At 41.3% G+C, this 57671-nt stretch carries 50 protein-coding genes, 1 tRNA gene and 1 pseudogene (2 of these 52 cut by a window edge); 47 read left to right on the top strand and 5 right to left on the bottom strand.

Going from position 1 to position 57671, the window contains the following annotated elements:
- The 8 genes from DWW85_RS11680 to DWW85_RS11645 form a co-directional block, all read left to right on the top strand.
- Positions 1 to 260: the 3' portion of a response regulator transcription factor gene (locus tag DWW85_RS11680; RefSeq protein WP_117808730.1), read on the top strand. It extends 409 nt beyond the left edge of the window; 260 of the gene's 669 nt are visible here — the last part of the coding sequence; its start codon lies beyond the left edge, outside the window; its stop codon occupies positions 258 to 260.
- On the top strand, positions 254 to 1642 hold the full coding sequence (locus DWW85_RS11675; protein WP_117808729.1) for a HAMP domain-containing sensor histidine kinase: 1389 nt from the start codon (positions 254 to 256) through the stop codon (positions 1640 to 1642). Before DWW85_RS11680 ends, DWW85_RS11675 begins: the two co-directional genes overlap by 7 nt.
- Positions 1643 to 1767: 125 nt before the next feature.
- The gene (locus DWW85_RS11670; RefSeq protein ID WP_117808728.1) at positions 1768 to 3189 is read left to right on the top strand and encodes an SLC13 family permease; all 1422 of its coding nucleotides are present in this window, start codon (positions 1768 to 1770) and stop codon (positions 3187 to 3189) included.
- A gap of 54 nt (positions 3190 to 3243) precedes the next feature.
- On the top strand, positions 3244 to 4833 hold the full coding sequence (locus DWW85_RS11665) for an MBOAT family O-acyltransferase (protein ID WP_117808727.1): 1590 nt from the start codon (positions 3244 to 3246) through the stop codon (positions 4831 to 4833).
- A 17-nt stretch (positions 4834 to 4850) separates the two neighbouring features.
- A complete protein-coding gene (locus DWW85_RS11660; RefSeq protein ID WP_117808726.1) occupies positions 4851 to 5957 on the top strand; it encodes a hypothetical protein in 1107 nt (368 codons plus the stop codon).
- Positions 5958 to 5967: 10 nt separating this feature from the next.
- The gene (locus DWW85_RS11655; protein WP_117808725.1) at positions 5968 to 7443 is read left to right on the top strand and encodes a class I adenylate-forming enzyme family protein; all 1476 of its coding nucleotides are present in this window, start codon (positions 5968 to 5970) and stop codon (positions 7441 to 7443) included.
- A 4-nt stretch (positions 7444 to 7447) separates the two neighbouring features.
- Positions 7448 to 7669, top strand: a complete 222-nt coding sequence (locus DWW85_RS11650; protein ID WP_008401081.1) for a phosphopantetheine-binding protein — start codon at positions 7448 to 7450, stop codon at positions 7667 to 7669.
- A 257-nt stretch (positions 7670 to 7926) separates the two neighbouring features.
- On the top strand, positions 7927 to 9093 hold the full coding sequence (locus DWW85_RS11645) for a DUF3810 domain-containing protein (protein WP_117808724.1): 1167 nt from the start codon (positions 7927 to 7929) through the stop codon (positions 9091 to 9093).
- Between the two features lie 281 nt (positions 9094 to 9374).
- On the opposite strand, the gene murI is transcribed toward DWW85_RS11645, so the two are convergent.
- Positions 9375 to 10154, bottom strand: a complete 780-nt coding sequence (gene murI / locus DWW85_RS11640) for a glutamate racemase (RefSeq protein ID WP_117785297.1) — start codon at positions 10152 to 10154, stop codon at positions 9375 to 9377.
- Positions 10155 to 10545: 391 nt separating this feature from the next.
- Here murI and DWW85_RS11635 point away from each other — a divergent pair, with 391 nt between their 5' ends.
- From DWW85_RS11635 to DWW85_RS11570, 14 genes are all read left to right on the top strand, one after another.
- Positions 10546 to 11010 carry an HD domain-containing protein gene (locus DWW85_RS11635; RefSeq protein WP_117785384.1) on the top strand — a complete coding sequence of 155 codons (465 nt, stop codon included), beginning with the start codon at positions 10546 to 10548 and terminating at the stop codon, positions 11008 to 11010.
- A 201-nt stretch (positions 11011 to 11211) separates the two neighbouring features.
- Positions 11212 to 12495, top strand: coding sequence for an O-acetylhomoserine aminocarboxypropyltransferase/cysteine synthase family protein (locus tag DWW85_RS11630; protein WP_117808723.1), 1284 nt, complete (start codon positions 11212 to 11214; stop codon positions 12493 to 12495).
- Positions 12496 to 12591: 96 nt separating this feature from the next.
- Positions 12592 to 13413: a zinc ribbon domain-containing protein gene (locus DWW85_RS11625; RefSeq protein WP_242996193.1), complete on the top strand. Its 822-nt coding sequence runs from the start codon at positions 12592 to 12594 to the stop codon at positions 13411 to 13413.
- A 2-nt stretch (positions 13414 to 13415) separates the two neighbouring features.
- Positions 13416 to 14234 carry an enhanced serine sensitivity protein SseB gene (locus tag DWW85_RS11620; RefSeq protein ID WP_117808721.1) on the top strand — a complete coding sequence of 273 codons (819 nt, stop codon included), beginning with the start codon at positions 13416 to 13418 and terminating at the stop codon, positions 14232 to 14234.
- Positions 14227 to 14703, top strand: a complete 477-nt coding sequence (locus tag DWW85_RS11615) for a small multi-drug export protein (protein ID WP_117808720.1) — start codon at positions 14227 to 14229, stop codon at positions 14701 to 14703. Before DWW85_RS11620 ends, DWW85_RS11615 begins: the two co-directional genes overlap by 8 nt.
- 35 nt (positions 14704 to 14738) lie before the next feature.
- Positions 14739 to 15023, top strand: a complete 285-nt coding sequence (locus tag DWW85_RS11610; protein ID WP_078070213.1) for a hypothetical protein — start codon at positions 14739 to 14741, stop codon at positions 15021 to 15023.
- Between the two features lie 176 nt (positions 15024 to 15199).
- Positions 15200 to 15349 (top strand): 50S ribosomal protein L33, encoded by a 150-nt coding sequence (gene rpmG, locus DWW85_RS11605; protein WP_008401093.1) that lies wholly within the window; start codon positions 15200 to 15202, stop codon positions 15347 to 15349.
- 29 nt (positions 15350 to 15378) lie between these two features.
- Entirely contained in the window at positions 15379 to 15582 is a 204-nt protein-coding gene (gene secE, locus DWW85_RS11600) for a preprotein translocase subunit SecE (RefSeq protein ID WP_117808719.1), read from the top strand.
- Between the two features lie 22 nt (positions 15583 to 15604).
- Positions 15605 to 16129: a transcription termination/antitermination protein NusG gene (gene nusG / locus DWW85_RS11595; protein ID WP_008401095.1), complete on the top strand. Its 525-nt coding sequence runs from the start codon at positions 15605 to 15607 to the stop codon at positions 16127 to 16129.
- 57 nt (positions 16130 to 16186) lie between these two features.
- Positions 16187 to 16612, top strand: coding sequence for a 50S ribosomal protein L11 (gene rplK / locus DWW85_RS11590; protein WP_117808718.1), 426 nt, complete (start codon positions 16187 to 16189; stop codon positions 16610 to 16612).
- A gap of 60 nt (positions 16613 to 16672) precedes the next feature.
- The gene (gene rplA, locus DWW85_RS11585) at positions 16673 to 17365 is read left to right on the top strand and encodes a 50S ribosomal protein L1 (RefSeq protein ID WP_021943593.1); all 693 of its coding nucleotides are present in this window, start codon (positions 16673 to 16675) and stop codon (positions 17363 to 17365) included.
- Between the two features lie 216 nt (positions 17366 to 17581).
- Complete coding sequence (locus tag DWW85_RS11580; RefSeq protein ID WP_021943594.1) at positions 17582 to 18907, top strand: phenylacetate--CoA ligase; 1326 nt, start codon at positions 17582 to 17584, stop codon at positions 18905 to 18907.
- A gap of 618 nt (positions 18908 to 19525) precedes the next feature.
- On the top strand, positions 19526 to 21319 hold the full coding sequence (locus DWW85_RS11575; RefSeq protein ID WP_117808717.1) for a glycerophosphodiester phosphodiesterase family protein: 1794 nt from the start codon (positions 19526 to 19528) through the stop codon (positions 21317 to 21319).
- Positions 21320 to 21419: 100 nt separating this feature from the next.
- A complete protein-coding gene (locus DWW85_RS11570) occupies positions 21420 to 22451 on the top strand; it encodes a branched-chain amino acid aminotransferase (protein ID WP_117808716.1) in 1032 nt (343 codons plus the stop codon).
- Positions 22452 to 22529: 78 nt separating this feature from the next.
- Here DWW85_RS11570 and DWW85_RS11565 read toward each other — a convergent pair whose 3' ends face one another.
- Positions 22530 to 22784, bottom strand: coding sequence for a helix-turn-helix transcriptional regulator (locus DWW85_RS11565; protein WP_117808715.1), 255 nt, complete (start codon positions 22782 to 22784; stop codon positions 22530 to 22532).
- Positions 22785 to 23204: 420 nt separating this feature from the next.
- On the opposite strand from DWW85_RS11565, the gene DWW85_RS11560 reads away from it, so the two are divergent.
- From DWW85_RS11560 to DWW85_RS11545, 4 genes and pseudogenes are all read left to right on the top strand, one after another.
- Positions 23205 to 27701 (top strand): chitobiase/beta-hexosaminidase C-terminal domain-containing protein, encoded by a 4497-nt coding sequence (locus DWW85_RS11560; RefSeq protein ID WP_117808714.1) that lies wholly within the window; start codon positions 23205 to 23207, stop codon positions 27699 to 27701.
- Between the two features lie 157 nt (positions 27702 to 27858).
- Positions 27859 to 30018 (top strand): annotated as a pseudogene (locus DWW85_RS11555) (ABC transporter ATP-binding protein); the annotation flags it as partial.
- Positions 30019 to 30056: 38 nt separating this feature from the next.
- Complete coding sequence (locus DWW85_RS11550) at positions 30057 to 31895, top strand: ABC transporter ATP-binding protein (protein ID WP_117808713.1); 1839 nt, start codon at positions 30057 to 30059, stop codon at positions 31893 to 31895.
- Positions 31896 to 32185: 290 nt separating this feature from the next.
- The gene (locus DWW85_RS11545) at positions 32186 to 35998 is read left to right on the top strand and encodes an EAL domain-containing protein (RefSeq protein WP_117808712.1); all 3813 of its coding nucleotides are present in this window, start codon (positions 32186 to 32188) and stop codon (positions 35996 to 35998) included.
- 154 nt (positions 35999 to 36152) lie between these two features.
- On the opposite strand, the gene DWW85_RS11540 is transcribed toward DWW85_RS11545, so the two are convergent.
- A tRNA-Arg gene (locus tag DWW85_RS11540) sits at positions 36153 to 36226 on the bottom strand.
- Positions 36227 to 36295: 69 nt separating this feature from the next.
- Positions 36296 to 37036 carry a GTP pyrophosphokinase family protein gene (locus tag DWW85_RS11535; RefSeq protein WP_330584342.1) on the bottom strand — a complete coding sequence of 247 codons (741 nt, stop codon included), beginning with the start codon at positions 37034 to 37036 and terminating at the stop codon, positions 36296 to 36298.
- Between the two features lie 345 nt (positions 37037 to 37381).
- Here DWW85_RS11535 and DWW85_RS11530 point away from each other — a divergent pair, with 345 nt between their 5' ends.
- From DWW85_RS11530 to DWW85_RS11435, 20 genes are all read left to right on the top strand, one after another.
- Entirely contained in the window at positions 37382 to 38230 is an 849-nt protein-coding gene (locus tag DWW85_RS11530) for a hypothetical protein (protein WP_117808710.1), read from the top strand.
- 131 nt (positions 38231 to 38361) lie between these two features.
- On the top strand, positions 38362 to 38880 hold the full coding sequence (locus DWW85_RS11525) for a sigma-70 family RNA polymerase sigma factor (protein ID WP_117808709.1): 519 nt from the start codon (positions 38362 to 38364) through the stop codon (positions 38878 to 38880).
- Positions 38877 to 39692, top strand: a complete 816-nt coding sequence (locus DWW85_RS11520) for a hypothetical protein (RefSeq protein WP_117808708.1) — start codon at positions 38877 to 38879, stop codon at positions 39690 to 39692. The genes DWW85_RS11525 and DWW85_RS11520 overlap by 4 nt, the downstream gene beginning before the upstream one ends.
- 177 nt (positions 39693 to 39869) lie before the next feature.
- Positions 39870 to 41705 carry a VWA domain-containing protein gene (locus DWW85_RS11515; RefSeq protein ID WP_242996191.1) on the top strand — a complete coding sequence of 612 codons (1836 nt, stop codon included), beginning with the start codon at positions 39870 to 39872 and terminating at the stop codon, positions 41703 to 41705.
- Between the two features lie 189 nt (positions 41706 to 41894).
- The gene (iorA, locus tag DWW85_RS11510; protein WP_021943606.1) at positions 41895 to 43634 is read left to right on the top strand and encodes an indolepyruvate ferredoxin oxidoreductase subunit alpha; all 1740 of its coding nucleotides are present in this window, start codon (positions 41895 to 41897) and stop codon (positions 43632 to 43634) included.
- The gene (locus tag DWW85_RS11505; protein ID WP_117808707.1) at positions 43634 to 44203 is read left to right on the top strand and encodes an indolepyruvate oxidoreductase subunit beta; all 570 of its coding nucleotides are present in this window, start codon (positions 43634 to 43636) and stop codon (positions 44201 to 44203) included. The genes iorA and DWW85_RS11505 overlap by 1 nt, the downstream gene beginning before the upstream one ends.
- 323 nt (positions 44204 to 44526) lie before the next feature.
- Positions 44527 to 45630 (top strand): GGDEF domain-containing protein, encoded by a 1104-nt coding sequence (locus DWW85_RS11500; protein ID WP_117808706.1) that lies wholly within the window; start codon positions 44527 to 44529, stop codon positions 45628 to 45630.
- 209 nt (positions 45631 to 45839) lie between these two features.
- Positions 45840 to 46967, top strand: coding sequence for an SIS domain-containing protein (locus tag DWW85_RS11495; RefSeq protein WP_117808705.1), 1128 nt, complete (start codon positions 45840 to 45842; stop codon positions 46965 to 46967).
- The gene (locus tag DWW85_RS11490) at positions 46964 to 47374 is read left to right on the top strand and encodes a PTS mannose transporter subunit IIC (RefSeq protein ID WP_117808704.1); all 411 of its coding nucleotides are present in this window, start codon (positions 46964 to 46966) and stop codon (positions 47372 to 47374) included. Before DWW85_RS11495 ends, DWW85_RS11490 begins: the two co-directional genes overlap by 4 nt.
- A gap of 36 nt (positions 47375 to 47410) precedes the next feature.
- A complete protein-coding gene (locus tag DWW85_RS11485; protein ID WP_008401131.1) occupies positions 47411 to 47878 on the top strand; it encodes a PTS sugar transporter subunit IIB in 468 nt (155 codons plus the stop codon).
- Between the two features lie 22 nt (positions 47879 to 47900).
- Positions 47901 to 48695: a PTS sugar transporter subunit IIC gene (locus tag DWW85_RS11480; RefSeq protein WP_173783667.1), complete on the top strand. Its 795-nt coding sequence runs from the start codon at positions 47901 to 47903 to the stop codon at positions 48693 to 48695.
- Positions 48685 to 49515: a PTS system mannose/fructose/sorbose family transporter subunit IID gene (locus DWW85_RS11475; protein WP_117808702.1), complete on the top strand. Its 831-nt coding sequence runs from the start codon at positions 48685 to 48687 to the stop codon at positions 49513 to 49515. The genes DWW85_RS11480 and DWW85_RS11475 overlap by 11 nt, the downstream gene beginning before the upstream one ends.
- Before the next feature lie 18 nt (positions 49516 to 49533).
- Positions 49534 to 50394, top strand: a complete 861-nt coding sequence (locus tag DWW85_RS11470; RefSeq protein ID WP_309295075.1) for an amidohydrolase family protein — start codon at positions 49534 to 49536, stop codon at positions 50392 to 50394.
- On the top strand, positions 50394 to 50822 hold the full coding sequence (locus tag DWW85_RS11465; protein ID WP_021943613.1) for a secondary thiamine-phosphate synthase enzyme YjbQ: 429 nt from the start codon (positions 50394 to 50396) through the stop codon (positions 50820 to 50822). Before DWW85_RS11470 ends, DWW85_RS11465 begins: the two co-directional genes overlap by 1 nt.
- 22 nt (positions 50823 to 50844) lie before the next feature.
- On the top strand, positions 50845 to 51858 hold the full coding sequence (locus DWW85_RS11460; RefSeq protein WP_117808700.1) for an SIS domain-containing protein: 1014 nt from the start codon (positions 50845 to 50847) through the stop codon (positions 51856 to 51858).
- Between the two features lie 18 nt (positions 51859 to 51876).
- Positions 51877 to 52134, top strand: coding sequence for an HPr family phosphocarrier protein (locus DWW85_RS11455; protein ID WP_117785315.1), 258 nt, complete (start codon positions 51877 to 51879; stop codon positions 52132 to 52134).
- A 28-nt stretch (positions 52135 to 52162) separates the two neighbouring features.
- Positions 52163 to 53782, top strand: a complete 1620-nt coding sequence (gene ptsP, locus DWW85_RS11450; RefSeq protein ID WP_117808699.1) for a phosphoenolpyruvate--protein phosphotransferase — start codon at positions 52163 to 52165, stop codon at positions 53780 to 53782.
- A gap of 123 nt (positions 53783 to 53905) precedes the next feature.
- Positions 53906 to 54667 carry a GntR family transcriptional regulator gene (locus tag DWW85_RS11445; RefSeq protein WP_117808698.1) on the top strand — a complete coding sequence of 254 codons (762 nt, stop codon included), beginning with the start codon at positions 53906 to 53908 and terminating at the stop codon, positions 54665 to 54667.
- Entirely contained in the window at positions 54657 to 55391 is a 735-nt protein-coding gene (locus tag DWW85_RS11440) for a GntR family transcriptional regulator (protein WP_117808697.1), read from the top strand. Before DWW85_RS11445 ends, DWW85_RS11440 begins: the two co-directional genes overlap by 11 nt.
- 94 nt (positions 55392 to 55485) lie before the next feature.
- Complete coding sequence (locus tag DWW85_RS11435) at positions 55486 to 56046, top strand: NUDIX hydrolase (RefSeq protein ID WP_117808696.1); 561 nt, start codon at positions 55486 to 55488, stop codon at positions 56044 to 56046.
- 67 nt (positions 56047 to 56113) lie between these two features.
- Here the strand turns inward: DWW85_RS11435 and DWW85_RS11430 are convergent, their stop codons facing one another.
- Complete coding sequence (locus DWW85_RS11430; RefSeq protein ID WP_226801040.1) at positions 56114 to 56305, bottom strand: helix-turn-helix transcriptional regulator; 192 nt, start codon at positions 56303 to 56305, stop codon at positions 56114 to 56116.
- Positions 56306 to 57114: 809 nt separating this feature from the next.
- Here DWW85_RS11430 and DWW85_RS11415 point away from each other — a divergent pair.
- Positions 57115 to 57671, top strand: the 5' portion of a protein-coding gene (locus tag DWW85_RS11415; protein ID WP_173783669.1) for an acyl-CoA thioester hydrolase/BAAT C-terminal domain-containing protein. 385 nt of this gene lie beyond the right edge of the window; the window shows 557 of its 942 coding nt (coding positions 1-557); the start codon lies at positions 57115 to 57117; its stop codon lies off the right edge, out of view.

The following is a 57671-nucleotide window of genomic DNA, read 5'->3' as shown; positions in this document are numbered from 1 at the left end:
ATAATCACCGGGTTGTCCGGGATGGTGTGACTGTCGATCTTACAGTCCGGGAATATGCAATCCTGGAATATCTGGTGCGTAACAGGAACATTGTTGTCACAAGAGAGCAGATCCGTGCAAATATATGGAGCATTGATGATGATATCAATTCAAATGTAGTTGATGTATATATTCGATATCTTCGCAGAAAAATCGATGATCCTTTTAAAGAAAAACTGATACATACGATCCGGGGAGTAGGTTATAGACTGGAATGTTAAAAAGGAAAATCTCATTTATTAATTTTACTGTTATTGTTTGTGGACTTATCATTGCAGCAGGAACGATATGTCTTTTATTGATGCAGAAGAATCTGATCAAAGAGGATACTAAATATCTGGCTTATACAGAACTGGCGCAGGAAGTGAAACGTGCAAAAAAAAATATAGGATTTGATGAGAATGAGAATCCGTATATAAAAAGCGATTTTTACAATCTGGAAGAGAAAGATACTTACAACGAAAATGTATATGTGTTTTTACAGTCAAGAGACGGAAGTTTTCTTGATGGCAGAATGCCGGATGATTCCAGAACCGGGCTTGATATCGGATTACAGAGTCTTACAAAAGTAACCTTTCAGGGAGAGCGTTATTACGTAGCAACCAGACGTGGAAAAATGAAGAATGGAACGGAGGATGACAGTTTTTATCTGGTATGTGCTATGATATCGGAACAGGCGGTGAAAGAAAATTATCGCGGACTGTGGCATCAGTCATATTTGGTGATAGGAGTTGTTGGCGCATTTTTTATTTTATTTGCCCTTTTATTAAGATATCTGATCGCTGTACCAATGAGACAGTTGAATGAATCGATAAAAAAGAGCGGAGAGAATCTGGATTTTACGGATAGTCTGGAATACAAAGGATGTTTTAAAGAACTTCAGATGTTAACAGATGCAAATAATCATTTGTACCAGAGAGTGCAGCAGGAGTTGGAACGTCAGGAAGAATTTAATGCGAATGTATCCCATGAACTTCGTACGCCTATTGCTGTTATGCATGCACAATGCCAGGTGTCGAGAGAGGTGGCAGAAAAGAAGCAGGATAAAGAAGCAATAAAAAGTATAGAGGTATTTGAGCGACAGACAAACCGTATGAAGAATCTGGTTGATCAATTGCTTCAGATGACTGCAATAGATAGAAAGGGGACAACATTCAGTATGGAAGATATTGATGTTCGGGATGTAATTGAATCTGCATGTGATGATATAGCATATATTGATACGAAACAGATTACATTTGAATATTCCTTTCAGCCGACTATCATACATGCAAATATGAATCTTATCTATATTGTTATAAATAACTTGCTTTCAAATGCTGTAAAGTATAGTAATGAAGGAACTAAAATCTATGTGTCCTGTGGAGAGAAAGACGGAAAGTCGTATATTCGTATTCAGGATGAAGGCTGTGGAATAGAGAAAGAAAATATATCCAAAATATTTGAAAGCTTTTATCGGGAAGAAAAAGATCGTAATGCGGAAGGTTTTGGTCTGGGACTTTCACAGGCAATGAAGATTGCTGAGTTATATGGGGGAGGGATTTATGTTGAAAGTACAAAGAATAAAGGAAGTATTTTCACATTTTTTATTCCAAAACCTTAAAAATAAATAGAAGAATGTCGAATTTTTAATAGAGCTTTAATATTGGATTTTTATAATCCGATATTAGGGTTCTTTTTTTATGTAGAAAGAACAATATATCGAGTAGGACTTGCTTGGAGGATTATATGAGAAATTATAAACGATTGATTCATTTGTTACTTGGACCGGTTCTATTCCTGTTGGCATGCTTTCTTTTACCGCATGCAGTTCTGCCGACATTTGCAGAACGGGCAGCAGTTGGAACGGTATTCTGGATGGCATACTGGTGGGTAACAGGTCCGGTAGATTATGCAGTAACGGCGTTTTTGCCGATTGCGATCAATGCAGTAGTTCCTATGGCGGAGATGAAGGCCATAATATCGAATTATGCGGACGAAACGATTCTGCTATTGCTTGGAGCTTCGATCATAACAGTATTATGGGAAAATACAGGACTGGACAAACGAATTGCAATCACGTTTCTGCGTCTGATCGGAAACAGTCTTAGAATGCAGCTTGTGTTCTGGTTTGCGTTGTCAATGGTATTATCTGCGGTGCTTCCGAATGCAGTAGTATGCGCAACGATCACGCCGATCGCAGTTTCTATGCTGAAATATATTGGAATGGATGACGTGAAAAACAGCAAGACGGCATCGAAGATCCTGCTGACGATCGCCTATGCGACAGGACTTGGTGGTCTGGCATCTCCACTTGGTGGTGCTATGAATCTGGTAACGGTGGAATATATCCAGCAGTTGACCGGAAAAGAATATATGTATTCCTCCTGGGTTATCCGGTTCCTTCCGGTTATGCTGATCCTAATGCTGATCAATGTAGTATTTATTCTTCGTGATGTAAAGAAGACAGATCTGTTAGGTGGTTCCAGTGAATATTTTGCGGAACAGTACCGGAAGCTTCCAAAGATGAGCTTTGAAGAAAAATCCGCACTTGTGCTGTTTGTAGTGGCAACAGGTCTGGCATTTACCAGACAGCTTTATCAGGATATATTGCCGGGATTAAAGCCTGCATATGTATTTATCATCTGTGCGATCATCGCCTTTCTTTTTACAAATAAAGAGGGAAAACGGATCATGGTCTGGAAACAGGTGCAGGGAAAGATCGTCTGGGATCTGATGTATATATTTGCCGGAGGTCTGGCACTTGGAAGCCTGATCAATGCAACAGGTGTTGCAAAAGCACTTGGAGAAGTGATTTCTTCCCTTGATATGAAGGGTGGTTTTGTAACGATCCTGATCATTCTGACTGCAACACTACTGTTGTCGGATGTGACCTCAAATACAGCTACGGCAGCGGTTGCGATTCCACTTGTGATCTCAATCACACAGGGATGTGGGCTGAATCCGATTCCGTATATATATGTAGCATCCATTGGTGTGAACCTGTCTTATATGCTGCCAACGTCGATCCGTGCGATTCCGGTGGGATATGGACTGGAACCAAAGTATATGTTCCGGGAAGGCTGGAAGATTTCCCTTATCATTATTCTTGTAATGTCGATAATTTGCACATTGTTATTAAAATACTGGAGCGCATTCAGTACGGTGTAAAAAAAGCCATACAGAAACAGGCGTGAAACAAAGAGAAAGAAATGGAGAGAAGGCATGTCTGTCGTATCATACATATTTATAGTATTCTTAGCATTTACAGTTTTAATATATTATATAGTACCAAAGAAAATCCAGTGGTGGGTGCTCCTTGCCGCAAGTGTGGTTTTCTATGCTTATAGTGGGATTGATGATCTGCTGATCGTAGTTGGAACTGCATTTCTGGTATATCCGTTGACAATGTTGATGGAGAAAAATCTGGAGGAACAGGACCGGCTGCTTCTGGATGCAGATAAGAGAGCTGCAAGAAAGATAAAAACAGCACAGAAAAAGAAACGAAAGAAATATCTGGTGCTGGCATTGCTGATCGTAATAGGTGCGCTTATTGTATTCAAGGTGACAGGATTTGCCATCGAGAACATCAAACGTTTTCTTCCATACGAAGCGATACAGCGGATTCCGGATTGGCATTTCCCTGCACCGCTTGGAGTTTCTTTTTATTCCTTTATGATGATCTCTTATCTGGTTGATGTCTATAACGGAAGGATCCATGCACAGAAGAATTTTCTGAAATATCTGTCGTATGTATTATATTTTCCACATATTACGCAGGGACCGATTGCGCGATATGAACTGGTTGCGCATCAACTATGGGAAAAGCATAAGTTTGATTATGATACGGTGATAAAAGGTACATGGTTGATTCTGTGGGGAGCACTTAAGAAAATGGTGATGGCAGACCGTATCAGTCCATTTGTGACAGAAGTATTTAAACATTCTGATCAGTATGAAGGTATGATCTTCTTTCTGGCGGCGGTTATGTATTCCATCCAGATTTACTGTGATTTCTCCGGATGCATGGATATCGTACGTGGTGCGTCGGAGTGCTTTGGCATTACGCTTGGAGAAAATTTCAGGCGGCCATATTTTTCCCAGACGTTGCCGGAGTTCTGGAGAAGATGGCATATTTCACTCGGAGCGTTCTTCAGAGAATATGTATTCTATCCGGTATCGACTTCAAAGATCCTGTTGAAATGGAATACCAAGGTGCGGAAATATCTGGGAAATGCCATAGGAACCGGATTTGCCTCTTGTGTACCAATCCTGTGCGTATGGATTCTGACCGGACTCTGGCATGGGGCAAAGTGGAATTATATCGGCTGGGGACTGTTTCACGGAATTCTGATCTGCTTATCGACATTATTTGAGCAGCCGGTTGCTAAATTAACAGAGAAACTGAATATACGGACAAACTGTATAAGCTGGAATATATTCCGGATGCTTCGGACATTTTTATTATGCGTGATCGGACGTATCATTTTTATGGGAAGTGGAATTCGTGCTTCCTTCCATATGATAGCTTCCTGTGTGGTTGACCGTGGTACATTTTATGACATTATAAATACATTTGCTTTGTCCCAGCGGGAATGGGGACTGATCCTGATTGGTTGTCTGATCCTGTTATGTGTATCAGTTGCACAGGAGATCCGGGAGCAGATGGGGATCAAAGAGGATATCAGAAGCTGGCTGCTACGTCAGAATCTCTGGCTGCGCTGGCTGGTTCTGATCGTTGGAATTTTATGTGTATTGACGTTTGGTGTATATGGTTCCGGCAGTCAGATCGCATTCATCTATGAACAGTTTTAAGGGTAGGAGAACAAAACATGAAAACAGGAAAGAAAAAGGTTTTGGCAATCATAAAAAAAGTAATTTCAATCCTACTGTTTTTTGTCATATTGTTATATTCTATATCGAAGGTCGGACAGTTTGCCAGACCGGATGAGAGTGACGCAGAGGCATGGGCAGAGTATTACGCGGAAGAAAAGGATACGGTCAATGTATTGATGATCGGATCCAGTGCGATATTCCGTTATTGGAATCCGCCACAGGCATATGAGGAACAGGATTTTACCTCGGCTATGCTGGCTAGCTCGATCCAGGATCTGAATATGGCACCATATATTATGGAAGAAGCGGTAAAAAGTCAGAACGTGGACGTGTTTGTTATCGAGGTCAGAACCATGATCGCCAGAAATACAAATGATGATCACAGCCAGGAAGAACGGGACTATTGGTTTGAACTGCTTATATCCGGCATGAATCCATCCATAACAAGGTTGCAGGCAATTCAGTCTATACATGGTGGAAGCTGTGTGAAGAAAGCAGAAATGATGTTTCAGATATTAAAATATCATAATAACCTGCTGGAATTTGACCGGGAATTTATGATCAATCGTCTGAACAATCCATCCAGTGATGATAAATTTGCAAGACCAAAATCAACGATCACGAATCTCAAAAACAAAAAACCGGATTATACAACGGATCAGAGCCTTGAACTGTCACAGGCGTCTAAGGATACTCTGGATGCAATCGAGAAAAAGGCAAAGGAACTGGGGAAAAAGGTGCTGTTTATAGCGACACCGTATGTACCGGATGAGAGTCAGATCCGGGAGCAGCTGGCTGTGGATGCCTATTGTGAGGAACAGGGCTATGACTGCCTGGATCTAAATCAGTATGTTGATGAGATGGATATTGATTTTAAAACGGATTTCTATAATCCAAAGCATACGAATATAGCAGGATCAAAAAAGGTGACAAGCTTTCTTGGGGCATATCTGAAGGAGAAGTATCAGTTGCAGGAAACTCTGACTGAGGATCAGAAGGTAAGCTGGGAAGATGCCTGTAAGGTATGGGATGAGGAAGATCGGAAATTTATGGAAAAATGGAAGAAAAATGTAAAAAAGATTACAAAGAAAAAGGAGAAATAACAGGATCGATATGGAAACCGTGCTTCATTATATAAAAAAATATGCAGAGACACAACCGGATACGCTGGCTGTCTGTGAGTTAAAAAAACATCTGACATATGCGGAGTATTGGACGGCAATCAGAAAGATGGCAAATGCCCTGCTTCAGAATGGTATAAAAAAGAATGCACATGTTATTTTACGATGCACACAGAATATTGAATATATGGTTTTGTTTTCAGCCTTGCAGTATATGCAGGCGCTTGTGATTCCTGTTGAGCGATCTACTTCACCGGAGCGTATGCAGGAAATCAGGGATAAGGTGGATGCAGAATGGCTGATCTCAAACAAAGAGTCAGATGGACTTCGCTGGTTATCCCCGAAGAAGCTGATGGAACAGATGGAGAATACAGAAGAACTGGATGTTCCGCTTCCAAATGCAGACTCACGTTCAATGCTGTTGTTCACAACGGGTACGACCGGCAGCTCAAAGGGTGTTGTCATGCATCATAAGAATGATGTGGCGATTGCTGGAAATGTTATGAAGGGAACGCAGATGAAACCGGGGAATGTGGAGATCATACCGATGCCACTCAATCATTCCTTTGGTATAAGACGGTATCAGTCGGATATGATTAATGGCGGAACTGTCTGTCTGATGAATGGTATGGCTATGATAGGCAATCTCTGGAAGATGCTTGAGCAGTACCATGCAACATCGATGGCAATTTCTCCGGCAACACTTGGAATGATCTTTCATTTGTCAGATGACAGGATTGCAGGATATGCCGATCAGATCGATTATATACAGGTGGGATCAGCCCCGCTTCCGGAAACGGACAAGGAAAAGCTGCTCCGGTATCTTCCACGTACAAGACTTTATAATTTTTATGGATCGTCGGAAGCTGGCTGCTCCTGTATTCTGGAATTCAGCCGTCAGAATAAGAATGGTTGTATCGGATATCCGACCGTCAATTCTCTAGTGCGGTTTATAGATGAAGAAGGGAATGTTATAGAGAATGGATCTGAGAAACAGCCTGCTTTACTGGCCTGGGGTGGTCCGATTGTTATGGAGGGCTATTACAATGATTCGGAGCTTACTGCGAAAACGGTAGTGGATGGATATGTTATGACAAATGATCTTGGCTATATGGATGAAGATGGCAGTATTATTCTGGTTGGACGGGCAGATGATGTTATCAACTATGGTGGAAGCAAGATCTCGCCGGCAGAGGTAGAGACTGTTGCAATCCGGTATCCGGGTGTGGCAGATTGTGCTTACAGTTCCGTTCAGGATCCGATCACCGGAGAATTGCCGGTTATGCTGATCGTGCAAGAGGATGGATTTGACGAAACTGCATTCCAGAGCTATATGCAGCAACAGGTTGAAAGCTATAAGTTACCGCAGAAGATATTCTATATCGAGAAAGTTCCGAAGACATTTAAAGGCTCGCTTCTTCGAAAAGAAATAAAAAAGATAGCAGAATCAAAGAATAAAGGAGAATAAAACTATGAATGATTTTATTGCAATGTTAAAGAAGATCAAACCGAATGTTGACTTTGAAAATGAAGATGCACTGGTAGATGATGGAATACTGGAATCTCTGGATATCATAACGATCATTGCAGAGATTGCAGATAAATACGATGTTATCATTCCAAGTGATGAGATCACATCTGATAATTTCAATTCCGCAGAAGCTTTGTACGAACTGGTAGAAGACCTGAAATGATTTTATCGTAAATATGTGCCGATAGTAAAAAGTATAGCAGGAAATAGAATGCCCTCAAAGAATGACAGGTCTGCCGTCAGACAGAGAAGATGTCAAACTATGAGGGCGTTTTTGTTATAAATCTGTGAAGTGTGTCGTAAAAAGCAGAGCGGGATGATATACTGAATGGATAGAAAAAAGAAAAGGATGTTGTATGTATGAGAATCTGACAGGCTGCATATCAGAAAAATACACTATCTGGCAGGAAGAATAAAATTATGAATGTAATAGAGGAAAAGAAGAAAAAAAGGCATATTCACAGAACCTTTCTTTTTACAGGGATAATTCTGGTTATAGTGATAAATGCAGCAGCGTGGGCTGCTCCGTGGATCAGTGGAAAGACGGGATGGGAAAACTGGTGCGACTGGTATGCGGAACATGTGAATCCGGTTATCGTTGCAGTATTTGCAAGATTTGGCAATCTGTTTTCCTTTTCAATCGGGGAGCTTATGATCGTTACGGCAATCCTGCTGATCCTTGCATTTCTGATCCTGAATATTCTGTTGATCTTTATAAGAAAGCATAAGGGATATCGGAGATTTTGCAGGATCTATGACCTTGTTATTGCATATATAACGGTTGCGATCTGTCTTATTATGACCGGAAACTGTACGATCTATTATCACTGTTCCTCGCTTCCTGTAAATGAGGAAACAGAGGAACGGCAGTATAAGGTAGAAGAATTGCAGGCACTTCGCAATTATATCGTAAAGCAGTGTAACGAATATAGCACTAAAGTAGAGCGGGATGAAAACGGATACATAACATATGATGGAGATATGCAGGAACAGGCGCGAAATGCTCTTCAGAAACTGTCCGGCCGGTATCCACGGTTGTCCGGTTACTATCCGGATGTCAAGCATATGATGTTTTCCGGGCTGATGAGCCAGAGTTATATGGCGGGGTATTATTTCCCGTTTTCGATGGAAGCAAACTGTAATGCAAATATGTATATCACAAATTATCCGGCAACCTATTGCCATGAGCTGGCGCATCTGCATGGGTATATCTATGAGGATGAGGCAAATTTTATATCTTATCTTGCCTGTATCGGCAGCGAAGATCCATTCTTTATTTATTCCGGGTATCTGAGTGTATTGTCCTATGTAGATAATGCCTATTATGAGGCTATCGGGGAGGATGCAGAACAGTATCTGGCAAATGAGAGGATTTCCGAACAGGTGCTTTCCGACGACATCTTTCTGCTCCCGGAGACTTGGAAAAAGGTAGAGGATAAGGCCATTCTATCGACGGATACCGTCAATCAGGCATCCAATACCTTCACTGAAACAAGCCTGAACCTGAACGGTGTCTCAGACGGTTTCGCAGCCTATGACCGCGTGACCGGACTGTTATTACGATACTACGATGAAGAGTTGTATTAAATGGTATGTTCATAAGAATTCGGCAATCTCTAACAGGATCATAGAAAAAGATTAACAGGTATCCGGTTTTATATACCTTTATGTAACAGACCTTTTTTCACGTCGGTCCTTAGCGAACTGCTAAAGGCAGTGAGGTTAGTACCGTTACGTGAAAAATAGAGCGCGAGCGTTCTGTGAAATAAAGGGTATATAAGACCGGATACCTGTTAATCTTTTTGCGAAATAGAACGAAAGTGATTTGCGAAATGAATGATAGCCTCCAGCTTCTTCCGTACGGTACATTATAATGCCAGCAGCTTCCTGCAGAGGGCAACATGTGCGTTCCCATCGGTCGTACAACTGTTATAGATCTCGACTGTACCCTGTTCAGCAGATTCTGACTTTAAGCCTGCGGCAATCAGGCGGCGACGCAGTTCTACGGCAGTTCCGTGGCTTCCGACAAAAATCTTGATATCCGGACCGACAACGGTTCGGATCATTTTTTCCACAAACGGATAGTGCGTACAGCCAAGCACGATCGCATCGATTCCCTTTTCCAGATAAGGCGATAGAATCTCCTGCAGATAATCATGAAGCTCCGGACTGTCCAGATCTCCGTTTTCCACAAAGCCAACCAGCTTTGGACATGGTACACGGTAGATTACGGATCGGTCTTCGTATGTATGCATAAGCGATAGAAACTTATCCTGTTTTAATGTCATAGGGGTAGCCATAACTGCGATCCGGTCATGTTCCTTCCAGAGAACGGCTGGTTTTAATGCCGGCTCAATGCCGATCACAGGGATGTCCGGATAGTCTGCACGAAGCATGGCAGCAGCAGCACTGGTTGCAGTATTGCATGCGATCACAATCGCTTTCGCGCCATGTTCAAGCAGGAATTCCACACAGTTCCGGCTTAGATGCTGAATGTCAGTGATCTGGCGTGTGCCATATGGAGCATTCGCGGAATCACCATAATATATATAATTTTCCTCCGGCATCAGTGAAACGATTTCTTTTAAAACACTGATACCGCCAATACCGGAATCAAATACGCCGATTGGACGGGAATTATCTTTCATTTGTAAAACCTCCTAAAAAAACCTGCACTTGAAAATTATACTACTATATGAAAAGAAAAGACAACCTATAAGTGAAAACAATACAAAACAATCTGCAGAAGACGATAAGACATAAATATTGGATAAACAGGGCGTACAGGAAAAAAGTTGCGTATTCTGTAGCAACCATATATAATCGGGGATGTGAGTACAGATAAAAACAAAAGAAAATAAGACAGAAATAGATCAGGTTAAATAAATATACTAAAACGGTCGGCAGACAGTCAGGAGGAAAGAAATGGAAACCGAGCAGAAACAGAGTACAGAAGCAGAGCAGAGTGAGAGATTGCAGCAGAATGTAGAAGATACGATTCCTGCAAGCCGGGAGCTGAAATCTCGGGTAAAAGAGAAGATGATCGAATATTATGCGGGAGATGCCAGACGGATCCATCATTTTCTGAAGGTTCATTCTTTTGCCAAGTTGATCGGGGAGATGGAAGGAGTCACAGGAGAAGAACTGGAGATCCTGGAAGTCGCTGCACTTGTGCATGATATAGGCATAAAGAACTCAGAAAAGAAATATGGATATAATACAGGAAAGACACAGGAAAAGGAAGGTCCGCCGGAAGCAGAAAAATTGCTTATTCCATTGACAGATGATGCTGCCTTTATTGAGCGGGTATGTTATCTGGTCGGACATCACCATACCTATTCCAATATTGACGGAATGGATTATCAGATACTGGTAGAGGCAGATTTCCTTGTGAACCTGTATGAGGATAAAGAGCATATCAAAGCAGTCCGGTCTGCTTATGAGAAGATCTTCCGGACACAGTCGGGAAGAAAGCTATGTAAGGAGATTTTTGCACTTTCGTAAAAATAAGGAAATCTTAACGGATTTTTAATTTTTGTAGGAGTACATGTGCTTGCAGGAACGGGATAAATTTTATATAATGAATTGATGTGCTAAATGGTACATGAAAAGACAGGTATTTATACTGGAAATAATAATGGATATGAATACAGAAACTTGGAATAGATCATAAAACACAGAAGATATAGTTATTAGGAGGATGTAATGAGTAAATATAAGATTAATACAACATGTGTACAGGGAGGTTATGAACCGGGAAACGGAGAACCACGTCAGGTTCCAATCTATCAGAGTACAACATTCAAATATGCAACAAGTGAAGATATGGGTAAATTATTCGATCTGGAGGCAGATGGATATTTTTATTCCAGACTTCAGAATCCGACAAATGATCTGGTCGCAAAGAAGATCTGTCAGTTAGAGGGCGGTGCAGCGGCGATGCTTACCGGTTCCGGTCAGTCAGCAAACTTCTATGCAGTATTTAATATTGCAAATTGTGGTGACCATGTTGTAGCATCAAATTCCATCTATGGTGGAACCTATAACTTATTTGCGGTAACGATGAAGAAGATGGGAATCGATTTCACATTTGTTGATCCGGACGCATCTGAAGATGAGATCCGTGCAGCGTTCCGTCCGAATACCAAGGCATTATTTGGTGAGATTATTGCAAATCCGGCTCTGACCGTATTAGATATTGAGAAGTTTGCAAAGGTAGCGCATGAGCAGGGAGTACCGCTTATTGTAGATAATACATTCCCGACTCCGATCAACTGTCGTCCGATCGAATGGGGAGCAGATATCGTAACTCATTCCACAACCAAATACATGGACGGACATGGAGCAGCTGTCGGTGGATGCATCGTAGATGCCGGAAAGTTCGACTGGATGAAATACGCAGACAAATTCCCGGGACTTACCACACCGGATGACAGTTATCATGGAATTACATATGCAGAGAAGTTCGGAAAAGAGGGCGCATTTATCACAAAGGCAACTGCACAGCTGATGCGTGATTTCGGTTCTGTACAGTCTCCGCAGAGTGCATTTATCCTGAATCTCGGACTGGAGAGTCTGCATGTCAGAGTAAAGCGTCATTGTGAGAATGCACTCGCAGTTGCAAAATATCTGGAACAGAATGATAAGGTTGCTTATGTGAATTACTGCGGACTGGAAAATGACAAATATCACGCACTTGCAGAAAAATATCTGCCAAACGGCTCCTGTGGCGTTGTAAGCTTCGGTGTAAAGGGTGGAAGAAAAGCAGCGGAAGAATTCATGAAGCACTTAAAACTCGGTTCGATTGAGACACATGTAGCGGATGCGAGAACCTGTTGTCTGCATCCGGCAAGTGCAACACACAGGCAGATGAATGATGAAGAACTGACAGCATGCGGTGTATATCCTGATCTTGTCCGTTATTCATGTGGACTGGAAGATGCGGAAGATCTGATCGCAGATCTGGAACAGGCATTTGCGCAGATCTAGGATCTGAACCGGTCTGAAATATAGAAAGAAGATAGCCACAGCAGAACTGTTATAGAAAATAGCAAAGGAAATATCCTGCTGTGGATGGAGGAAGAAATGAAGTTAAGAATTGCCAAGGGTTGTATTGTAATTATGCCCATGATCGGTACTCTGGGACTGTTTATATTTACATTTGTTGGAAAGATCATATACGGATGGGGACTGTTTGTTATCATGCTGCTGTTGTCTGGTATTATCAATCAGATGTTTTTCCGTTGCCCGCACTGTGGGAAGTCAATTCCTGCAAATGCGACACTGAATCAGAAATACTGTCCGTTGTGTGGAGCTGACCTTGGTCTTATTGATTCACCGTTCAGTTATTATTCGAAATGCAAAAAAAATAAGTATGGACAGTATCAGGCATACACTACAGTTGGGTATCTGGCATTTATTGTTGGTACAGCTATCGTATTATTTATTGTTGTAGCACTTCTGGGATTTGACAGTGTATTCAAGGGAACCGGAAGGATTTTGCTTCTGGCAGCAATTGCTCTGGGATTATTGATCGGTATGATGTGCAGATGCATTGTTGGATCAGCGGCAAAGCTGGATAAGGAATATCTGTATTGCTGCAAGATACCGGGAAGGTGGAAGCGTTATGCAATTGCAGATATCAGAGAGCAGGCGAATGAGCATAAACCATTTTATCATGTGGTAAGAGGGTATGTAATGATGACATCGCAGGGAGTTGTTGCAATTCCGGTAGCAACCTATAAAGGAGGAAGAGAATTCCTTAAGAAGCTGACAGAGTATATTGGGGAACCAATGGTCGATGTTATGCCGGAGATGGTAGCATCCAAGCGAAGCGAAGAAAGTAAGAAAGCAGAAGCTGCATATAAAGAATATAAGGATAGTTTAAAGGAGAAAGGTGCAAAATAAGCATGGAAAATGGCAATAAGATAAAGAATGAAGCGTTGTTAGAGGCGATTGAAATATTTAAAGCAGAGAACAATCAGCAGAATCTGAAGAATTTCATCGAGAAGCTGTTACAGGCGAGATTTATCCTGCCTGCAACATTGGATCCAAAACCGGTAAAAGATGATCAGGGAAGGATCATGGGAGATGGAAAATTCAGAGTAAATTTCCGTGTTATCACAGATAATACAGGAAAGAACTTCTTCCCATGTTTTACAAATGACGAAGAATTTGAGCATGCGATCAAGGAAGTAGAAGTTGAGAAGATGGCACTTACTTATAAAGAGGTTGCCCCACTGGTTCTGAATTCCAATGGTCAGATCCAGGGAATCGTGATCGATCCCTACACAGTTGGTATGCAGGTTCCGGATGCACTTATAAAGACAGTGGATGAAAGCAGAAAGAGTGTGCTTGAGGAGCATAAGAATACGAATATCAAGAAGCATACAATTCCGGCAAATACAAAGATCCGTTTAAGAAGTCCGAAATATATGCCGGTTGATATGTTGGATGAAGCAAAGAAATTCCTGGCTGAACGTCCAAATGTAAAGGCAGCTTATATCCAGATGATGGAAAAAGAAAATTCAGATGAAGAGTATCTGATCACAATTGATTTTGAAGGTGATGAAGAAGATTTATTTGATTCCCTTCTTCCAAAGATAAAACCGCTTGCGTTTGGTATTCCAATCGCACTTACAGGAACAGATAACGGACTTGGAAAAAAGGTTATAGAGAATACAGAGCCATTCTATAAAAAAGAAATTGTAGGAGATAATAATGTTTAAAAAATATCTGATCATGTTTCTGATATCTATGGTTCCGATCGTGGAACTGCGAGGTGCGATTCCATATGCAGCGGTATTCGGAATACCGACATTTCGTGCACTGATCATCTGTATGATCGGCAACATGCTTCCGGTTCCGGTGATCTACTGGTTCGCCAGACGGGTTCTGATGTGGGGAAAAGATAAGAAATATATAGGGAAATTTTTTACATGGTGTATTCAGAAGGGCGAAAAAGGCGGACAGAAGCTGCTTGAGAAAACAGGCGGCGGAGTCTATATCGCATTGATGTTGTTTGTCGGGGTTCCACTTCCGGGTACAGGAGCCTGGACGGGTACTCTGGCAGCCAGCTTCTTAGATCTTGACTGGAAGAAGAGTGCACTTGCCGTTATGGGTGGTGTTGTACTTGCAGGACTGATCGTGGGAGTTGTAAGCTACGGACTGCTTGGCGCGATTGCAGCATTATTCTGATATCATAAATATGGAATAATATTTTAATAAGAGATATGTCTGCAGGACGAGAGAAGCTGCAAAACTTGCAGGCGTATAAGGAGATAGATATGGTAAATCCGGCATCAATTTTTAAGATAAAATCCGCATGGGAGAAATTTGCATCCAATCATCCGAAGTTTCCGATGTTTTTACAGGCTGCGATGGCAAGCGGGATCAAAGAAGACTATATTATAGAAGTAAAGATCACGGATCCGGAGGGAAAGCAGATCTGTACAAATGTAAAACTGACAGAATCGGATATGGAATTATTCCATACCTTAAAGGATCTGAAGGGGTAAATACAGACAATCCAATAAATGCGGCATATTTCTTTATAAAATTAAAAAATAGAGAATATGTCTAAAAACAGAAAAAGATTTCTTGACTTGCACTGTATACTTGTGTTATTGTTAAACGTGCGATGAAAGAGGTCTTTTTTTTTATGCCTTAAAATAAGTAATGGAGGTAGATGGAAGTGCGCGTTAAAATAACATTGGCATGTCAGGATTGTAAACAGCGTAATTACAATATGACAAAGGATAAGAAAACGCATCCAGACAGAATGGAAACAAAGAAGTACTGCAGATTCTGCAAGAAGCATACAGTACACAAGGAAACAAAATAGTTCCGGACCAGTGAAGGAGGATTGGTTTAATGGCAAAAAGTGAAGAAAAATCAACAGCTCTCAAGAAAAGCTGGACCCAGGAACTAAAGGGTGAATTCAAGAAAATCACATGGCTTGACAGAACAACCCTGCTTAAGCAGTCAGCCGTAGTAATCGTTTCAACAGTAATCCTCGGAGCTATTATTGCAGTTGTTGACTGGCTTATACAAATAGGCTTGAATTTCATAATATAATGAGTAAAGGTTGGTGAATTATATGGCAGATGCAGAAAGCGCAAAATGGTATGTAGTCCATACCTACTCAGGTTATGAAAATAAGGTTAAAGCTGATATTGAGAAAACAATTGAAAACAGAAAATTACAGGACCAGATATTAGAAGTATCTGTACCCGTAGAAGAATCCATTGAGGTTAAGAACGGTGTACAGAAAGCTGTTACCAGAAAACTGTTTCCCGGCTATGTTCTGCTCAATATGATTATGAACGATGCCACATGGTATGTAGTCCGTAATACAAGAGGTGTTACAGGATTCGTAGGACCGGGATCAAAACCGGTTCCGTTATCAGATGATGAGATGAAGTACCTTGGAATCAACAAGGAGACAATCGTGATCGATGCGGAAGTAGGCGATATGGTTGAGGTTACAGCAGGTGCCTGGGAAGGTACCGTGGGTAGTATTAAGGCAATTAACCCAAGTAAACAGACCATTACCATCGATGTAGAAATATTTGGCCGTGCAACATCTGTAGAGATTGCATTCGCTGATATCAAGAAATTGTAAGAGTGAGTGGAAGGGTATCCCCCGTTATTACCACAATATTTTTGGAGGTGCGCTAAGATGGCGAAGAAAGTAGAAGGATATATCAAATTACAGATCCCTGCAGGAAAGGCAACACCTGCACCACCTGTTGGACCGGCTCTTGGTCAGCATGGTGTTAATATCGTTGCATTTACAAAAGAATTCAATGCTAGAACTGCTAACGAAGGAGATATGATCATTCCTGTTGTTATTACAGTTTATCAGGATAAGAGCTTTAGCTTTATCACTAAGACTCCTCCTGCAGCACTTCTGATCAAGAAGGCTTGTAATATCAAATCCGGTTCAGCTAACTCAAAGAAGACAAAGGTTGCAACTATCTCAAAGGCTAAGGTTCAGGAAATTGCCGAACTTAAGATGAAAGATTTAAATGCTGCAAGCCTTGAAGCTGCTATGAGCATGATCGCCGGAACAGCTCGTTCAATGGGCGTTACAGTTGAAGAGTAATTAAGAATAAAAACATTTTGGTGGGAGGGTCGCTCCCGATAAGACCACAGGAGGTTTATAATGAAGAAGAGTAAGAAATATATAGATGCAAGCAAGCTCTATGACAAAACAGCCGTTTACGAGTTTGAAGAGGCAGTTGCTTTGGTAAAGAAAATGGCTACAGCTAAATTTGACGAGACAATCGAAGCTCACTTAAGACTGGGCGTTGATGGACGTCACGCAGATCAGCAGGTACGTGGTGCAGTTGTATTACCTCATGGAACAGGTAAGACAGTTAAGGTTCTCGTATTCGCTAAGGGAGATAAGGTAGACGAAGCTCTTGCTGCCGGTGCTGATTACGCAGGTGGTGAGGAATTAGTTCCAAAGATCCAGAAAGACGGATGGTTAGATTTCGATGTTGTTGTAGCTACACCTGATATGATGGGTGTTGTTGGACGTCTTGGTCGTGTACTTGGACCTAAGGGCTTAATGCCAAACCCTAAGGCTGGTACAGTTACAATGGACGTAACAAAAGCAGTTAATGATATCAAAGCTGGTAAGATAGAGTACAGACTTGATAAAGCCAATATTATCCATGTGCCAGTGGGAAAAGCTTCCTTTACAGAGGAACAGTTAGACGAAAACTTCCAGACCTTAATGGATGCTATTGTAAAAGCAAAGCCATCAGCTGCTAAGGGACAGTACCTTAAGAGCGTTGTAATTGCTTCAACAATGGGTCCTGGTGTAAAGATTAACACAACAAGATTTGCGTAAATCTTATATACCAATATATTGACAGAACGACCATCATGCAGGACGCGCCTGTGTGGTGGTCGTTTTGTACTATATGGAAAATCTTTAAGGGAAGGTAAAAACTTCCTTGACATATACAGGCTGCTCAGCTAAAATTTTTATGGGTAAACGCTTTAGTGTGGAAAAACATAAAAGCGAAAAAGTAAAGCCAAGATCAGACATGGAGGATAGTCACATATGAGACAGAAGAAGATTCATTACATCTATAACGATGCAATGGAATGTATGGATTTTGATGAAAGAAAAAAGCTTCAGGGAGAGAGACTGAGAGCTACCGTAGAGTTGGAATATAATAATGTTCCGGCTTACAGAAAGAGAATGGACGAAGCCGGAGTAAAACCGGAAGATATTAATGGAATTGAAGATATCGTAAAGCTTCCATTTACGCAGAAAACCGATTTGAGAGATAATTTTCCATATGGACTATTTGCTGCAGATCTTAAAGATATTGTACGTATTCAGGGTTCTTCAGGAACAACCGGAAAGCCGATCGTATCAGGATATACGGAAAATGATATTAAGGTATGGACAGAGATGGTTGCCAGAGCACTGACTGCTGCAGGCGGTACAAAGGATGATATCATTCAGATTGCTTATGGTTATGGTTTATTTACTGGCGGACTGGGGGCACATCAGGGTGCAACAGAGATTGGGGCTACAGTAATTCCAATGTCATCCGGTAATACACAGAGACAGATTATAATGATGAAAGAGCTTGGTGCTACGATGCTTTGCTGTACACCATCTTATGCAACATATCTGGCAGAAACCATCCATGAAATGGGAATCAAGCCGGAAGAATTAAAACTGAAATCCGGTTGTTTTGGTGCAGAGCCATGGACAGAGGAAATGAGACAGCATCTGGAAGATCTGCTTGATTTTGATGCACTCGATATCTATGGACTTACGGAGATCGGTGGTCCCGGTGTTGCATTTGAATGCATGGAAAAGCATGGTATGCATATCAATGAAGATCATGTGCTTGCAGAGATCATCGATCCGGTAACAGAAGAACCGCTTCCGGATGATACACCGGGTGAACTGGTATTTACTACACTGACCAAGACAGGTGCGCCTATGATCCGTTACAGAACACATGATATCTGTACTTTACATCACGGAACATGTGCTTGTGGAAGAACAACAGTTAAGATGAGCCGTATCACAGGACGTACCGATGATATGCTTGTTGTTCGTGGCGTCAATGTATTCCCAAGTCAGATTGAAGCTGTACTGATGGGTGTGAAAGAAGCATCTGCACATTATATGCTGGTAGTTGATCGTGTGAATTCACAGGATAAGCTTACTGTTCAGGTGGAATTAAAGGATGATGTTGATATAAACGATGCGGATAAGCTTGAGAAGCTGGCTGCATATATCAAGACACAGATCAAGCAGACTCTGCTGATCAGTGCCAAGGTAGAACTGCTTCCGCCGAAGTCTATTGCTCGTTCCGAGGGCAAGGCAAAGCGTATTACCGATAACCGAAACACCGGCTTCTAAGTTTAAATATACGCCAGGGGCTTACTTCTTGTTTTTAGCTCTGCCATCATAAATGATTTGTTGCGGTTTCTATTCACTGCATATGTCTGATTCGTAAATACTCTTGTGCCAACTCGCCTTTGGCTCGGACAGGCACTCGTATTTACTGACAATATGCAGCGAATAACGAAATCCTCACATATGTCATGTTATGATGGCAGGACTAATAACCAAGAGTAAGTCCCTGTCTTTATATACCATCAGAAGCCGGATGTGTTCGGTTGTCAGATTATTGTGACAGAGAGTGCTTGCAGATAGCTTCGGTTGTGCCTATAATATAGACTATGAGATTAAACAGGCAATTGCAGAAAGCATATTGTAGATTTTGTTTAAACATTTTGACTTACCAACTCAGAGGCATTTGAGTCCGCCGGTCCTTAGATGGCGTGTAAACGGCATCTTAGTACCGTTGCACGAGTAACTGAGACCTTAGCGAGGCTTTGCTGAGGTTAGTTCGAAGTTACACAGAGTGGAAACGAGCGGAAGCGTCCTCTGGTTGGTAATGTCAGAAATGTTTAAACAGAGCATAGAATATTCTGCAATGCCTGTTTTGAACAAACAACCAGGAGGCAGACAGATATGAAAGCGGAATATATGCTCCGAATCAGATATTTTCTGGCACATAATAAAATAAGGGTGGTACTATGTCAGCTTGCTTTTCTACTGGTTTCGTCGTTTATTCTGGTTCCGGTTGTATTTCGTGGATTCTATCTGGCGATCAAATTGTCCGGATACAGTTCGATCACGAAAGAGAACTTTCTGGATGTCCTGATTAAGCCGGGATCTATTATTTATATATTGCTTCTTATTGTGCTGCTCATGGTGTTCATGTTGTTGAACCTTACGATGTATATTGTATTGTTTGATGCATCACTCCGGCACAGCAGACATGGCTTGATTGAATATCTGGTACAGGTCGAGAAGCATTTCTTCCGTTTCTTTGGAAAAAGGAAAATTGTGCGTATTTTCTACATGCTTCCATTTGCGTTTGCAGTATACATGCCACCGTTTCTGATGGCGTTAAATAATAATACGGTCACAAAATACCTGTTGAAATTGTGTATTCGGGGAACCGGAAAGAAAGCATTTTGGATCGGATTTGCAGTGATCTATCTGATATGTATCTGGGTTATGTCCGTAAAGATTCCATATATCCGGTTGCTGATCCTTGGAAATGTCGATGCATCGAAAGCAAAAGAGCAGACCCGGCTGACACGACGGGAAAGATTTCATCATTTTATGTTCCAGATGTTATGGGAATTGTTTATTGCTTTATTCTGTGCGGTACTATATGCAGTATTTATTCTGGTAAGTGTTCTTGTTATCAAGGCAAAATCTGATGGCGACAATGTTCTGATACTGTTTTATGAAGTGTATAATCGTATAAACATCGTTGTCGGAGGGCTGCTGCTTTTTATCTGTGGTATGTTCAACATTTCTGCAGCATTACAGCTCGCACGACCAAAGATGCTTATGTATTATGTAGATAATGCTGATCTTAACAAGCAGACCCATTATGTACTGGTCAGTATGGTTGCTGTTGCCTGTGTGCTGGCAATATATTTGAATATCAGATTTTTGTCTGCAGGTACGACACCGACATACGCTTCCCTTGGGGCAACGTTGATTACTGCACACAGAGGTTCCAGCAGTGAAGCTCCGGAGAATACGATCCCTGCATTTGAAAAGGCAATCGAAGAAGGAGCAGATTATGTGGAGATGGATGTACGACTGACTTCAGATGGGGTACTTGTGCTGATGCATGACCCATCGACTAAGCGGACGACAGGCGTTGATAAGCTGGTATGTGATACTACTTATGAGGAGCTGCAGCAATTGGATGCCGGAGCAGAATTTTCGGATGAATATGCCGGAACAAAGATTCCAACCTTACAGGAAGCAATCGATACCTGTAAAGGCAAGGTCATGATGAACATAGAATTGAAAACGGTTCGGAACGACGGGGAACTGGAAGCAAAGGTTGCGCAGATGCTCAAAGAGAATAACATGGAAGAGCAATGTATTGTCACATCCTTTAAGCAGCGGTCTCTTGTACGGATCAAGAAAGATGATCCGGATATCGTGACGGGCTATATATACAGCTTCGGATACAGCAACCGGACAAATTATGAAGCAATGGATGTGTTAAGCATTGATGCCAGATACCTGACCAGGCAGGTGGTAACCGGAGCACATAAAAAAGGTATTATGGTCTGCGCATGGACGGTAAATACCAGCAGCGAGATGCGTCGTATGATGGCAATTGGCGTGGATAATATCATCACGGATCGCGTGCCGCTTGCAAAGAGAACCTTAAAGCATAAGGACAGTAATGCCGTATCAGATATGGTAAAATATATATTTGAGCAGTAAAAAAATTATCAATACTATGGAAATTGAGAAAAGAATGTGCTATAACAGAAACTATGAATATTATTTTTTTGCGAAATAGAAACTGAAAGGATGAATAGTTATGGAGAAGAAAAATATTGACTGGTCAAGTATCGGTTTTGGTTATATCAAAACGGATAAAAGATATGTATCAAATTATAAGAATGGTGCATGGGATGAAGGAACATTAACAGATGATGCAAACATTGTATTAAGTGAGTGTGCAGGTGTTCTTCAGTATGCCCAGACAGTATTTGAAGGATTAAAGGCATATACAACAGAAGATGGCAGAATCGTATGTTTCCGTCCTGATCTGAACGCAAGCAGAATGGCAGATTCAGCAAAGAGACTTGAGATGCCTGCATTCCCGGAAGATAGATTTGTAAAGGCAGTAGAAGAGACAGTAAGAGCAAATGCTGCTTATGTTCCACCTTATGGTTCAGGTGCAACTCTTTACATCAGACCATATATGTTTGGTTCAAATCCTGTAATCGGTGTTAAGCCGGCAGATGAGTATCAGTTCAGAATGTTCTGTACACCAGTAGGTCCTTACTTTAAGGGCGGTGCAAAGCCAATTACGATCAAGGTTTCAGATTTTGACCGTGCAGCACCTCATGGAACGGGTCATATCAAGGCTGGTTTGAACTATGCAATGAGCCTTCATGCAATTGTTACAGCTCATCAGGAAGGTTATGATGAGAACATGTACTTAGATGCAGCAACCAGAACAAAGGTAGAAGAGACAGGTGGAGCAAACTTCATCTTCGTAACAAAGGATGGAACAGTTGTAACCCCTAAGTCAAACAGTATCCTTCCATCAATCACAAGACGTTCACTTATGGTAGTTGCTGAGAAGTACCTCGGACTGAAAGTAGAGCACAGAGAAGTATACTTCGATGAGGTAAAAGATTTTGCAGAGTGTGGTCTGTGTGGTACAGCAGCCGTTATCTCACCGGTAGGTAAGATTGTTGATCATGGCAAAGAAATCTGCTTCCCAAGTGGAATGGAGAAGATGGGACCGGTTATCCAGAAGCTCTATGATACATTAACAGGTATCCAGATGGGTAGGATCGAAGCTCCGGAAGGATGGATCAAAGAGATCAAAGTAGACTAATTATTAAAATAGTTTCTATAAAGAAAGAAAAAAGATATGGCGTAAATTCCTCTGGTGGGATTTGCGTCATATCTTTTTTTAGGCATTTCCATGAAAATCCAGAAGCTCACGAACGTCTACCTCAAGCGCATCTGCAATATTAAACAGCAGATCCAGCGAAACGGATCGAACGATGTTAGGGGCTTCGACGGCGCCCAGATGTTGTCTTGAAATGTCCAGTTTTTCTGCAAGTTGTTCCTGGGTATAGCCCTTATGTTTGCGATAATACGAAATATTATACCCCAGTTCTATATATCGTTTATCATTATGAGTCGCTTCAGCGTGTTTGCTCATATAATCACCTCAACTATGTATTTTATGTAAATTTTTATAAAATATAAATTAGACGTAATATTACATATGATATTAGTTATACGACATATGCCATTTGAAAATATCCGGTTTCCGTTTTCAGGTTAATTATTAAGTCGGATAAAGACGGAAATTTACATAAATATTAAGTTTGTAATTAGCCATATGGTACAAAAATGCCCTTAAAAACAATAAAATGCGTATGTTTTATATACATTTATACGAAAATGACCTGAAAATTGCTTTTAATCTTGATATTTAATATACGACAATATATACTTCTATATTGTGAAATGTCACAAAATAAATAACAAAGAAAAAGGATGCCATAAGGGATGGTATCCGGAAAATGAACTGTAAAAAAAGGAATGAACAGTTCAGAATGAAGAATGGAGGTAAACTATGAAAAAGGATTTTTTCAAACGTGGAACAGCATTGGCGCTAAGTGCGGCAATGGCGATTAGTTTATTGCCGGTCATAAGCCCACTTTCAAAAGTTGACGCTGCGACAACTGAAACCGGAAAAACGATTTTAGGTATCGGCGTTTCAGGAATTGGGAATCCATATGGATCTCATAATGGTGACAAGTTGAGTACAACAGCTTCCTGGAAGGGAAGTTATGTGTACTATGGTAAGTATGATGGGGAACCGATCAAGTATCGTGTATTAGATACAGAAAGCCGGTATTCATTTTCTACTGGTGCTTCCAGTATGCTGCTTCAGACAGATAAAGTGGTCGGACCGCAGGTATACTCCTATACTTTTGCAGGTAAGACGACATCTACAGAGCAGTATTCCTATGCTGACAGTTCATTAGTTAAATGGATGAATGAAACCGGTTATAAAAAAATGACCTGTTCTATTACAAATAAAGAGATGCCTTATTTTTTAACTGGATTTTCTTCAGTTGAATTGAATGGAATCCTGGCAAGTACAAAAGCATCAAAAAACAGCAGTGATGGCGGCTTAAATTTTGCTGCAGGCGGTTCTGAATATATATATACACCGTTAAATAAGGACAAGGTGTTTGCGCTTGATGCTTCCGAATACAGAAATACACATTATGGATATCCTGATACAGCGAACAAGGCAAAGCAGAGAGAACAGAATGTGAATAAAACACTGTATGGATATTTTATAAGATCTACTGCTAAGAATTCCGGACGCTCAGGTGCAATGGGTGTTCAGGTAAAAGATGGTGTTGAACTTTGCTTCCAGGGACCACTGGCATCTACACCGGCGTTTAACTTGAATAAAAATAATGTATTATTTACATCACTGGTATCCGGTACAGCCGGTCAATATGGAGCAGCATATAAGTTTACAATACTGGATCCGTCAATGGAGCTTTCTGTAGGAGGTTCTGTTGATCGAACCGGTAATGTTGTAACAGTGCCATATTCCGTGGCAGGAGAAGCGGGAAATCAGATATCATATCTGGTAACAGACAAAGCATATAATGCATCAGGTGTAAAAGTGCTTGCATATGGAAAAGCAGCAACAGCATCTATGGCAGGAGATGTAAGATTAAATCTTGCATCTATAGCAGCGAAGATTGGGAATAGCTGTACCGTTGATCGTTTAGTAAACAATTATAAAATTTATCTGGTTGTTGAAACAATAAGAAAGGATATAGCATCGACATCTGATATTGATGAGAGCCTGTTTACAGATTATGCAAGTAAGCCTGTTCAGGTATCTATTCCAAAAGCGGAAAATGAACCAGATGTAGATCCAGACGGTCCGATCATTGATCCGGATCCAAAGCCAGATCCAACAGAAAAATGGAAAGGAAATTATGTCTGGTTTGGTTCTTATAAGGGCGAACCATTAAAGTTCCGTGTACTTGATACAGATTCCGGAGCAGATTTTAATACTGGCAACAGTTATCTGCTTGAATATGATTCAACCATTAACCACAAATATAATAGTGAAGATACAAATAATAATGTATTTAAGAATGAATGGATGAATGATGACAGTACCGGTTTCCTGGAGACATTTACATCGGTAGAAAAGAGCACAATTGCATCCAGTACAAAGACAGGCGTATCTGCAACAGATGGTGCAGGACTTGCCGGTAAATTATCAGATAAAACACAGTTGAAGGATACCAAGGTTTTTGCATTGAGTGTGGGAGAGGCTACGAATACCAGCTATGGATATCCGGATACGATCCAGGCTTCTATGCAGAGAGTAAAGGGAACCGGTTATAATTTAAGAAGTACTTATACTCCGCCTAATTATCATATAGTGGGAAGTTATGTTACATCAGATGGACAATTGGACAATGTATACGATTTTCAATGTAGAACATCACCGGCTATGAACATCAACAAGGATGCAGTTCTGTTTACGAATCTTGTAGCAGGCAAGGCTGGAACTTATGGTGCAGAATATAAGCTGACACTTTTAGATGATGGAATGACAACAGCAGTTACAGAGACTCCTTCCATGTCCGGTAATGTGGTTACAATTCCGTATAAGATCAGTGGAACCAATAAGAAGAGTGTAAATCAGCTTTCATATCTTGTAACAGATAAGAATTATAATGCAAAGAATGCAAATATCTTGGCATATGGAAAGCTGGAGGATGTAGCAGCAGCTACATTGTCAGGCACAACAAAACTTAATCTTGCAGCAGTTGTTAACAAGATTGGCAAGGCTGGAATAACAACAGAAAATATTTTTGACAAATATAAAGTTTATATTGTTGCAGAAAAAATCAATGTGGATGATCTTACAACGGTGGGTATTGATGAAGGTTTATACACAAATTATGCAAGTGAGCCGACATCTGTTTCAAAGCCTGTTAATACATCCGATGAAAATCTGAAACGTGTAGAAACACCGACCGTAACAGTGTCATCGGACAAGAAGACATTTACTCTTGCTACAAAGACAGCAGGTGCAACCATTTATTACACAACAGATGGAAGTGATCCAGGCAGCAAGAATGGAACCAAGTATACAGGAGCATTGTCAGTTAAGGATAATGTAGGAAAGAAGATTACCATGATCGCTGTAAAATCTGGAATGAAGGACAGCTATATTGCGTACTTCACAGTGAAGGAGCAGCTGGATCCACCAGTGATCGTAATCAAACAGGTTGATAAGCCAACTGCAAAACTGACAGATGATAAGAGTGCAGTAATCCTTTCTACAACTACAGAGGGTGCAGATATCTATTATACAACAGACGGAACAACTCCAAGCAAGACACACGGTAAGAAATATATAGGACCATTTTCTGTACTAGGAGCAGATGGTAAGCAGATTAAAACAGTAAAGGCGGTTGGTGTTAAGGCTAACATGAAAGACAGTGATGTTCGGGAATATGCGGTAGAATCATTGGAGCCTGGCAAACCATTTGGAGGGGATGAAGCTCAGGTTGGTAAGCCATCCGTTAAGGTTTCCGATGATGGCACATCACTGATCATCACAGCAGATCCGAAGGATGCAGATATTTACTATACAACAGATGGATCAACACCAAGCAAGAAGAACGGAACCAAATATACAGGGTCAATTCCTGCAACAGATAAGAATGGAAAGACGATTGATACGATTAAGGTTATTGGTGTAAAAGATAACATGAAGGACAGTGATATTGCAACTGTCAAGGTAGCAGATCTGAAGACCCAGAAGCCAACGATCGCAGCAAGCAGTGACAAAAAGACAATTACTGTTTCAGCAGTAAAGGGTGCAACGATCTACTACACAACAGATGGAAGCACACCAAGCAAGAAGAATGGCAAGAAGTATACAGGCCCGATTGATGCAGCTTCTGTTGCCGGTAAGACAATTAAGGCAATTGCATCTCTTCCGGGTAAGTTAAACAGTGATGTGGTATCAGCAGAAGTAAGCAAACTGATTCCGTCTACACCTGTAAATCCTGTTAAGGAACAGGTTGCAGCACCAACAGGAACACGTTCTAAGGATAACAATACATTTACCCTTGCAACAAAGACAGCAGGTGCAACGATCTACTATACAACAAATGGAAGTTACCCAACAACCAAGTATGGTACAAAGTATACAAAGCCACTTACAATTAAGAAGAATTCCACAACTACGATCACAGCGATCGCAGTTAAGAATGGTATGGAAGACAGTGATGCAGTACAGTTTGTTGTAATCCGTCTTTCAGATGGAAAAGTAACCGTTAGTAAAGAAGAAGTAACACAGCCGGGACCAAAGCCAGGTACAAAAGAAGCCGATAAGTGGATTTCAAGCGACAAGGTAGACAAGTATACCAAGGGACAGCTTACAGGCAGAGCTTCTGCTACAACAAGCAAGGTGACCTTACGTTGGGAACGTCTGAAAGAGGCTGATGGATACATCATCTACGGTAACTATTGCAATAAGAAGAATAAGATTTACAAATATAAGAAGATCAAGACTGTTTCTGCAAGTAAGTTAAAGGGTAAGAAGAACATTAGCTATACACTTACAAAGCTTGCAGGCGGTAAGAAGTTCAAGAAGAATACATTCTATAAATTTAAGGTTATTGCTTATAAGAATGTAAGAAATTCCAAGACTGGAAAGATAGAAAAGAGAATGATCGGCAAGTCCTTCCAGTTACATACAATAACTGCAACAAAGAAATACAAGTACAACAACCCGATCGGTGTTACTGTAAAGAACACAAAGGGTAAGACGGTTTCAAAGGTTACAGTTAAAAAGCGCAAATCCGTTTATCTTGATGCAACAGTCAAGATGGCTAAGAATAAGAAACTGAAAGTTCACTGTGAGAAGGTTCGTTGGATCTCAACAAATAGCAAGATCGCAACTGTTTCACAGGGAGGCAGAATCAAGGGTAAGAAGAAAGGTACATGTTATGTATATGCACTTGCTCAGAATGGTGCCCGTAAGAAACTGAAGATTACAGTAAAATAAAGCCCCAATATATTATGTATTAAATATACAAGGAGACTCGTCTGTCCAAGTTGGCAGACGGGTCTTTTTTCATTCATTTTTTATGGGAATTTAATTGACTTTTATATATGTAGTGATAGAATACCTCTACATGCGAAAATTATAGAGAGGTGAAACTATGCAGATAATTAAGAATTTGAAGCCATATTGGAAATCGGTTCTGATCATTGTTCTGTTATTGATCGTTCAGGCATATTGTGATCTGGCATTACCGGATTATACGTCGAAGCTGATCGATACCGGTATCCAGAATTACGGCATTGATCATTGCAGTCCGTTGCAGATTCCGGAAAAAGCGTATACCATTATTAAAGGGTTTATGGATGAAGATGATGTGACGGTGTGGGAAAAGTATTATGAGCAGTCGGATGATGGCATATACCATATGACAGATGACGGCAAGGATCATATAGATGAGATCGATCAGGCGTGTATGGAGCCGATGATGATGTATTATTATCCATATACGATGGTGGATTCGGATGAAGATAATCAGTTAAAGCAGATGCTTGCAGCAAGCGGTATGACATTGGACGAGCTGCCGCCTGAGATGTGGAGTCAGATGGGAACGCAGATGAAGCAGATGATCGATTCCATGCGTGACAGTATGGGGGATGATATGATGATGTCATCTGCCATTACCTGTACAAGAACCTGTTATGACAGTATGGATTATAATTATAAGGATATCCAGATGTCCTATCTGAAACGTGTCGGTGTAGAGATGATTCTTATGACATTGTTAATGGTTGCATCGGCGATACTTACCGGTCTGGTAGCCGCAAGAGTAGCTGCAGGTGTGGGCTGTGATCTGCGAGAAAGCATTTTCAAACGGGTTATTTCATTCTCGGATGCAGAGATCAACCGGTTCTCGACTGCATCCCTGATCACGCGTTCGACAAATGACGTTCAACAGATCCAGATGGTTACGGTTATGCTGCTCCGTATGGTTTTATATGCACCGGTTCTGGCAGTTGGCGGTATCATAAAGGTTGTAGAGAGCGGCGCCAGCATGGGATGGGTGATCGTAGTTGCGGTAGCAGGCATCCTGGTTGTTCTCGGAGTGTTAATGGCAATTGCACTTCCAAAGTTCAAGATCATGCAGGATCTGGTTGACCGTGTTAATCTTGTGTCCAGAGAGATCCTGACCGGTATTCCGGTTATCCGGGCATTTGGCAGAGAGAAGTTCGAAGAAGAACGTTTTGATAAGGCGAATAAGGATCTGACAAAGACATCATTATTTGTAAACCGTGTAATGACATTTATGATGCCGGTTCTGATGTTTATTATGTATGCGGTTACGATCCTGATCGAGTGGGTTGCGGCTCACAGAATCGATTCGGGTGAGCTTCAGGTTGGATCCATGACAGCGTTTATTACTTATACGATGATGATCATTATGTCCTTCTTAATGATCGGTATGTTATCCGTTATGCTTCCAAGGGCAGGCGTGGCAGCAGACCGAATCAAGGAAGTTATTGATACAGAGAGTACGATCTGTGACAAGCCGGATTGTAAGAAGTTAGAAGCTGTAAAGGGTGTTGTCCGTTACGAACATGTAAGCTTCGCATATCCGGGAGCGGATGAAGATGTTCTGACAGATCTTGATTTTGAAGCAAGACCGGGCGAGACGACAGCGATTATAGGAAGTACCGGTTGCGGTAAATCTTCCCTGGTGCAGCTTATGCCAAGATTCTATGATGTCACAGGTGGTAAGATCACGATCGACGGAACGGATATCCGGGATGTATCAATTGAGAGCCTTCGGGAGAATATCGGTTATGTGCCGCAGAAGGGTGTGCTGTTCTCCGGCACGATCGCATCTAATATCCGGTTTGGTGCAGAGGATGCAAGCGATGAACAGATGAAGAAAGCGGCAGCGATCGCACAGGCAACAGATTTCATTGAGGAAAAGGATAAACAGTATGACAGCAGCATTTCACAGGGTGGTACAAATGTTTCCGGCGGTCAGAAGCAGAGACTTGCGATCGCCAGAGCAGTAGCCCGGAATGCAAAGATCTATATATTTGACGACAGCTTCTCCGCTCTTGATTTCAAGACGGATGTAGCAGTCAGAAAAGCACTACGTGAAGACATGACAGACAGTACGGTATTCATCGTTGCCCAGCGTGTCAGCACGATCTTACATGCAGACCAGATCCTGGTACTGGATGAAGGAAAGATCGTAGGCAAGGGTACACACAAAGAGCTGATGGAGAATTGTCCGGTATATGAGCAGATTGCCCGTTCGCAGTTATCTGAAAAAGAGATTGCGGCGAGCATAGCGTAAGAACTCAGGAAAGGAAGGTAACAGACATGGAAGAAAACAGACCAAGACGTGGTGGACGACATATGGGACCTCCTGGAATGGGAGGCGGCGAGAAAGCAAAGGATTTTAAAGGAACCATATCGAAGCTGGTTCGTTATTCAAGAAAATATCTGCCGGCAGTGATCGTGGTCATGGTCATTGCGGTGTTCAGTACAGTATTCAATGTTGTCTGCCCGAAGGTACTCGGTAAGGCAACGACAGCATTATCAGAAGGCATTATGCGGAAGATAAATGGAATCGGCGGAATCGATTTCACCTATATCGGTAAGATTCTCCTGTTCTGTCTGGGATTGTATCTGTTAAGTGTATTATTTAACTTTACACAGGGTATCATCATGACAGGTGTAACCCAGAAGCTATGTTACAAGATGCGTAAGGATGTATCTGAGAAGATCAACCGTATGCCACTTAAGTATTTTGAATCCAGAACCTATGGTGAGGTATTATCCCGTATTACAAATGATATTGATACGATGGGAAACGGATTAAATCAGAGTATCACACAGCTTATTACTTCGGTATCGACTGTTATCGGTGTATTTATCATGATGCTTACGATCAGCCCGCTTATGACGATGATCGCAATTATCATCCTGCCGATCAGTGTGGCATTAATGGGTATCATCATTAAGAAGTCACAGCGTTTCTTCAAACAGCAACAGGAGTATGTCGGACATATCAACGGACAGGTTGAAGAAGTTTATGGCGGACATACGGTAATCAAAGCATTTAACAAAGAGGAAACAACCTTAAAGGAATTCCATGAGACAAATGAAGTCTTATACAAATCCGCATGGAAAGCCCAGTTCTTTTCCGGTCTGATGCAGCCGGTTATGATGTTTGTCGGTAATCTCGGATATGTAGGCGTAGCTATTTCTGGTGCGGCTCTTGCCATTCGTGGTACGATCACGATCGGTGATATTCAGGCATTTATCCAGTATGTGAAGAATTTTACACAGCCGATCCAGCAGGTAGCACAGGTTACAAATATGATGCAGCAGATGGCAGCAGCGGCGGAACGTGTATTTGAACTGTTAGAGGAAGAAGAGGAGGTTCAGGTTGTTGAGCATCCTGCTTCTGTCGAGGATATAAAGGGTGAAGTAGATTTCCGTCATGTAAAGTTCGGATACGATCCTGAGAAGATCATTATACATGATTTCAGTGTTCATGTTGATCCGGGCAAACAGGTAGCGATCGTTGGCCCGACCGGAGCAGGTAAGACCACTATGGTTAAGCTGCTGATGCGGTTCTATGATGTAAATGAAGGAGCCATCCTGTTAGATGGTCACAATGTTAAAGAATATAATCGAAGAGAGCTTCGTGATGCTCTCGGTATGGTTCTTCAGGAAACATGGCTGTTTAAGGGGACGATCATGGAGAATATCCGTTATGGAAGACTGGATGCGACGGATGAGGAAGTAATTGCGGCAGCAAAGGCAGCTCATGCACATCGATTTATCTCGGCACTTCCGGGTGGTTATCAGATGGAACTGAATGAGGAAGTGACGAATATTTCACAGGGACAGAAACAGCTTCTTACGATTGCAAGAGCAATTCTTGCAAATAATCCGGTTCTGATCCTGGATGAAGCGACATCTTCCGTTGATACCAGAACAGAACACAGCATTCAGCGTGCAATGGATAATCTGATGAAGGGCAGAACAAGCTTTGTTATTGCTCACCGGTTATCGACGATCAAAAATGCAGATATCATTCTGGTCATGAAGGATGGCGATATCATTGAACAGGGTAACCATGAGGAACTGATGGCACAGAACGGATTTTATGCAGAGCTATATAATTCACAGTTTGAACAGGTATCTTAGTGCAGTATATAAGATATAAAAACAGAATATGAACAAGTACAGAACAGTCCTGTTTTTCTTATTTGATTACAAGAACTTCTCTTATTCGGATAAGAACAGGACTGTTTTTACTTTACAGGACTGTTATTTATAATATGACAAATAATATTTTTTTATGTGATACTATGTCGAAATTGTATAAAATGCACAGAAAATAACGCGGTGTAAACTTTTTTTAGTCATTTTTATATACTTTTCTGCTTAATTATGCTAAACTGAAAAAGGATTTTGTATTTTAGAGGGGAGTATATATGGAGCGCAGAAGAATTGGAGTTATTATCGCACAGGCAGAAGAGAATTCACAGAGTCTGTTTATGAAAGGATTAATGGAGGAGGCATATGTCTATGGATATGATATATGTGTATTTTCCATGTACTTAAGATTTCAGGATACGCTGTATAGACAGATTGGGGATTCGAATATTTATAATCTGATTCAATGGGATGCATTTGATGCGATCATTGTTCTTCCGGATACCATTCAGGCAACCGATATAGCAACCTGGTTAGAAGACAAAATTCACGAGGTATTCTCAGGAGTTGTTCTTTTCGTAGATAAGGACAGTCGTTATTTCCCGACTGTAAAGATAAATCATTATAAACCATATAAGAAATTGATCGATCATTTGATCGAGGTTCATCATTATTCCGATATTATGTTTTTAGATGGGTGGAAGAATCATGTTCATTCCATACAGAGAGAACAGGCATATAGAGACAGTCTGACGGAGCATGGAATTCCGGTTGATCCGAATAATATTTATTATGGCAATTACTGGTATGATTCCGGCAAAGAGGTTGTGAAGCTGATATTGGATTCCAGAGAGAAACTTCCGGAGGCGATCGCATGTGCAAATGACTGTATGGCGATCGGGGTAGCGGCGGAATTATTCAGTAATCATATTCATGTACCGGAGCAGGTAGCAGTGATCGGTTACGATTCTACCGAAGAAGGGAAAAACCTGAAATGCAAGTTAACATCCGCTGATATTCCGGCCAGAGAATGCGGCAGATATTGTGCGAAGTATATCCATGCATCCTTTGAGAAAGAACCGATACCGGAATTTGAATCAGAATCTGTGATCTTTCAGGGGACAAGCTGCGGATGCGAAGGAAAAATACAGTCGGAAAAACATTTTGATGAAAAAGAGAATTTCTGGAATACGGATCATGCGAAGACGGGATACTCTTCTTATTATAACAAGTTTATGGAGGATTTGTTATCTGAACGGGATCACAGAGGTTTTTTCAATACGATATTTCAGCATGTATATCAGGTGCGGCCATTCCATTCGCTTAGTATATGCATGAATGATTACTGGAATTCATCGGAGGTTATGACCAGTGAGGATGCACTGCGCTCTAACGGCTATACGGATAAGATATATCGTATCATAAAATGTGGACCGAGTGAACACACAGACAATCGTATCAGCTTTGATGATATATTTGAAATGAAAGAGATGATACCGGAACTATCTGAGCAAAGAGAATATCCGGAGACATTTTTCTTTACACCATTGTATTTTGATAACCGAAGCTTTGGTTATGCGGTTATTGGTTTTACAGATATAGAAGCACAGTTTACAGAGGTTTACAGAAACTGGTTAAAGAGTATTATGCAGAGTATGGAAGCATTTTATCGTCAGAATGGTCTGCGGGAGTTGCTGCGCCAGATGGAAGCAACACAGATTCGTGATGCAATGACCGGTTTGTATAATTATAAGGGCTTCTTACAGAAGGGAAATGAACTTTGCGAGAATGCGACATTTGATGGTAAATCAATAGCAGTGATCGCGATTGATATTAATAAATTAAAGGATATCAATGCAGGCTATGGAAGAAAAGCAGGGGATGCTGCTATTTTGAAATTGGCACAGTTGATATCGGAAAGTCAGGATGATGATGCTATATGTGCCCGTATCAGTAATGATGAATTTGTTGTTGCGTTCCCGGTTGAAGCATCCGATGAAACATGTGGAGAGGCGTTTATCAAACGTCTGTCGGATAAGATAAAACAGTATAATGAATTGCGTAAAGAGGCATATGAGCTTGAAATCTGCACGGGTATCCGCTGCGATATGATCTCCGGTTCGGAAGCCCTGGATCATCTGATCAATGAAACTATCAATGTGAAGAATAATAAGAAAGCCATAGAGCAGGGAAAAGAGGAAAGGGCAGGTGTTCTGACGGATAAACAGAAAGCGGATGACCATCTGATGGAATTTATTCTGGATAATAACCGGTTTGTTTATCATTTCCAACCAATTATCAATGCCAGAACAGGAGATGTTTATGCATATGAGGCCCTGATGCGTGCGGACACAGAGCGTAGGATTTCGCCGCTTGATATGTTGGAAAGTGCAGATCGTCTGAATCGTTTATATGATATAGAAAAAGCGACATTTTTTAATGTAGTTGATTACATAGAGGAACACTATCAGGATTTTGAGGGTAAGAAAGTATTTATTAACAGTATTCCGGGGTATCAGCTGACAGGTAAGGATAAGAAGAAATTAACAGAGATTATGGAACAGCACGCAGGAGAGCTTGTTGTTGAATTTACAGAAGAAACAGAGATGGGGGATGATCAGTTAAAGGAGCTGAAGAACTCCTTTGCAAAGATGAATATTGAGACTGCTATTGATGATTATGGTTCCGGTTATTCCAATGTAAATAATCTGCTTCGGTATATGCCTCGGTTTGTAAAAATCGATCGTATGCTCATGACAGATATACACAAAGATATCCAGAAACAGCATTTTGTAAAGGATATTATAGAATTTGCGCATGATAATGATATTCTGACGTTGGCAGAGGGAATTGAATTGACGCAGGAGCTGAGGGAGGTTATTAAGCTGGGCGTTGATTTGATTCAGGGCTATTATACATCAAGGCCGCAGCCGTATGTTGTGCGTTCAATCGATGAGCGTGTCATGAATGAAATTGTTCAATATAATCAGAGCCTGAATGCCAGACTGTATAAGAAAGAATATGAGACGGATTATAATGATACGGTTTCCATGGTACAGCTTGCTGCTAATAAATATACAAGCATTAAGGTTAAGAAAGCGCGTGGAATCAATAAAAAGATCATAATCAAGGGTTCTGTCGGCTTCCAGCCGAATATATTGATGTCTGTAGAAGATGGATTCCGTGGCACCATCATACTTGAGAATGTCAGTCTTGCGGGAGAACGCGGAATTCCGTGTATTGATATCGGTAAGAAGTGTAATGTAAATCTTCAGATTACCGGAGAAAACGAACTACGTACAGGAGGTATCAGAGTTCCGGACAGTTCAGTGCTTACGGTTGTAGGAGACGGTAATCTGACGATTAATCTGAATTCGGGAAAATACTTTGGCATTGGTAATTCATTGGATGAATATCATGGCGAACTCAACTTCTATCAGGATGGTGGAATCATCATCAATGCAAATGGTATGAAGGGCATTGGTATTGGTTCCGGACTTGGCGGTGTTATCAATATCAAACGCGGACATTATGAGTTTGATATGAAAGGTCAGGAAGGAGCCTGTATCGGATCTGTAAACGGTGATTCCGAATTGTTTATAGAATACTGCGACATGGATATTTATTCCGGTATATCAAACGGTACGATCATTGGATCTGTAAATGGTGATGCAGATATTAAGCTTGAGAATATATCGGCAAAGATTCAGGGGGCAGGTAATGTTATAACCGGTATCGGAACGATTGCTGGTAACAGCTGTATGGTTCGTCTGGAAAATGTAAATATCTCGTCGAATATCCGTGCAAAGGAATGTTATGGCATTGGATGCCGTGCAGGAAGAACGGATATCTATATCGGATATGCAGCAGTTAAAAGCGTGGTACAGGGCAAGTCAGCGGTTGCCTTTGGTAATTCGGTCATGTCTGCCAAGCTGTACTGTTCCAATGCTGATATTGGAACGAATGCCGTTACAGAGTTCAATTCAGATATCGGAGCACTTGAAAAGAATATACAACTGGAGAACGGTCGTGCAGAGTTTGTCCTGAATGGACAGGAGGTCAAACGTCAGATTCTCGCAGCAAGGTTATAAGAGGATATACACAGCCAAAAAGCGAGGGCTGTAAAAAATACACCCCTACAGATTGATTGTGCATATAATAAACAATGACACATTCCGTTTCTACCCGATGAGCATATGTAGTAAATAAAAAAAGACAAAACCGAAATGGTTTTGTCTTTTTCTACGTGCATGAGAGGATTCGAACCCCCGACACCTTGGTCCGTAGCCAAGTGCTCTATCCAGCTGAGCTACATACACACGTTGTTCAACAACAGATAGTATTCTATACCAGTTCTATAAATTTGTCAAACAAAATCTAAGATTTTCTTAAAAATTTTCTGTATTTTTTTCAAGACACAATTTGATCTGTGGCTGAGCACCATCTCCGTAGATCATATTTTTAATCTCCTGCATTTCGAGGTCTGTCTGAGAGATAACATCAGCACAATGTTTTAAGCGACCGGAGATAAGTTCGGGATCGGCGACATCCTTTTTATAACGGAGCTGGTGGTCAAGACTTGCCCAGAAGTCCATCGCGATGGTACGGATCTGAACTTCTACCCGCATATTTCTCGTATGGTCGGCAAAGAAGACAGGAACTTCTATGATCAGATGAAGACTACGGTAACCATTTGGCTTTGGATGGCTGATATAGTCTTTTGCTTCAATCAGAGTAATGTCATTCTGACTGATGAGCTTCTCTGCAACGGCGTAGATGTCATCGATAAAGGAGCAGATAACACGAAGCCCCGCAACATCATTCAAATTATATACGATATTTTCCACGGATACCTGACATCCTCTTGACGACAGCTTTGTTGCGATGCTGACCGGTTTCTTGATTCGGGACTGGATGAATTCAATTGGATTTCGGTTATAGCGGACGCTGAAATCTGTATTTAATACATCCAGCTTGGTCTGAACTTCCTTGATCGCACAGGAGTACATCATCATAAGCTCCTCAAATCGTTTCATGTCTTCTATAAAAGGATTCTGTTCCGGATATAGAAGAGCGTCAATATAGCTTCTGTATATATTTGTATTTGTATTATTATCTTTAGCAGACATATTCATAATCTCCGTTTCTGTTTTAGGCAATCTTTATTTTATCACTTTGCATGAATAGACAAAAAATCATTGTTCATATTATTCTACTACATTTTAAAGGTAGAGTATACTATAAAAACATGATAAAATGAGCATTGCGACGGAATGTGCTTGCACAAGCCGGCATAATGCGAAAAAAACATAGAGCCGACAGGCGATATGATAAAATGAGCATTGCGACGGATGTGCTTGCACAAGCCGGCATAATGCGAAAAAAACATGGAACCGACAGGTGACATGATAAAATGAGCATTGCAACGGATGTGCTTGCACATACCGGCATAATGCGAGAAAGAAGTGAATTATATGAGATATTTGGATCGGCTGATTGCATCAGAGGTTCTTCCGAATGCTTATAAAGAGTGGCGGGGATACCGACAGAAGCTGACAGACTTTATAGAAGAAAATTGTGTGGCCGAAGGAGGACGTAAGCCTGTTCTTGCTATATGGGGAGCAGGACGGTCAAATGACATCGATCTGGCAAGACTTGCAGAGAGATTTAAGCTGGTTTTGATCGACCGGGATGCAGAGGGACTTGCACAGGCGTGTAAGGCCTATGGATTGGAGGAAACAGATGCTATTTGTGTGGATCTTCCTTTCTGGAATGTAGAGCTTGAGACTTATGAAATGTTTGAAGCATTGCTTGCAGAGGGTGAAGAAGCAGAGATCGTGATCGAGCATTTGAAACAGGTTGCATTTGACAACAGCCACAGGGTATTGCCGGAGATTGGACGAAGGTTTGACTACAGCGTCTGCGTAGGACTTCACAGCCAGTTGAATGCGAGATTTGCAGGCCTGTTATATATGTATCGGGAGAATTATGACGAGGAAGAATTGCAGATGATCGAGAATGCGATCCGTGCATTAAACGAAGCTGCGGTTACCCGGACAAATGATGTGATCTATATGCTGACGGAGAAATTAATGGTGTTCGGGTTAGAATGGGCAGTTGTAAATGAATCCGCTATGGATCAGTGGGAGAATCTTGTCCCTGAAGAAATTGAAGGAGCATTGCAGCTTCGTCATGACATCGGAATGCATAAGGATTTTGATATCCGGATTGAAGCGGAGCGGCGGTTGTTCTGGCCATTTGCATGGAAGGAGCGAAAGAAGGGGTATGTGATGGAATTGCTGGCAGTACAGCCTCTTGAATAATAGAGAATTGGGGCTATACGAAGCCGGAACCGAATATTAGCAAATTGAAGTGGAATGAAAAGTAATAGAAAATCGGAATAATTCCATAAAAAACAGGGGTAAAAACGTATAGCGGTTATAGGGAGAGACAAATGACAGACAGAGAATTTGGAAAATATATGTCTGCGATCGCACAGGGAGACAGGGAGAGCCTTCGGGCAGTGTATGACGAATATCTGAAGCTGATCTTTGCGGTGGTCTATGATACGATCCGGCAGAGAGAGGAAGCGGAGGATGTGACATCGGAGTTCTTCATCAAGCTTTATCGGATCGCAGACAGTTATAAGAAGGGAACCGGTCATAAGAGATGGCTTGTGACAATCGCAAAGAATATGGCGATCGATCGGATACGCAAGATCGATCGTGAAATGCTGGTGGATGAAATGCCGGAGCGAAACGAAGGAAAGACGATGGAGAGTCAGATAGTGGAGAACCTGACATTGAAGCAGGCAGTTGCCACGTTAAAGCCGGAGGAGCAGGAGATTCTGGATCTGAAGGTAGTCGGAGGATTTACATTTAAAGAGATCGCGGACATGAAAGGGCGACCGATCGGAACGATCACATGGATCTATAATCAGGCAATACAAAAATTAAGGAGGTGCAGGCTGTGAGAGATGAACAGAATAAGAACAGACAGACGGAAGAAGACAGACTCATAGAAGCTTATCTGAACCGGATCGATGCAGAAGCACCGGATCTGTGGGATCGGATCGATGCAGGACTTGACAGTGAAGCGAAGGATGCAGAAGAAAAACAAAAGAAAACCTCAAAGGTAAAATATGTAATTCCGGTTCTTGCGATCGCAGCGGTTCTTCTGGCCGCAGTGATCGCGACACCGTTGCTGTCTGATTCTAAGCGACATTCGAAAGAAATAAATGCAGGCAGGACAACGGATGTTTCAAATGATGGGCTGGATGCAGCAGAGAATTCAAATATATCCGATCGGGCGGAAGATTATGTGGATGAAACAGCGGATTCCATACCGGAGACAGTACAGAATGAAACTGCCAACAGACCGACACAGAATACAACAGAAGCTATACAGATGAATGGAGCCGGTGGAGATTCGTCCGATGTTCAGGCGGAAGCAGGCCATACAAAGAGTCAGACAGATGCACAGGAAAATGCGGGATGTACAGATCTTCAGGTGTCGGAATCAGCTAATATGGATGCATGGCAGGAAATGAGTAATATAGCAGTTACACTTCAGATCACAGAGATTGTAACAGCAGAGCCGGATGCGGTACAAAAATATGCCGCAAAACTCTTGCAGGTATCTGATGCATCCGGGGAATTAATAACCGGTCAGGACATCGTATTGCAGCCGGAAGAAGCAGAGACATTTTCGGTAGGGGAAGAAGTAACAGGTACACTTCTCCGATATGATTCTGAACGACAGGCATGGATCTTAAGCAGACAGTAGTTGATCTGTAAGAAAAAAATTCCATAAAAAGAGGATACCCATCCGTATCTTAGTCATAAATAGAACAGATAGCTGTAAAATTTCGTTTTTACATTCGACAATTGCTAACGTCAGAGGTGATCAGAGCAGAAATTATGCAGCTATCGGATAGTGACTAAGATAAGGAGGGTATTTTTTATGAGAAAAATCAGACGGATGGTAAGTGTGGTTATGATCTCCTGCATGATGGCGGGCTGTCTTGCAGGCTGCGGAAGTGGGAAAGAAACAGGAGGCACGCATGGAGAACGACAGGGAACGGAAAGCCGGTCAGGTACGGAGCGGGAGAGCATCGCAGAAAGATACAGACAGGAAGCCGTAAAAGAGGAATTTGAAGAAAATATAGCGGAATCCGGACAGTCACAGCAAAATATGGCTGTGCCGGAAGGTATAGAAGAAGAGGCTTGTGATAGTGTGGTTTCGGCTGCCGATACATATAATTCGGTAATGGATAGTGCATCAAATTCTGAATATGTAAAAATCGGATATGGAGAATCCGGTTATGATACCAGAGAGTATGACTATCAGGAAGAACATCGGTTTGTGTCTACTAAAGATTCCCCGCTTTCAACGTTTGCGGCAGACTGTGATACAGCTTCCTACAGCAATATCAGAAGTTATATCGAAGAAGGAACGCTGCCGCCGACAGGAGCAGTCCGGGTCGAAGAAATGATCAATTATTTTGATTATGACTATGTATCAGACCCGGAGGCTGGGAAGAAGTTTGCAGTATATACGGAATATGCGGATTGTCCATGGAATAAAGATACAAAGCTGATGATGGTAGGACTGAATACGGCCGCGATCGATATGAGTGAGAAGAAAGCATCCAATCTGGTATTCCTGATCGATACATCCGGTTCTATGTATGAGGAAAATAAACTGCCGCTGGCACAGAAAGCATTTAAGATGCTGGCGGAGAATCTGGATGAAAATGACAGGATCAGTATTGTTACATATGCGGGTTCAGATACGATTGTTTTAAATGGCGTGGCAGGTTCGGAGGCCTATACGATATGCGAGGCACTGGATTCGCTGGAAGCATCCGGCAGCACAAATGGAAGTGCGGGACTGATCACGGCATATGAGATCGCAGAGCAGCAGTTTATAAAAGACGGAAATAATCGGGTGATCCTTGCGACGGACGGGGATCTGAATGTCGGGCTGACAAGCGAGAGTGATCTGGTAGGATTGATCACTGAGGAGAAGGACAGCGGTATATTCTTGAGTGTTCTGGGATTTGGCTCTGATAATCTGAAAGATAACAAGTTAGAAGCATTGGCAGATCACGGAAACGGTAATTACTCGTATCTGGATTCAGTCTATGAAGCAAAGAAGGTTCTGGTTGATGAAATGGGTGGAACCTTATATACGGTTGCAAAGGATGTCAAATTACAGATTGAATTCAATCCGGAGCAGGTGAAAGGTTATCGGCAGATCGGATATGAGAACCGGACGCTTTCTGCAGAAGATTTTGCAGATGATATGGTGGATGGCGGCGAGGTCGGAGCCGGTCATGTGGTGACTGCACTCTATGAGGTGGTTCCAGTCGATTCGGAATTTGACGTGCCGGAGACAGAGACAAAATATACATCGAAAAAGCAGAGTACAGATTATTCCGGCGAACTGGCAACCGTGAATATCCGTTACAAAGAGCCGGATGGAGATAAGAGCACACTGGAAACAGCCGTTATAAAGGCAGAAAGCGTTCAAAAGGGAATGTCTCATGACCTGAGCTTTGCATCGGCGGTTGCGGCATATGGAATGCTGCTTACGGACAGCACATATAAAGGAACAGCGACGTATAAGATGGCGGAAGAACTTGCGGAAGCAGGAATCACGGTTGAGATAAATGAAAGGGACATGGCTCAGGCAAGCAACGATCAGTTATACCGGAGCCAATTCCTTGAACTGGTGCGGAAGACGGAGAAGTTATCTCAACGTGAACCTGAGGCACAGATGTGGCAGTGCGATTAACAGACGGCTGGTTATTTATACTCGAAATTCATAATAAATATAAGCCGTAAAAGGTGTATTTTTTCTCTGATATATGCTTTTTTATTTTTAAACGTATAGAAGCACTTCCCTTTTATTGATAATTCTTGTATAATAAAGCATTAGAGTTGCCAAAAGGCAAATATTAGAAATGACAGGAAGGATAAATTAATGGGTGAAAAAAAGATAATGCTCGGTAATGCAGCGATCGCCAGAGGCGCATATGAAGCCGGTGTAAAGGTATCAGCAGCATATCCGGGTACTCCAAGTACAGAGATCAGTGAGAATATTGTAAAATATCCTGAAATATATGCAGAATGGTCTCCAAATGAAAAAGTTGCAACAGAGGTTGCGATCGGAGCATCATTTGCTGGTGTCCGTTCAATCGTATCAATGAAGCATGTAGGTGTGAATGTAGCTTCAGATCCATTATTTACAGCAGCATATACCGGTGTAAAGGGTGGTATGGTTTTAGTAGCAGCCGATGATCCGGGTATGTATTCATCGCAGAATGAACAGGATTCCAGACTGGTAGCAAGGACAGCGATGATTCCGGTGTTTGAACCATCTGACAGTATGGAAGCAAAGGAGTTCACAAAGTACGCATTTGAATGCAGCGAGAAGTACGATACTCCGATCATGCTCCGTACAACAACCAGACTGGCACATTCACAGGGCGTTGTTGAATTAAATGACAGAGTAGAAGTAGAAGACAAGCCATACGAGAGAGACATTAAGAAGATGGTTATGATGCCGGGTAATGCGATCCCTCGTCATGTATTTGTAGAACAGAGATTAAAGGACATGGCAGCAGACGGTGCGGATATGCCGATCAATCGTGTAGAGATGAATGATACCAGCGTTGGTGTTATCACCAGTGGTATTCCATATCAGTACGTAAAGGAAGCAATGCCAAATGCCTCCGTATTAAAGCTTGGTATGGTAAATCCGCTTCCTAGAAAGTTGATCGAAGACTTTGCGGCAAAGGTTGATAAGCTGTATGTTATTGAGGAGTTAGAGCCTCATATCGAGACACAGGTAAGAGCCTGGGGCATCGATGCAGTAGGTAAGGAGCTTTTGACCGTTCAGGGTGAATACAGTGCAAATATGTTAAGGGAGAAGATCCTCGGCGAGAAGGTTGAGCAGGAAGAACCTGCAAAGGTTGCACCTAGACCACCTATCCTTTGTCCGGGATGCCCGCATAGAAGTGTATTTTCAGTATTAAACGAACTGAAGATCCACGCAGCAGGAGATATCGGATGCTATACACTGGGAGCAGTTGCGCCGCTTAGCGTAATTGATACAACCGTATGTATGGGATCTTCCATTTCCACCTTACATGGTATGGAAAAGGCAAAAGGAAAAGATTATATTAAGAATTGGGTTGCGGTTATCGGTGATTCCACATTTATGCATACAGGTGTAAACTCTCTGATGAATATGGTTTACAACAAGGGCACAGGAACCGTTATCATCCTTGATAACTCAACAACCGGCATGACAGGTCATCAGGATCATGCAGCGACCGGTAAGACCTTGCAGGGTGAACCTACATATGCGATCAACATTTATAAATTGTGTAAGGCGATCGGTATTGACAGTGTACATGAGATCAATGCATTTGACATTGACGGTTTAAAGAAGCTGATCAAAGAGGAAGTTGCAAAGGATGAGATCTCTGTTATTATCACCAAGTCTCCTTGTGTTCTTTTAAAGACAACCAAGGTAACAGGTGTATGCAGAGCTATCCCGGAGAAATGTAAGAAGTGCGGTATGTGCTTAAAGCCGGGATGTCCGGCAGTTATCAAGCAGCCGGATGGAACGATCCAGATCGATGAGACCATGTGTAATGGTTGCGGACTGTGTATGAAGCGTTGTAAGTTTGATGCGATCGAAAAGGAGGAATTCTAATGGCTGTAAAGAATATTATGATAGTTGGTGTCGGTGGACAGGGAACTCTTCTTACAAGCCGTATCCTCGGTGGTATTACGACAGCAGCAGGTTATGATGTAAAGCTCTCCGAGGTTCATGGTATGAGCCAGAGAGGCGGTAGTGTTGTTACATATGTAAGATATGGTGAGAAGGTTGCGGAACCGATTGTAGAAGAAGGTCATGCAGATGTTCTGATCGCATTTGAGAAGCTGGAAGCTATGCGTTATGCTCATTTTCTGAAGAAGGATGGCGTAATTATTGCAAATGATCAGAGAATCGATCCGATCACGGTTGTAACCGGTCAGGCAGAATATCCGGATCACATCTTAGAGACATTATCAGAGAAGCATAAGGTGATCTCGATCGATGCGATGGCAGAGGCAAAGAAGCTGGGCAATCCAAAGGTATTCAATACGATCATAATCGGTGTTGCCGCAAAGCATATGGATTTTGACCATGACAAATGGGTTGAGGTCATCAAGGCAACAGTTCCTCCAAAGACTGTTGAGATGAATCTGAAAGCATTTGAAGTTGGTTATGCATTATAATAAAAAATATAGATACAGATCAAACCAAGGATGCCTCCTGTTCAAAAGACAGGAGGTATCTTTGTGTCAGCTGGCGTTTGTATAGTAAATGTCGCTGACTACTTTAACCGGAAGATACGAAAATCAACCTGATTAATGAGAAAAATCCAACGTCAAAATTGGTAAATGTTACATTATGTATAGGTTTTCATCTGTAAAATGTGTTTTTTTAGGTATTTTTGACAAAAAAGAGTGGACGATACAGAGGATATAGTGTAAAATCATCTATGTGAGTGTTTTCACATGGGAAAGGAAAACTGAGGGCTATTTAAGGAGAATTCGTGATGAACGATACAATCACTGTTAATATCAGCAAAAAATGGCAGATGTTGTTATGGAAGGTATTTCTGACGTTAGCGTGTATATTCATGGTTGTTGAATTGATCATGTGTATGACGAATATAGGAAATGATAAGGCAGATCTCGGGATGTCCGGTGGAGCATATATTACATTATATGTTGTAGTGCCATTTCTGATATATGCAGCAGCATTGACAGGAACGCTGGTCGCTTTAAAGAAGAATAAATTAACCGATAATGGTGCAGACTGGCTGGTTTCCCTGATGATGTTTACAGTGTTGGCAGTACCTGCATTTGAACATTACAATTCGATCATTCTGGTGCTGATGCCAACGATCGCTATCGTGATCACGGCTATCTTTGCGAATCAGAATATTACGATCGTGATCGCACTTCTTGCATCGGCAAGTCTTATCATCAATGAGATTCATCTGCATCATTTATATGACTGGACACAGATGCGGTTCAGTGGATATGTTGTTACATCATTTGTATTGGTATTTATACTGACCTTTGTAACGTGCTTACTGAATATGCATACGAAGGAACTGATGGAATCCATCGGCAATTTCACAGTTCGTCAGATGAGTCTTATGACAGAGCTTCGTAAAGATCCGCTGACAGGATTATATAACAGACGTTCCTTTGAGGAGAGTCTGGAGAAAGAAATCCTGCAGACCGAGGAGACCGGTGAGAAAGCATATATTGCGATCTTTGATATCGACCATTTCAAGAATGTAAATGATACATACGGACACAGCAATGGTGATGTGGTTATCAAGGCTCTTTGTAAGATGCTGAAGGAGAAATCAAAAGACTATGGTCTTGCATTCCGTTACGGTGGAGAGGAATTTGTTATATTGTTCAGCAACATTGAACTGCCAAAGGTGATCAATGTCGTAGAGGATGTAAGAACAGAATTCCGATGCTACTACTTCCAGTTCATGAATAACAGTGGAATCACCTGTAGCTGTGGTGTTGCGGAATATTCCAAAGGAGAGAGTGCAAAGGCATGGTTCAATCGGGCAGATAATTCGCTGTATCAGGCGAAGGAAGCCGGACGTAACCGTACGGTTGTAAGTGAATAAGATAATTAAAAAGATGCAATCCGTAATTTAAAAAATGATATCAAAAAAACAGAGAAATTGGTACTATAAGTATACCGGTTTCTCTATTTTTTTGCGAATTTTCAAGTTGGTATAAAAAAATATAAAATTGGTATTGCAAAACCAGTTGATAGGTGGTATATTATATTTACAAAGTGGTTCACAAAAAGAACCACAAAAGGAGATGGAAAATGAAGAAGGATATGGAATATTATATTCAGGTTTCCGGTCGTATTATGAAAGATAATCTTGATAAGAGAAAGTCTCTTACCAAAAAGATATGCGACTGGTATCTGGATCAGGACAAAGAAGATATATGTCTGATCGCATCCGGATCGTCCCTGAATGCAGCATATGCAGCTCGACCGTTTCTTTTAAAATACAGTAAATTCGATATCAGTGTATTAAGTACAGTGGAATATCTGGATGTTTACCGGGAGAGAGAAAAGAACCGGTTTACGATTTTAATATCCCAGAGTGGCTGCAGTACAAACATAATAGAAATTATGAAGGAGCTAAATAAGGAGCATCAACCATTTGTTTTGTTAACCGGGAATGAAAATGGCAGTGCAAGCAGATACACGGATCGTCTTGTGGAGTATGGAGTTGGAAATGAAACCATTGATTATGTAACGCTTGGATATTCTACTTTGATCGAGTTCCTCATGCTTATGATATTGGAGATAGGTTTTCAAAAAAGAGAAATTAGTGATCAGAAATATGAAACTGCAGTAAGCCAGATCCGGAATGCTTGTGAAATGCAGGAGCTTTGCCTGATGCAGGCGAAAGAATTGGTACAAAAACGATATCAGGATCTGTTGTGTATGGAAAAAGCAATACTGGTCGGCGATGGAGCCAATCTGGCAACGGTCAGAGAGGGAGCGTTGAAATTTCAGGAAACTCTGAAAGTTCCGACGGTATATTATGAAAGCGAAGAATTTATACATGGACCGGATATGCAGCTTACTCCGGATTATTCGGTTTTCTTTATAGATTGTGGTAAAACCTCTGATCGACTGTATGATATTTATAAAGCAACATTGTTGATCACGGAGCACTGCTATATGATTACGGATCAGGTTCACGATAAACGAGATGGACAGATTCGGATACCATGCCGGCTTCCGGCAGAGATCACACCGTTATATACAGCTGCATTGTTTCAATATATAGCGGCTCATGTAACAAAGGAAAAAAATAATTTTACTTGTCATCCGCTGTTTTCCCGGATGGAACAGGCTGTTTCGCCAAAAACAGAAGACTATGACAGGATTATGAAAGAAAAGCTTGAAAGGAGCAGAAGGGAGGAGAACGGATGAGAAAATATGTTTTAGCAACACACGGAAAGATGGCCGAAGGAATGTTGACAACGATTGAAATGCTGGCAGGTGCACAGGAAAATCTGACCTGTATCAATGCTTATACAGATGAATGCCCGGATCCGCTTCCGGAATTAAAGAGAATTGTTGAAGCGGATTCAGAGGCAGAGATTGTGATAATGACAGATCTTTTAGGCGGAAGTGTGAATAATAATGCATCCGCATTATTGTCTGATCCAAGGATACATGTTGTTGCCGGTGTGAATCTGGCTGCAGTGATCGGTATCCTGCTGAGTGCAGAGGATCAGGATACGGCGTCTGTAATTGAGAGTGCGGTTGCAGAGGCTAAAGATATGATGGTTTATTGTAATACAGTAAATACAACGTATGATGATGAAGATTTTTAATCTGTGTATTAACAGAAAAGAAAGGAGAAGGTTTATATGATCAAATCAATTCGTGTTGATTATCGTCTCTTACATGGACAGGTAGCAGTATCATGGACAGCATCATTAGGGGCAGATTGCCTGCTACTGGTAAGTGACACGGTTAAAAATGATCCGCTGAGATTAAACGCACTAAAGATGGCGAAACCATCCGGAACAAAGGTTGTAGTAAAAAATACAGCGGAAGCTGTAGAGGCATTGAAAAGCGGGGTAACTGATAAATATAAATTATTTATCATCTGTGAAACGGTAGAAATAGCCAAAGCAATCATTGAAGCTACAGGAGAAAAGACATTAAATATCGGCAACATTGCATACCATGAAAATGCAAAATTATATGGTAGAAGCGCATATATGGATGCAGCCGAGCTGGCTCTGGTAAAAGAGATGGTTGATGATGGCGTTGATGTATTTATTCAGATGATCCCGGCTGATAAAGTAATTAAATGCAAATCGCTGTTTTAACGGATGAATGGAGGGACAGATTATGATATTAAAAACAATACTTATTTTTCTGATCGGCCTGCTTGGTTATTCAGAATGGCTGCTTGGTACAAGCTGCCTGCAGCGACCGATCGTTCTTGGACCGTTAGTAGGTCTGGTAATGGGAAATCTTCCGGCCGGTATTATTATGGGGGCAACTATGGAACTTGCACTTGTAGGAGCCGTATCGATCGGTGCATATAATCCGCCGGATCTGATCGCAGGCACTGTGCTCGGTGTTTCACTTGCGATTCAGTCAGGAGGCGGAGCGGAAACAGCTTTAGTACTTGGTATTCCGATCGCAACCGTAATGCTTGCGGCAAATACCGGTATCTGCCAGCCGTTGATGCTTGTTATGATCCACAAATGTGACCGTGATGCTGAAAAAGGTAATATACGGGCATTTAACAGAGATTATCTGATCGCAGGATATCTTCAGAATCTTTTTGGTATTGTCTGCATCCCACTTGCATTTTATTTTGGCAGTGATGCAGTAACAGCACTTCTTGGTAAAATACCTGAATTTGTTCAGTCCGGTATGGATATAACAGCAGCACTGCTTCCTGCACTTGGTTTTGCAATGCTTGCACAGCAGATGATGAATCGCAAGGTTGCACCATTTTTCTTCCTTGGCTTTTTCCTGGTATCATACCTTGGAATATCCACAACAGGAGTTGCGATTTTTGCCGTACTTATTGTGATAATCGGAGTAACATTTGGCATATTCGGAGACAAGCAACAGGGGGCGGTACCGGTAGTTGAAACCGCAGATAACGGAGGTGATTTTGATGAGTTCTAAGATACATGCAGACTACGATAAGGTAGTTACGAAAAAAGATCTCACAAAGGTGTTTTTAAGAGAGATCACATATGAACATACATGGAATTATGAACGAATGGGAAATGTAGGATTTTGTTTTTCCATGTATCCGGTTTTAAAGAAACTATATCCGGATAAGAAGGATCTGGCAGCTGCTATGAAGCGTCATCTGACGTTATATCAGACCAGCCATTATCTTGCAACATTTCAGATGGGTATCACAGCCGCAATGGAAGAGGAAAATGCACAGGATGCAGATTTTGATACAGATTCGATTGGCGCAGTAAAAACAGCATTAATGGGACCTATAGCAGGAATCGGCGATTCTCTGTTCTGGGGCACGATCAAGGTAATCGCAACAGGAATTGGATGTTCACTTGCCTTGCAGGGGAACATTCTCGGACCTATTCTCTTCCTTTTGATCTTTAACATTCCGGCATATCTCTGCAGATGGTTTGGAGTATTCCTTGGATATAAAATGGGTCGTGAATCCATGGCAAAGATTGTTGAATCCGGTTTGATGAAGGTAGTTATGGAAGTAGCCTCTATCATGGGTATTATGGTAGTTGGCGGCATGACGATGGATATGACGTCGATTAATTTTATAACGCAGATTGGAAGCGGCGAAGAAGCAAGTACAATTCAGGATCTGTTAAATGGCATTGTCCCGGGCCTTCCGGTGCTGTTGCTATTTGGAGTTACTTATTGGTTATTGAAGAAGAAGGTTAATCCGTTGCTTATTATGTTGATCATGCTTGTACTTGGAATAGCAGGAGCATTCTTTGGCTTCCTTGGTTAAAAAGGAGGTAGTAGTAAGGTGAAAAAAATAGTAATTGATATGCATGTACATCCTGCATTTTTAGAGCCGGTATGCAAAACGGAATATCAGAATGAATTTGCAAAAAAGATGTATGGCTTATACAAGACGGATCAGATCCCGGTTGATGCACTGTTAACCTTGATGGATTGTTCCGGAGTGGATAAAGCGGTTTTGCTTCCACTGGATCTGACTACGGAATATGGAGGCATACTAGGAACAAATGACCAGGTAAAGGAATTGACAGCAACATATCCGGATCGTTTTATCGGATTTGCCAGTGTAGATCCTCACAGGCCGGATGCGACAGAGATACTTGAAACAGCATTTGCAGAGTATCATCTGGCAGGCCTGAAGCTTCATCCGTCAAAGCAGAAGTTCTATCCGGGAGATGAATACATGGAGCCGATATATCAGATATGCGAGAAGTATAATAAACCGATCGTGTTTCATTGCGGAATGTCGGTAGAGCCGGATACCTTATCTAAATATGCGAGGCCGGTTGCGTTTGAAGAAACAGCATACAGACATCCAAAGCTTCGAATCTGTCTTGCACATTGCGGATGGCCATGGGTGCAGGAAACTTGTATGCTGATGCTCAAATACAGAAATGTTTATGCGGATACAGCATTCCTGTATTTTGATACAGCCCCGGAGTTTTATCACAAGGTATTCGAAGTGGATATGGGACCGCACTGGATCGATCGAAGCTTCAGACATCAGATCATGTTTGGCTCTGATGATCCGCGGTTAGAGATGCGGAGAATGAAAAAGGCTATAGAAGCTATGGATATAAGAGAATCTACCAAGGATCTGATATTTGGACAGAACGCGATTGAGTTTCTGGGATTGGAGGTATGATGGTAACACATGGTAGTATAGAGGTGCTGACAAAAGAATATAACTGTTTGGTGAAAATTACAGATGATATCAGGCAGGTTGTAGAAAAAAGCAAAATCAGAAATGGAGTTGTATATGTTATAACAGCACATACGACAACAGGAATTGCAGTTAATGAAGGACTGGAGTGCCTGGAATATGATATTGGGCATCTGATGGAAAGACTTGTTCCTGAGGATGGAGAATATGCCCATGGAAGGCTGTTAGATACCTACGGTGCGATGGCAGGCAATCCGACCGGACATTTAAAAGCCCATCTGACCGGAAATCATTGTGTATTCCCGGTTATAGATGGAAAGCTGAAAAGTGGAAGTGCACAGGACATATATCTGTGTGAATATGATGGACCACAATATAGAACAATTTATATAACAATTATAGGGGAATAAAAAATAACAGGAGGAAAGAACTATGACATTAAAAAAATTTGACGCAGAGAAATATTTAAAGGACGGAGCAAAGACATACTCATTAAGAGGAGAGGTTGAGGCATTGATTGACCGGATCACGGCAAAGGAATATGACAGCGTATGTATGCTTGGTATCGGTGGAACATGGGCAGAATGGTATCCGGTTGTAGAAGTAGCCAAGAAATATACAGATCTTCCAATCTATCTTGAAAATGCAGGTGAATTTCTGGTAAAAAATAAAAAACATATTACAGATAAGACTCTTGTATTTACCTCTTCTGCATCAGGCAATACTATGGAGATCTTGAAGGCAGTAAAATATTGTAAGGATCAGGGAATCAATGTATATGGATTTACAAAGGATGAGACAACTCCTTTAGCAAATCTGCTGACAGACCCGATTTATAATGCATGTGGTGACTGTGAGCATTCTTACTTATTATACTATTTTGTAATGCTCCGTATCTTAAAGAACAGAGGAGAATTTCCACATTATGACAGATGGGCAGATCAGATGGAAAATCTGTTTAAGGATCTCCTTGCGGTAAGAGAAAAATTTGAGCCAAGAGCGATCGAGATCGCAAAGACATATGCACATGAACCATATACAATGTTTACAGGCTCCGGTGTCCTTTGGGGTGAGACCTATCTCTTTACAATGTGTATCTTAGAGGAGATGCAGTGGGTTCGTACAAAGACTGTTTCATCTGCTGATTTCTTCCATGGACCATTGGAGTTAGTTGATGACAGAGTTCCGGTATTTGTAATAAAAGGTGAGGACGAATATCGACCATTAGATGAAAGAGTAGAACGATTTGTAAAAGAACATACAAAGAAAGCTGTTATTATTGATACCAAGGATTACATTCTGGATGGTATCGATGATGAGTTCCGTGTAATCTGCTCTCCGATGATTATTACCGCGATATTAACAGAACGACTTGCTATTCATTATGAGCAGAATACAGGACATAGTCTGGAATTCAGACGTTACTATCGTCAGTTTGAATATTAAAAAGGTCAGGCGGTTATTATGGTTGAATTCACATATGTAATTACAGATGAGCAGGGACTTCATGCCAGACCGGCTTCACAGTTTGTTATGGCTGCTGCAAAATGTAAGAGCACAGTATCCGTAACATTTGGATCCAGAACCGTAAACGCAAAAGGAGTTATGGCAGTTATGAGTCTGGGAGCAAAAAAAGGTCAGGAGATCCTGATAAAAGTAGAAGGTGAAAACGAGGCAGAAGATGCAGCAAACCTGAAAGCGTTCGTTCAGGAACATCTGTAAAAGGATCGGATTTTAAAGAGGTGACAATATGGTAATATTACAGGGTAAAAGTGTATTTGGCGGAGTTGCTATCGGGAAGATACAATTCTTTAAAAGGGACGAAATCCAGATAAAACGACGTCATGTCGATGATCCGGAGGCGGAAATACGCCGCTTCCGGACTGCAAAGGAAAAAGCACTTTCTGAATTGCAGCAGTTATATGACAAGGCACTTACTGATGTGGGAGAAGCAAATGCCATGATCTTTGAAGCACATCAGTTAATGCTTGAGGATCCGGATTATAATGATTCTGTAGAGAATATTATAAATACACAAAAGGTAAATGCTGAATATGCAATAGGTGTCACATCTGATAATTATGCAGCAATCTTTGAAGCGATGGATGATGCCTATATGCAGGGAAGGGCAGCAGATGTAAAGGATGTATCGAACAGGCTCCTTTCCCAGTTTGCAAAAAAACAGAATGCTTCATTTGAAATGACGGAGCAGGTAATCATCGCGGCAGATGATCTGACACCAAGCGAGACTGTTCAGCTCGATAAAGATAAGGTGCTGGCATTTATTACAGTGGAAGGCTCGGCAAATTCCCATACAGCGATTCTTGCCAGAACCATGAATATTCCGGCTGTTATAGGAATCGGTGATACATTAACACCGAAATATGACGGAAGACTTGCAATCGTAGACGGTCAGGAAGGAAAGATCTATATTGATCCGGATGAAGAAATCCTTGTTGCTATGAGAAAAAAGCAGGCTGTCGAACAGGAACAGCGTGAGCTTCTGGAGACATTGAAGGGCAAAGAAAATGTAACCAGATCCGGGCAGAAGATTAACCTTTATGCCAATATTGCCAATGTATCAGATGTAGGAGCGGCACTCCGAAATGATGCCGGTGGTATCGGGTTATTCAGAAGCGAATTCTTATATCTGGAAAATGAAACTTATCCAACAGAGGAACAGCAGTTTGCAGCTTATAGACAGGTAGCGGAAATGATGGCCGGAAAAAGGGTGATCATCCGTACGTTGGATATCGGAGCAGATAAACAGGTTGGATATTTTAATCTGGAAAAAGAGGATAATCCGGCAATGGGGTTCCGTGCGATCAGGATATGTCTGACCAGACCCGAATTATTTAAGACCCAGCTTAGAGCTATTTTCAGAGCATCCGCGTATGGCCAGATTGCGATCATGTTTCCAATGATCATTTCGGTATCAGAGGTTCGTCGTATTAAAGAGATAATGGACGAGGTGAAGACCGGACTTCGTGCAGATGGAATAGCATTTTCCGATCAGATTGAAACCGGTATAATGATTGAGACTCCGGCTGCGGTTATGATCAGCAGAGAGCTGGCAAAGGAAGTGGATTTCTTTAGTGTCGGAACAAATGATCTGACGCAGTACACTCTGGCAATTGATCGCCAGAACCGGAATCTGGATTCCTTCTATGATTCACACCATCCGGCGGTGTTATCTATGATCCAAATGGCAGCAGAGAATGCTCATGCAGAAGGAAAGTGGATTGGAATATGCGGTGAACTTGCAGCCGATCTAAGTCTGACAGAAAGGTTTTTACAGATGAACATTGATGAGTTATCAGTTGCACCGGGTATGATACTTCCGTTAAGGAAAAAAATAAGAGAGTTATAAAAAGTATACAGAGACAGATCCGCACATGTACGGGTCTGTTTTTGGTCTTATAAACTGACATTTCCTGCTTGTTTGCGTTTGGAAAAGTTGCTATACTTAATAGAGTACAGGAGGGAGTTTGCCATGAAATTGATGAATAAAGATGAGTTTATTGCGTATGAATTAAAATTTTACTTTATGAAAAATAAACTGAAAGAAGGAGATAAACTCCCATCTGAACGGGATCTGGCTGAACAGTTTGGGGTACAGAGAGCTACCGTCAGATCTGCATATAAATTATTAGAGGATGAAGGGATCATAGAATGCAGGGAACGGAGCGGCAACTACATAGCCCACAGAAGAATGATATCCAATCTTGACCGAATTCGATCATTCAGTGAAAAGCTGGAAAAGATGGGGGCACAAACAAGAAGCAGACTGTTGGCGTTTGAGCGTGTGGAAGTAGATAAGGAACTGAATAAAAGTATTAAGCTTCCGTTAGGAACTCCGTTATTCAAAATTACCCGTATCCGTATGGTCGTAGAAGAAGACAGGGCTGTTCCGATCACCATAGAATATTCATATATACCGGAAAGCAAGGCTCCTAAGCTGATGCGGTTTGATCTGGAAGATAATTCGTTATTTGATATTTTGATTCAGGAATATCATCATATTCCCAAAAAACAGGAATTAACAGTCGGAATTGTATATGCTGATGAAAATGAAGCCAAAGCCTTGAATGTTGACAAGCTGACTGCTCTTGTAAAAAAAGAGGGAATCACATATGACGAGAAAGGTGAGGTTATGGAATATCTGCAATCGGTGATCAATAAAGAATGGGTCGCATTTGAAAAAGAAGATCCTGTCATTAAGCAAAAGATGGAGGAGGTGCTCCATGGATTATAGAATGCCATTATATATTCAATTACAGGATTCTATTATCAAGAAAATAGATGAAAAAAAATATCTGCCGGGTGAAGCAATACCAAGTGAGAGAAAAATGGCGGAAGCTTATGGTGTGAACCGTATGACCGTAAAACGTGCGGTTAGTAAGCTTGTAGAAGAAGGATATCTGGTTTGTAAACCGGGCTCCGGAACGTATGTTGCACAAAGAGATAAGAAAAAGATCGATCTGGATAATTCAAATGAAGCAGGAAATACCGGCATCACAGCGACGCTCCGTAAGGGTGGAATGGAGGTAAAAAACCGCCTTCTCGGGACCGGTGAGATCACAGGAAGTAAATATCTGGGATATAAGCTTGGAATTTCGGATGATGAGATGATATATGGAATTTACCGGGTACGATCAGAGGGTGATATACCATTTGCAGTGGAATATACATATGTACCGGCAAAATATTTTGATGATCTGGATGAGTTTGATTTCGCCAAAGTGTCTTTATATGATTATATGGAAGCAAAAGGACATATGCCATGCCATTTTGGACAGAAGCTGGTCATATGTGAGGCAAATGAACGGCTCGCAGAGCTGCTGCAGGTGGAACGTGGAACTGCGATTTATAAGATCAATTATCAGGGTGCGGATGCAGATTATAATATTGTAGAGTTTACCATGAGTTATCTGAATCCTGCTTATACAAAATTCCGGTTTGATGTTGAGGTTTCTTAAAGGAAAGACATAAGCGTTTCTGTTACGGATCATATGGATCTTGTTATGCCGGCTTCGGTTTATAATATTAGTACTCGAAAGGTGTTATTTGAAAATGCAATTCAAAAAAGTAGAAAAGAAATGCGAAGGTAAATTTATTACCCGCTATGATATAACATATGAGACAGTGGATCATCAGGAGAAGGTATATGAGATGATCAGCCGGAATGGTGACATTACGGATTTTGAAGGACTGCATGGCAAAATGGCAGATGCAGTTGTGATCATTGCTACGGATGAGACCGGCGAGAAGATACTGATCGATAAGGAATTCCGTCTTGCTCCGGGAGAATGGGTATATAACTTCCCGGCAGGTCTGATCGATCCGGGTGAGACACCGCAGGAGAGTGCGAAGCGTGAGCTTCGTGAGGAGACAGGGCTGGAATTATATGAGATCGATGATTTCATCGGAACCAGCTACAGTGCGGTTGGTTTTTCAAATGAAACAAATGTCTGCGTTGTTGGAAAGGCACGGGGAGAGTTCCATAAGAGTACTTCTACATTAGAAGAGATCGAAGCCGGCTGGTATACAAAGGCAGAAGTCAGAGAACTTCTTAAGAAAGCAAAATTTGCAGCAAGAACACAGGCATACTGCTATGTGTGGAGCAGAGAATAGAGAATAAAAAATATAATAGCGAGGCAGTATGTTTTTATATATAAAATGTACTGCCTCGCTATTATATTTATTCATCTTCAAACGCTGTGTTATTCATTTCAGGAAAATCTAATAATTCAGAAACAGTCATATCAAGACCTATCGCTAGTCTATGGAGAGTTTTTAGTTTAGGATTTTTTGTTTTGCCAGACATTATATTTTCAACAGTACTTTGGGTTAAGCCACTTCTAGTTGCTAATTTATTAACAGTAGTATTAATCGATATACATTTAGCTCAGACTATACACAGTTAAATATAGACTATGCTGGTTTAACAGATCAGTTGGACAAGATAATAAAAGCGTTAGCTGAAAACTATGAGATTAAAATTGAAGATATAACATTGGAAGACGATACAGAGCAGATTGATTCGGAGGTGAAATAAAAGTGATATGTAAAAAATGTGGTGCAGAAGTAATGGATAATGCTGTATATTGTCCGAAATGTGGTGAAAACAGAAAAAATATAATAAAAAAGCAACGATAATGGTTATAGCCATCATTTCGGTAATATTCATTATAGTAATGGATCAATTCAGATAAGATGTGTACCACAGAATGATGGAACTGTAAAATTGCAGGGGGAGGGAACAATATACATATATACGAATTATTCAACAATTACCAGTATGTTACATACAGATAAATATAAATTTTCATTTAATAAGCAAGTTAAGGATCTAGGTACTATAAAGATAGATGATTATATAACCATGACTATTAGTTCAAATAATATAAAGGTTACATATGAAAAAAGTGTAAATGAAGTATCAGGATTTACATATAAATATGTAACTAATTGCGAGTATGAAAGGAATAAAGAATATTAAAATATATAGACATATATAGTATGAAATTTGAGGAAAGAAGTTGCTTGGAAATAGTATATAAGATGATTTTAAAAGGACATCAAGGAATGTCCTTTTATTTATGTAAACATTAATTAGATTTATAAAAAACTATAGTATTTTAGTGTTAATGTGATATACTTTTGTTAGTTTAAACTAACATGAAAGGGAGAGATACATACATGGAAGCACAGCAGAATTTACAGTGTACATTAGAAAAGGAAGGATTTCTTGGAACCTTTTTTCCGGGAACAAAGTATGCAGATAAAGCAGTTATATTTGTCGGTGGAAGTGCAGAGAAACGGGATTTTGTAGAAGCACGCGCGAAGCTTCTCGCAGAGGAAGGATTTAGTGTGTTATCGGTTGGATTCTATCTGTGGCCGCCGCTTTCAAAGGATACGGTATTTATTCCGGTTGATTATGCAGAGCGGGCGGTTCATTGGTTAAAGAATAACTGTCCGGTCGAGATTACCGGCATCGGAATGACAGGCTTATCTCTTGGGGCGGCATATACGTTATTGTGTGCGTCTATGCTCCCGGATATTTCCTGTGTGGTATCGGTATCCGGATTTGATTTTGTAGTTGAGGGCTGCAAACATATGGTAGTCAGACAGCATAAATCATATTTCAGTTATCATGGGAAAGATATACCATATGAGCAAGCAGAGGCATTGTCTCATTTAGGTTCGACCTTACGGGCATGGAAAAAGAATCCGAATTACGGATCGAAAGCGATGAA

The organism is Clostridium sp. AF17-21AC (assembly GCF_003461365.1).
In the GTDB taxonomy this organism is placed as follows: Bacteria; Bacillota; Clostridia; order Lachnospirales; family Lachnospiraceae; genus Coprococcus; species Coprococcus ammoniilyticus.
Note: the sequence above shows the minus strand (reverse complement) of the source record. Positions and strands in the feature narration are given on the sequence as shown.

What these genes read in the sequence shown, in the direction of transcription:
- DWW85_RS11675 (WP_117808729.1), top strand. Translation starts at nt 254, where the DNA reads ATGTTAAAAAGGAAAATCTCATTTATTAATTTTACTGTTATTGTTTGT.
- DWW85_RS11670 (WP_117808728.1), top strand. Translation starts at nt 1,768, where the DNA reads ATGAGAAATTATAAACGATTGATTCATTTGTTACTTGGACCGGTTCTA.
- DWW85_RS11665 (WP_117808727.1), top strand. Translation starts at nt 3,244, where the DNA reads ATGTCTGTCGTATCATACATATTTATAGTATTCTTAGCATTTACAGTT.
- DWW85_RS11660 (WP_117808726.1), top strand. Translation starts at nt 4,851, where the DNA reads ATGAAAACAGGAAAGAAAAAGGTTTTGGCAATCATAAAAAAAGTAATT.
- DWW85_RS11655 (WP_117808725.1), top strand. Translation starts at nt 5,968, where the DNA reads ATGGAAACCGTGCTTCATTATATAAAAAAATATGCAGAGACACAACCG.
- DWW85_RS11650 (WP_008401081.1), top strand. Translation starts at nt 7,448, where the DNA reads ATGAATGATTTTATTGCAATGTTAAAGAAGATCAAACCGAATGTTGAC.
- DWW85_RS11645 (WP_117808724.1), top strand. Translation starts at nt 7,927, where the DNA reads ATGAATGTAATAGAGGAAAAGAAGAAAAAAAGGCATATTCACAGAACC.
- murI (WP_117785297.1), bottom strand. Translation starts at nt 10,154, where the DNA reads ATGAAAGATAATTCCCGTCCAATCGGCGTATTTGATTCCGGTATTGGC.
- DWW85_RS11635 (WP_117785384.1), top strand. Translation starts at nt 10,546, where the DNA reads ATGATCGAATATTATGCGGGAGATGCCAGACGGATCCATCATTTTCTG.
- DWW85_RS11630 (WP_117808723.1), top strand. Translation starts at nt 11,212, where the DNA reads ATGAGTAAATATAAGATTAATACAACATGTGTACAGGGAGGTTATGAA.
- DWW85_RS11625 (WP_242996193.1), top strand. Translation starts at nt 12,592, where the DNA reads ATGAAGTTAAGAATTGCCAAGGGTTGTATTGTAATTATGCCCATGATC.
- DWW85_RS11620 (WP_117808721.1), top strand. Translation starts at nt 13,416, where the DNA reads ATGGAAAATGGCAATAAGATAAAGAATGAAGCGTTGTTAGAGGCGATT.
- DWW85_RS11615 (WP_117808720.1), top strand. Translation starts at nt 14,227, where the DNA reads ATGTTTAAAAAATATCTGATCATGTTTCTGATATCTATGGTTCCGATC.
- DWW85_RS11610 (WP_078070213.1), top strand. Translation starts at nt 14,739, where the DNA reads ATGTCTGCAGGACGAGAGAAGCTGCAAAACTTGCAGGCGTATAAGGAG.
- secE (WP_117808719.1), top strand. Translation starts at nt 15,379, where the DNA reads ATGGCAAAAAGTGAAGAAAAATCAACAGCTCTCAAGAAAAGCTGGACC.
- nusG (WP_008401095.1), top strand. Translation starts at nt 15,605, where the DNA reads ATGGCAGATGCAGAAAGCGCAAAATGGTATGTAGTCCATACCTACTCA.
- rplK (WP_117808718.1), top strand. Translation starts at nt 16,187, where the DNA reads ATGGCGAAGAAAGTAGAAGGATATATCAAATTACAGATCCCTGCAGGA.
- rplA (WP_021943593.1), top strand. Translation starts at nt 16,673, where the DNA reads ATGAAGAAGAGTAAGAAATATATAGATGCAAGCAAGCTCTATGACAAA.
- DWW85_RS11580 (WP_021943594.1), top strand. Translation starts at nt 17,582, where the DNA reads ATGAGACAGAAGAAGATTCATTACATCTATAACGATGCAATGGAATGT.
- DWW85_RS11575 (WP_117808717.1), top strand. Translation starts at nt 19,526, where the DNA reads ATGAAAGCGGAATATATGCTCCGAATCAGATATTTTCTGGCACATAAT.
- DWW85_RS11570 (WP_117808716.1), top strand. Translation starts at nt 21,420, where the DNA reads ATGGAGAAGAAAAATATTGACTGGTCAAGTATCGGTTTTGGTTATATC.
- DWW85_RS11565 (WP_117808715.1), bottom strand. Translation starts at nt 22,784, where the DNA reads ATGAGCAAACACGCTGAAGCGACTCATAATGATAAACGATATATAGAA.
- DWW85_RS11560 (WP_117808714.1), top strand. Translation starts at nt 23,205, where the DNA reads ATGAAAAAGGATTTTTTCAAACGTGGAACAGCATTGGCGCTAAGTGCG.
- DWW85_RS11550 (WP_117808713.1), top strand. Translation starts at nt 30,057, where the DNA reads ATGGAAGAAAACAGACCAAGACGTGGTGGACGACATATGGGACCTCCT.
- DWW85_RS11545 (WP_117808712.1), top strand. Translation starts at nt 32,186, where the DNA reads ATGGAGCGCAGAAGAATTGGAGTTATTATCGCACAGGCAGAAGAGAAT.
- DWW85_RS11535 (WP_330584342.1), bottom strand. Translation starts at nt 37,036, where the DNA reads ATGTCTGCTAAAGATAATAATACAAATACAAATATATACAGAAGCTAT.
- DWW85_RS11530 (WP_117808710.1), top strand. Translation starts at nt 37,382, where the DNA reads ATGAGATATTTGGATCGGCTGATTGCATCAGAGGTTCTTCCGAATGCT.
- DWW85_RS11525 (WP_117808709.1), top strand. Translation starts at nt 38,362, where the DNA reads ATGACAGACAGAGAATTTGGAAAATATATGTCTGCGATCGCACAGGGA.
- DWW85_RS11515 (WP_242996191.1), top strand. Translation starts at nt 39,870, where the DNA reads ATGAGAAAAATCAGACGGATGGTAAGTGTGGTTATGATCTCCTGCATG.
- iorA (WP_021943606.1), top strand. Translation starts at nt 41,895, where the DNA reads ATGGGTGAAAAAAAGATAATGCTCGGTAATGCAGCGATCGCCAGAGGC.
- DWW85_RS11505 (WP_117808707.1), top strand. Translation starts at nt 43,634, where the DNA reads ATGGCTGTAAAGAATATTATGATAGTTGGTGTCGGTGGACAGGGAACT.
- DWW85_RS11500 (WP_117808706.1), top strand. Translation starts at nt 44,527, where the DNA reads ATGAACGATACAATCACTGTTAATATCAGCAAAAAATGGCAGATGTTG.
- DWW85_RS11495 (WP_117808705.1), top strand. Translation starts at nt 45,840, where the DNA reads ATGAAGAAGGATATGGAATATTATATTCAGGTTTCCGGTCGTATTATG.
- DWW85_RS11490 (WP_117808704.1), top strand. Translation starts at nt 46,964, where the DNA reads ATGAGAAAATATGTTTTAGCAACACACGGAAAGATGGCCGAAGGAATG.
- DWW85_RS11485 (WP_008401131.1), top strand. Translation starts at nt 47,411, where the DNA reads ATGATCAAATCAATTCGTGTTGATTATCGTCTCTTACATGGACAGGTA.
- DWW85_RS11480 (WP_173783667.1), top strand. Translation starts at nt 47,901, where the DNA reads ATGATATTAAAAACAATACTTATTTTTCTGATCGGCCTGCTTGGTTAT.
- DWW85_RS11475 (WP_117808702.1), top strand. Translation starts at nt 48,685, where the DNA reads ATGAGTTCTAAGATACATGCAGACTACGATAAGGTAGTTACGAAAAAA.
- DWW85_RS11465 (WP_021943613.1), top strand. Translation starts at nt 50,394, where the DNA reads ATGGTAACACATGGTAGTATAGAGGTGCTGACAAAAGAATATAACTGT.
- DWW85_RS11460 (WP_117808700.1), top strand. Translation starts at nt 50,845, where the DNA reads ATGACATTAAAAAAATTTGACGCAGAGAAATATTTAAAGGACGGAGCA.
- DWW85_RS11455 (WP_117785315.1), top strand. Translation starts at nt 51,877, where the DNA reads ATGGTTGAATTCACATATGTAATTACAGATGAGCAGGGACTTCATGCC.
- ptsP (WP_117808699.1), top strand. Translation starts at nt 52,163, where the DNA reads ATGGTAATATTACAGGGTAAAAGTGTATTTGGCGGAGTTGCTATCGGG.
- DWW85_RS11445 (WP_117808698.1), top strand. Translation starts at nt 53,906, where the DNA reads ATGAAATTGATGAATAAAGATGAGTTTATTGCGTATGAATTAAAATTT.
- DWW85_RS11440 (WP_117808697.1), top strand. Translation starts at nt 54,657, where the DNA reads ATGGATTATAGAATGCCATTATATATTCAATTACAGGATTCTATTATC.
- DWW85_RS11435 (WP_117808696.1), top strand. Translation starts at nt 55,486, where the DNA reads ATGCAATTCAAAAAAGTAGAAAAGAAATGCGAAGGTAAATTTATTACC.